At 45.6% G+C, this 57,671-nt stretch carries 49 protein-coding genes and 1 tRNA gene (2 of these 50 cut by a window edge); 11 read left to right on the forward strand and 39 right to left on the reverse strand.

Annotation, left to right across the window (positions count from 1 at the left end; all coding sequences use genetic code 11):
* From pheT to leuB, 13 genes are all read right to left on the reverse strand, one after another.
* Nucleotides 1–1,035, reverse strand: the 5' end (the start) of a protein-coding gene (pheT, locus tag AC6CIF_RS03700; RefSeq protein WP_498197938.1) for a phenylalanine--tRNA ligase subunit beta. The gene continues 1,419 nt to the left of window position 1, outside the view; only the first 1,035 of its 2,454 coding nucleotides appear in the window; it begins with the start codon at nt 1,033–1,035; its stop codon lies beyond the left edge, outside the window.
* A gap of 81 nt (nt 1,036–1,116) precedes the next feature.
* A complete protein-coding gene (pheS, locus tag AC6CIF_RS03705; RefSeq protein WP_017689641.1) occupies nt 1,117–2,151 on the reverse strand; it encodes a phenylalanine--tRNA ligase subunit alpha in 1,035 nt (344 codons plus the stop codon).
* A gap of 409 nt (nt 2,152–2,560) precedes the next feature.
* Nucleotides 2,561–4,453, reverse strand: coding sequence for a ribosomal protection-like ABC-F family protein (gene abc-f / locus AC6CIF_RS03710; protein ID WP_498197940.1), 1,893 nt, complete (start codon nt 4,451–4,453; stop codon nt 2,561–2,563).
* A gap of 519 nt (nt 4,454–4,972) precedes the next feature.
* Nucleotides 4,973–5,043, reverse strand: a tRNA-Gly gene (locus AC6CIF_RS03715).
* 160 nt (nt 5,044–5,203) lie between these two features.
* Nucleotides 5,204–7,330, reverse strand: coding sequence for a bifunctional diguanylate cyclase/phosphodiesterase (locus AC6CIF_RS03720; protein WP_498197942.1), 2,127 nt, complete (start codon nt 7,328–7,330; stop codon nt 5,204–5,206).
* A gap of 287 nt (nt 7,331–7,617) precedes the next feature.
* Nucleotides 7,618–8,574 (reverse strand): aldolase catalytic domain-containing protein, encoded by a 957-nt coding sequence (locus AC6CIF_RS03725; RefSeq protein ID WP_047842252.1) that lies wholly within the window; start codon nt 8,572–8,574, stop codon nt 7,618–7,620.
* A gap of 83 nt (nt 8,575–8,657) precedes the next feature.
* Nucleotides 8,658–9,971, reverse strand: coding sequence for a DUF4129 domain-containing protein (locus AC6CIF_RS03730; RefSeq protein WP_498197944.1), 1,314 nt, complete (start codon nt 9,969–9,971; stop codon nt 8,658–8,660).
* Nucleotides 9,968–11,083, reverse strand: a complete 1,116-nt coding sequence (locus AC6CIF_RS03735) for a DUF58 domain-containing protein (RefSeq protein ID WP_498197946.1) — start codon at nt 11,081–11,083, stop codon at nt 9,968–9,970. The genes AC6CIF_RS03730 and AC6CIF_RS03735 overlap by 4 nt, the downstream gene beginning before the upstream one ends.
* A 4-nt stretch (nt 11,084–11,087) precedes the next feature.
* The gene (locus tag AC6CIF_RS03740) at nt 11,088–12,053 is read right to left on the reverse strand and encodes an AAA family ATPase (RefSeq protein ID WP_017689647.1); all 966 of its coding nucleotides are present in this window, start codon (nt 12,051–12,053) and stop codon (nt 11,088–11,090) included.
* 121 nt (nt 12,054–12,174) lie between these two features.
* Nucleotides 12,175–13,281: an ATP-binding protein gene (locus AC6CIF_RS03745; protein WP_036610143.1), complete on the reverse strand. Its 1,107-nt coding sequence runs from the start codon at nt 13,279–13,281 to the stop codon at nt 12,175–12,177.
* Between the two features lie 448 nt (nt 13,282–13,729).
* Complete coding sequence (locus tag AC6CIF_RS03750; protein WP_017689649.1) at nt 13,730–14,146, reverse strand: hypothetical protein; 417 nt, start codon at nt 14,144–14,146, stop codon at nt 13,730–13,732.
* A 356-nt stretch (nt 14,147–14,502) separates the two neighbouring features.
* On the reverse strand, nt 14,503–15,042 hold the full coding sequence (locus AC6CIF_RS03755; protein ID WP_036610146.1) for a peroxiredoxin: 540 nt from the start codon (nt 15,040–15,042) through the stop codon (nt 14,503–14,505).
* 277 nt (nt 15,043–15,319) lie between these two features.
* Nucleotides 15,320–16,405 (reverse strand): 3-isopropylmalate dehydrogenase, encoded by a 1,086-nt coding sequence (leuB, locus tag AC6CIF_RS03760; protein ID WP_498197949.1) that lies wholly within the window; start codon nt 16,403–16,405, stop codon nt 15,320–15,322.
* A 233-nt stretch (nt 16,406–16,638) separates the two neighbouring features.
* On the opposite strand from leuB, the gene AC6CIF_RS03765 reads away from it, so the two are divergent.
* Nucleotides 16,639–17,619, forward strand: coding sequence for an aldo/keto reductase (locus AC6CIF_RS03765; protein ID WP_498197951.1), 981 nt, complete (start codon nt 16,639–16,641; stop codon nt 17,617–17,619).
* A 259-nt stretch (nt 17,620–17,878) separates the two neighbouring features.
* On the opposite strand, the gene AC6CIF_RS03770 is transcribed toward AC6CIF_RS03765, so the two are convergent.
* From AC6CIF_RS03770 to ilvB, 4 genes are all read right to left on the reverse strand, one after another.
* Nucleotides 17,879–19,420: a 2-isopropylmalate synthase gene (locus tag AC6CIF_RS03770; protein ID WP_498197953.1), complete on the reverse strand. Its 1,542-nt coding sequence runs from the start codon at nt 19,418–19,420 to the stop codon at nt 17,879–17,881.
* 139 nt (nt 19,421–19,559) lie between these two features.
* A complete protein-coding gene (ilvC, locus tag AC6CIF_RS03775; RefSeq protein WP_036669754.1) occupies nt 19,560–20,552 on the reverse strand; it encodes a ketol-acid reductoisomerase in 993 nt (330 codons plus the stop codon).
* 261 nt (nt 20,553–20,813) lie between these two features.
* Nucleotides 20,814–21,296: an acetolactate synthase small subunit gene (ilvN, locus tag AC6CIF_RS03780; protein WP_024628317.1), complete on the reverse strand. Its 483-nt coding sequence runs from the start codon at nt 21,294–21,296 to the stop codon at nt 20,814–20,816.
* Nucleotides 21,293–23,044 carry a biosynthetic-type acetolactate synthase large subunit gene (ilvB, locus tag AC6CIF_RS03785; RefSeq protein ID WP_091032851.1) on the reverse strand — a complete coding sequence of 584 codons (1,752 nt, stop codon included), beginning with the start codon at nt 23,042–23,044 and terminating at the stop codon, nt 21,293–21,295. Before ilvB ends, ilvN begins: the two co-directional genes overlap by 4 nt.
* A gap of 603 nt (nt 23,045–23,647) precedes the next feature.
* Between ilvB and AC6CIF_RS03790 the strand changes: the two genes are divergently transcribed.
* A complete protein-coding gene (locus AC6CIF_RS03790) occupies nt 23,648–24,100 on the forward strand; it encodes a GNAT family N-acetyltransferase (RefSeq protein ID WP_498198204.1) in 453 nt (150 codons plus the stop codon).
* Here the strand turns inward: AC6CIF_RS03790 and AC6CIF_RS03795 are convergent.
* From AC6CIF_RS03795 to AC6CIF_RS03835, 9 genes are all read right to left on the reverse strand, one after another.
* On the reverse strand, nt 24,097–24,486 hold the full coding sequence (locus AC6CIF_RS03795) for a hypothetical protein (RefSeq protein WP_498197955.1): 390 nt from the start codon (nt 24,484–24,486) through the stop codon (nt 24,097–24,099). The genes AC6CIF_RS03790 and AC6CIF_RS03795 overlap by 4 nt on opposite strands.
* A 214-nt stretch (nt 24,487–24,700) precedes the next feature.
* Entirely contained in the window at nt 24,701–25,663 is a 963-nt protein-coding gene (locus AC6CIF_RS03800) for an ABC transporter permease (RefSeq protein WP_498197957.1), read from the reverse strand.
* On the reverse strand, nt 25,664–26,743 hold the full coding sequence (locus AC6CIF_RS03805; protein ID WP_498197959.1) for an ABC transporter permease: 1,080 nt from the start codon (nt 26,741–26,743) through the stop codon (nt 25,664–25,666).
* Nucleotides 26,736–28,274 carry an ABC transporter ATP-binding protein gene (locus AC6CIF_RS03810; RefSeq protein ID WP_215076982.1) on the reverse strand — a complete coding sequence of 513 codons (1,539 nt, stop codon included), beginning with the start codon at nt 28,272–28,274 and terminating at the stop codon, nt 26,736–26,738. The genes AC6CIF_RS03805 and AC6CIF_RS03810 overlap by 8 nt, the downstream gene beginning before the upstream one ends.
* Before the next feature lie 300 nt (nt 28,275–28,574).
* Complete coding sequence (locus AC6CIF_RS03815; RefSeq protein ID WP_498197961.1) at nt 28,575–29,615, reverse strand: BMP family lipoprotein; 1,041 nt, start codon at nt 29,613–29,615, stop codon at nt 28,575–28,577.
* A gap of 580 nt (nt 29,616–30,195) precedes the next feature.
* Nucleotides 30,196–30,555 (reverse strand): 50S ribosomal protein L20, encoded by a 360-nt coding sequence (rplT, locus tag AC6CIF_RS03820; protein ID WP_017689664.1) that lies wholly within the window; start codon nt 30,553–30,555, stop codon nt 30,196–30,198.
* 88 nt (nt 30,556–30,643) lie between these two features.
* Nucleotides 30,644–30,847 (reverse strand): 50S ribosomal protein L35, encoded by a 204-nt coding sequence (gene rpmI, locus AC6CIF_RS03825; RefSeq protein ID WP_017689665.1) that lies wholly within the window; start codon nt 30,845–30,847, stop codon nt 30,644–30,646.
* A gap of 24 nt (nt 30,848–30,871) precedes the next feature.
* Nucleotides 30,872–31,366, reverse strand: a complete 495-nt coding sequence (gene infC, locus AC6CIF_RS03830; protein ID WP_017689666.1) for a translation initiation factor IF-3 — start codon at nt 31,364–31,366, stop codon at nt 30,872–30,874.
* A 335-nt stretch (nt 31,367–31,701) separates the two neighbouring features.
* Complete coding sequence (locus AC6CIF_RS03835; RefSeq protein ID WP_498197964.1) at nt 31,702–32,940, reverse strand: glycosyltransferase family 2 protein; 1,239 nt, start codon at nt 32,938–32,940, stop codon at nt 31,702–31,704.
* Nucleotides 32,941–33,651: 711 nt separating this feature from the next.
* Between AC6CIF_RS03835 and AC6CIF_RS03840 the strand changes: the two genes are divergently transcribed.
* Nucleotides 33,652–34,179: a phosphatase PAP2 family protein gene (locus AC6CIF_RS03840; protein ID WP_076209222.1), complete on the forward strand. Its 528-nt coding sequence runs from the start codon at nt 33,652–33,654 to the stop codon at nt 34,177–34,179.
* A gap of 50 nt (nt 34,180–34,229) precedes the next feature.
* A complete protein-coding gene (locus tag AC6CIF_RS03845) occupies nt 34,230–35,381 on the forward strand; it encodes an MGDG synthase family glycosyltransferase (RefSeq protein ID WP_405143727.1) in 1,152 nt (383 codons plus the stop codon).
* A gap of 140 nt (nt 35,382–35,521) precedes the next feature.
* On the opposite strand, the gene AC6CIF_RS03850 is transcribed toward AC6CIF_RS03845, so the two are convergent.
* From AC6CIF_RS03850 to AC6CIF_RS03860, 3 genes are all read right to left on the reverse strand, one after another.
* The gene (locus AC6CIF_RS03850) at nt 35,522–37,075 is read right to left on the reverse strand and encodes an ABC transporter substrate-binding protein (protein ID WP_498197966.1); all 1,554 of its coding nucleotides are present in this window, start codon (nt 37,073–37,075) and stop codon (nt 35,522–35,524) included.
* Nucleotides 37,076–37,175: 100 nt separating this feature from the next.
* Nucleotides 37,176–38,039 (reverse strand): carbohydrate ABC transporter permease, encoded by an 864-nt coding sequence (locus tag AC6CIF_RS03855; protein WP_498198206.1) that lies wholly within the window; start codon nt 38,037–38,039, stop codon nt 37,176–37,178.
* A gap of 96 nt (nt 38,040–38,135) precedes the next feature.
* Complete coding sequence (locus AC6CIF_RS03860) at nt 38,136–39,041, reverse strand: ABC transporter permease (RefSeq protein WP_017689672.1); 906 nt, start codon at nt 39,039–39,041, stop codon at nt 38,136–38,138.
* Nucleotides 39,042–39,449: 408 nt separating this feature from the next.
* Between AC6CIF_RS03860 and AC6CIF_RS03865 the strand changes: the two genes are divergently transcribed.
* Nucleotides 39,450–41,702, forward strand: coding sequence for an AraC family transcriptional regulator (locus tag AC6CIF_RS03865; RefSeq protein WP_498197968.1), 2,253 nt, complete (start codon nt 39,450–39,452; stop codon nt 41,700–41,702).
* A gap of 131 nt (nt 41,703–41,833) precedes the next feature.
* Here AC6CIF_RS03865 and trmB read toward each other — a convergent pair whose 3' ends face one another.
* Nucleotides 41,834–42,589 carry a tRNA (guanosine(46)-N7)-methyltransferase TrmB gene (trmB, locus tag AC6CIF_RS03870; RefSeq protein ID WP_076209226.1) on the reverse strand — a complete coding sequence of 252 codons (756 nt, stop codon included), beginning with the start codon at nt 42,587–42,589 and terminating at the stop codon, nt 41,834–41,836.
* A gap of 152 nt (nt 42,590–42,741) precedes the next feature.
* On the reverse strand, nt 42,742–42,942 hold the full coding sequence (locus tag AC6CIF_RS03875; RefSeq protein ID WP_017689675.1) for a hypothetical protein: 201 nt from the start codon (nt 42,940–42,942) through the stop codon (nt 42,742–42,744).
* 318 nt (nt 42,943–43,260) lie between these two features.
* Between AC6CIF_RS03875 and mnmL the strand changes: the two genes are divergently transcribed.
* From mnmL to AC6CIF_RS03895, 4 genes are all read left to right on the forward strand, one after another.
* On the forward strand, nt 43,261–44,214 hold the full coding sequence (mnmL, locus tag AC6CIF_RS03880; RefSeq protein WP_036669734.1) for a tRNA modification radical SAM protein MnmL/YtqA: 954 nt from the start codon (nt 43,261–43,263) through the stop codon (nt 44,212–44,214).
* The gene (gene mnmM / locus AC6CIF_RS03885; protein WP_498197971.1) at nt 44,215–44,799 is read left to right on the forward strand and encodes a tRNA 5-(aminomethyl)-2-thiouridylate-methyltransferase MnmM; all 585 of its coding nucleotides are present in this window, start codon (nt 44,215–44,217) and stop codon (nt 44,797–44,799) included.
* Nucleotides 44,800–44,988: 189 nt separating this feature from the next.
* Nucleotides 44,989–45,966, forward strand: coding sequence for a type I phosphomannose isomerase catalytic subunit (locus tag AC6CIF_RS03890; protein WP_289391826.1), 978 nt, complete (start codon nt 44,989–44,991; stop codon nt 45,964–45,966).
* A gap of 41 nt (nt 45,967–46,007) precedes the next feature.
* Nucleotides 46,008–46,988 (forward strand): alpha/beta fold hydrolase, encoded by a 981-nt coding sequence (locus tag AC6CIF_RS03895; RefSeq protein ID WP_498197973.1) that lies wholly within the window; start codon nt 46,008–46,010, stop codon nt 46,986–46,988.
* 134 nt (nt 46,989–47,122) lie between these two features.
* Here the strand turns inward: AC6CIF_RS03895 and odhB are convergent, their stop codons facing one another.
* The 6 genes from odhB to AC6CIF_RS03925 form a co-directional block, all read right to left on the reverse strand.
* Nucleotides 47,123–48,394 carry a 2-oxoglutarate dehydrogenase complex dihydrolipoyllysine-residue succinyltransferase gene (gene odhB, locus AC6CIF_RS03900; RefSeq protein WP_498197975.1) on the reverse strand — a complete coding sequence of 424 codons (1,272 nt, stop codon included), beginning with the start codon at nt 48,392–48,394 and terminating at the stop codon, nt 47,123–47,125.
* 5 nt (nt 48,395–48,399) lie between these two features.
* Nucleotides 48,400–51,273: a 2-oxoglutarate dehydrogenase E1 component gene (locus tag AC6CIF_RS03905; protein WP_498197976.1), complete on the reverse strand. Its 2,874-nt coding sequence runs from the start codon at nt 51,271–51,273 to the stop codon at nt 48,400–48,402.
* Nucleotides 51,274–51,906: 633 nt separating this feature from the next.
* Nucleotides 51,907–52,341: an NUDIX domain-containing protein gene (locus tag AC6CIF_RS03910; RefSeq protein WP_498197978.1), complete on the reverse strand. Its 435-nt coding sequence runs from the start codon at nt 52,339–52,341 to the stop codon at nt 51,907–51,909.
* On the reverse strand, nt 52,342–52,839 hold the full coding sequence (locus AC6CIF_RS03915; RefSeq protein ID WP_036610208.1) for a GNAT family N-acetyltransferase: 498 nt from the start codon (nt 52,837–52,839) through the stop codon (nt 52,342–52,344).
* Nucleotides 52,840–53,198: 359 nt separating this feature from the next.
* The gene (locus tag AC6CIF_RS03920) at nt 53,199–53,708 is read right to left on the reverse strand and encodes an 8-oxo-dGTP diphosphatase (protein WP_339309022.1); all 510 of its coding nucleotides are present in this window, start codon (nt 53,706–53,708) and stop codon (nt 53,199–53,201) included.
* Between the two features lie 236 nt (nt 53,709–53,944).
* Entirely contained in the window at nt 53,945–54,733 is a 789-nt protein-coding gene (locus tag AC6CIF_RS03925) for a DUF3891 family protein (RefSeq protein WP_091032893.1), read from the reverse strand.
* Between the two features lie 194 nt (nt 54,734–54,927).
* Here AC6CIF_RS03925 and coaA point away from each other — a divergent pair, with 194 nt between their 5' ends.
* Together coaA and AC6CIF_RS03935 are read left to right on the forward strand one after the other, a co-directional pair.
* Nucleotides 54,928–55,857: a type I pantothenate kinase gene (gene coaA, locus AC6CIF_RS03930; RefSeq protein ID WP_498197981.1), complete on the forward strand. Its 930-nt coding sequence runs from the start codon at nt 54,928–54,930 to the stop codon at nt 55,855–55,857.
* 64 nt (nt 55,858–55,921) lie between these two features.
* Nucleotides 55,922–56,284: a DUF423 domain-containing protein gene (locus AC6CIF_RS03935; protein ID WP_076252477.1), complete on the forward strand. Its 363-nt coding sequence runs from the start codon at nt 55,922–55,924 to the stop codon at nt 56,282–56,284.
* A 69-nt stretch (nt 56,285–56,353) separates the two neighbouring features.
* Here AC6CIF_RS03935 and AC6CIF_RS03940 read toward each other — a convergent pair whose 3' ends face one another.
* The gene (locus tag AC6CIF_RS03940; protein ID WP_498197983.1) at nt 56,354–56,905 is read right to left on the reverse strand and encodes a histidine phosphatase family protein; all 552 of its coding nucleotides are present in this window, start codon (nt 56,903–56,905) and stop codon (nt 56,354–56,356) included.
* 24 nt (nt 56,906–56,929) lie between these two features.
* Nucleotides 56,930–57,671 carry the 3' portion of a glutamate racemase gene (gene murI, locus AC6CIF_RS03945; protein ID WP_498197985.1) on the reverse strand. Its footprint extends 41 nt past the window's final position, so only the last 742 of its 783 coding nucleotides appear in the window; its start codon lies off the right edge, out of view; it ends in the stop codon at nt 56,930–56,932.

A 57,671-nucleotide genomic window follows, 5' to 3' on the forward strand; every position in this document is an offset into this window, starting at 1 on the left:
CTCCAGCAACAGATTCACCGTGCCTTCCGATACTTCGGAATTCTCGCCACCCATAACCCCAGCGATGGCTACTGGTTTCACGCCATCCGTGATGAGCAACATGTGCGGCTCCAGCTTGCGCTCCTGTCCATCCAGCGTAACAATCGTTTCGCCTTCGTTGGCCATCCGCACTTCAATATGGCCCTTTTCCAGCTTATCCGCATCGAATGCATGTAGCGGTTGACCGTATTCCAGCATGACATAGTTCGTAATATCAACGATGTTATTGATTGGACGAACACCTGCCGCCATGAGACGGTTTTGCATCCACAGCGGGGAAGCACCCAGCTTAATGCCAGTTACATAACGAGCTGCATAGTGACTGCATTGCTCCTGCGCCTTAATCTCTACGGAGATATGATTCGCAGCCGTATCACCAACTTCAACCAGTTGGTCTTTGGGACTTGGCAGCTTCACTTCACGACCCAGAATGGCACCCACTTCATAAGCCGCACCACGCATGCTGAGACAGTCGGAACGGTTCGGTGTCAGGTCCAGTTCAAGCACATGATCGTCAAGACCAAGAACCTGACTGATTGGCGTGCCAACCTCTGTTTGTTCCGGCAGAACGAGAATACCTTCCTGCTGATCTTTCGGCAACAATTTGTCGTTCATGCCCAGCTCTTTGGCGGAACAGATCATGCCAAGGGAGACAACACCGCGCAGTTTGGCTTTTTTGATATCCAATCCACCAGGGAGCTTCGCTCCAACCAGGGCTACGACTACTTTTTGGCCTGCATCCACATTTTTCGCACCACACACGATCTGAAGATCTTCTTCCTGACCAGCATCGATGACACATACATTCAGTTTGTCTGCATCAGGGTGTTTCTCCTTGCTCTTCACATAACCTACAACAACTTTATTCACGCCCTTGTTGCGGTTCTCCACTACATCAATTTCGACACCCGCACGGGTGATTTTCTCCGCCAATTCCTGTGGCGTCACACCTTCAAGGGAAATATAATCAGACAGCCAATCTGTCGATACTCTCATGGACGTTCACTTCCTTCATCTATAAATTGGTGTTCCCAGTTCTTCGCTTGCTCTATATGGTTAATCTTTTTTGTCTTAAAGTTACAGCCGTCCAAATTGCTTCAGGAAGGTCAGATCACTGTTGTAGAAATGACGGATATCATCAACTCCATACTTCAGCATCGCGATACGCTCTACGCCCATACCAAATGCGAAACCACTGTATTTCTCCGGATCATAACCACCCATTTCCAGCACTTTCGGGTGAACCATACCGCCGCCCAAAATTTCAAGCCAGCCTGTTTGCTTACATACGCGACAGCCGCTGCCGCCACATTGCACACAAGTCACATCCACTTCCGCACTTGGCTCCGTGAACGGGAAGAAGCTTGGACGCAGACGAATTTCTGTGTGGGAACCGAACATTTCGCGCACGAATTGCAACAGAGTTCCTTTCAGATCGCTCATACGAATGTTTTCGCTGATGACCAAACCTTCAACCTGGTTGAATTGGAAAGAGTGCGTCGCATCGTCGTCATCACGGCGGTATACTTTACCTGGGCAGATGACTTTGACAGGCACTTCGCCCTTCATGCTCTGCATGGTACGTACTTGAACCGGAGATGTATGGGTACGCATCAACAAGTCTTCGGTAACATAGAAAGAATCCTGCATATCGCGCGCCGGGTGATTCTTCGGCAGATTCAATGCTTCAAAATTGTAATAATCCATTTCAACTTCAGGACCTTCCGCAACGCGGTATCCCATACCGATGAAAATATCTTCGATCTCCTGTACCACTTTGGTCAGTGGGTGCAGTCCGCCTTGACGTCCACGACGTCCTGGCAGGGTCACATCAATTTTCTCGGATTGCAGACGCTTCGCCGTCTCTTCCTTCTGGAACTGATCCTGCTTGCTGTCGATGACTTCCTCAATGGCAGCCCGAACATCATTGGCTACTTGACCAATAACTGGACGTTCCTCCGCACTAAGTGCACCCATACCACGCAAAATTTCAGTTAATGCACCTTTTTTCCCCAAATACTTTACACGCAGATCACCGAGCGTCTGCGGATCATTCACACCAGACAACTGCTCCAGCGCTTCGATCTTCAATGCCTCTAAACGTTCTTTCATGTGTAATTGCCCCCTTTTTGTGGTGTTTTTGCAACAAAAAAAGGCCTTCTCTCCCCTGAAGGGACGAAAAGACCGTGGTACCACCCTTGTTAGACATCCATTGCTGCGTGGCCTTCTGGCCTGCAACTGGTTCTGTCTCACTTTGTACGGAATAACGACCGTTAACCGTTTGCCCCTACTGTTGCCTCTGTGTCTGCACACAAACAGGTTCAGGGAACCGCTTCGGAGTGAATTTCGGCAGCCTTGTTCTACAGAAACGCTCTCAATCTACGGCGCTTCCTCCCTGTCCAGAGGCACTGCTTACTTATCTCCATCATCACGTTTACTTAGTTTACCTATATCGATATAATCATCGATGATCGTTCATAATTATATGCAAAATAGATCGAAATAGCAAGTCGTCCATGTTCTAATTTATGCTTGCACCCTTATCTTTCAATTGTTTCAGGCGCTGCTGGATTTCCCGAATCTCAGCTGCCTCGACTGCTCGCTCATTCGAATGCTCCGGCTGTGTCAGACTGTCTTTTCCAGCAGTGCTCACAGGAGACAGCAACTCCGATAGCCGCATCTCCAATCGTAACCGCTCATCATCGGATTCTCGGGTCTCCAGCGCTACCTCCCGAAATTTGTTGGACTGCTCCCAATCCGTTACGCCTCCTTCAAACAGAGTTGCTGTGCCACCAGCCTCCAGATCGCATAACCGATTCGCGAGTGACTTCGTCAGCATCCGGTCATGGGATACAAGCACCAAAGCACCTGAAGCCTGTTTTAATACATTTTCCATGACTTCCTGGGTATCGATGTCCAGATAGTTCGTTGGTTCGTCCAGCACCAGCAGATTCGCTCCGCCAAAGTACAGTCTCAGAAACGCCACTCTGCACTTTTCCCCCATGCTCAAATCCCCAATGCGCTTGAACACATCATCTCTGGAAAATAGGAAACATCCCAGAATGGTACGTGCCGCACTTTGTGTCATGGATGGAAGAGTAAGCAAGCTGTCCAGCAGCGTCTGATTCTCAGGAAGCCCTTCCAGCTCCTGTGAAAAGTAACCGATTTTCAGCTGTGGATGCCTTGTGACCTTGCCTTGGGAAGGTTCCAGTTCACCAATCATCAACTTCAGCAGTGTTGTCTTGCCCGTTCCATTAGGGCCCCGTACAGCAAGTCGATCTCCACGTTCCACAGTAATTCGAAGATCGCTCAGCAATGGTTTGTCTCCCGTATATGAAAAACTCACCTCTTCCAGCGCAAGCAGCTGGCGTGCAGCCAGTGGATTCATCTGTAATTCCATGTTCAATTTTGCAGCTTCACGAGGTTTATCTACCCGATCCCGCTCCAAACGTTCCAGCTGTTTTTGTTTCGCATGGTAACGAGAAATATTTTTGTTGGCTTTGGCTTTGTAAAAGCTCTGGGTGATCTTCACCTCCACATCGGTTGCCGAATTATGTGCTTTATGGAACCATTCCTGATAATTTCGAATCGTTTCTTCCAGCGCCTTACGTTCCAATTCCTGCCTGCGGTAGATCGTTTCCTGTTCGCGTAATTCACGCTCTTTGTGGATCTTGTAGTCGGAGTATCCGCCCTTGTATTTGGTCAGGGTATCTGGACTGAACTCAATGACTCCTGTTGCTACCTGATCAATAAAAGTACGATCATGTGATACAAATAACAGCGTACCTTCATATGCGGATAACCACTCTTCCAGCCAACGCATGCTTCCCTCATCCAGATGATTCGTCGGTTCATCCAGGATCAGGAATTTGGGTTTGCTGACAAGCAGCCCCGCCAAACGAGCCTTTGTTTTTTGTCCACCACTCAAGGAATGATAGGGTCTATTCCAGTGCTCTGCGGATAATCCAAGGCGGGTCAGTACTTTCTCTACCTCAGTCTCCCACATATAACCGTTCAACTGTTCGTATTGCTCCATCACTTGTGTATAAGCTGCAAGCAGCTCTTCATCCGCTTCAGTGCTCATGCTCAACCGTTGTTCCAGTTCTTCCAAGTTCCGTTTCACTTCATAGATCTGACCGCTCTCACGCCGGACCGCATCCAGTACATTCATCCCGGTCTCAATCTCCGAGCGCTGGCGCATGAACCCCCATTCCTGCTGAGGGATATAACGTTCAATCCGTCCACCACCATGCTCCTCGCCTAAAATGATACGTAACAACGTTGTCTTGCCGCATCCGTTGCGACCCAAAATGGCGAGTCGCTCGCCCTCATTTATCTCCAAATTCAATCCTGTAAACAATTCAATACCGTTCCACTCTTTTGATACTTCATGTAAGCGTACCAATGTCATCATGAGGCCTCATCCTTCCTGCATCCTTTTTGCTGAACAAAAAAAACCGCTGGCATCAGCCGGCGGTTTGGCAATTCAGGGTTGGATCAAGCATTCAAAGACAGATCTAAGGTAAGCTACGGCATGAACAAAGAAACCCCAAACACAGGGTACACGTAAACCTCAATGGCTTACTTGCTCCATACCTTTTCCCATAGCTGAATTTGGACACACGAATCCCCTCATTGCTCAGCCGCTCTGGCTGACTGCGTCATAAAACCGTCTGCAGTTAACTGGGGTTCAATTCATGTGTTTTACTTCATGGGACGTATGGTTACCTCTCATTCATGTGTAGTATCAATTTCTCCGTTATTGTACCAGAACATTGTAAAAAAGCAAAGGGTACATAAATTAAACTAAAGCATACTTACTTACTCGCCACTCCAAAGACAGAACAATCTTCTGATCGCTGTTACCACCGGGTTCCCTTTAGGGCAATAGAAAAAGCCCCTGCATCGCAAGGGCTCCGGTACTGCTTCGTTAAGCGGGTGATGGGAATCGAACCCACGCTATTAGCTTGGAAGGCTAAAGTTCTACCATTGAACTACACCCGCATGATAGAAGATTTCATTGTTAAATTCCTTAGGAATTTAACAGTGTTTTTACAAATAATAATATACCATGATCCTCTATAGCATGCAAGTCACATTTCCATTTTTTTCATTACACATCCATCTTAAAAAAGCAGGAGCACCCTCGCGCCCCCGCTGTTTCCTAACCTGTAGGCTTATCCACATCTCGCAAAAACTGCTTTTCAAATTCAGCGGCTTTAATCGGTTTGCTGAAGAAATAACCCTGAGCCTCGTGACAGTGTTGATTGCGAAGAAAGACCATCTGATCTTCGTTCTCCACTCCCTCAGCTGTGACTTTCAGTTGTAAATGATGCGCCATTGAAGTGATGGTAGATACGATCGCGGCGTTATTGCTGTCCTCCATGACTTCATTCACGAATGAACGGTCAATCTTGAGCCGATCAATCGGCAGATCCTTCAGATAGTGCAACGAGCTGTATCCCGTTCCAAAATCATCAATGCTGATATGCACACCAATTTCTTTGATTTTGCGCAACTGTTCGAATGACCGGTCTTTATCAAATGTCATGCTCTCTGTAATCTCCAGTTCAAGCCATACAGGCTCTAGTCCCGTCTCTTTGAGAATGCCATTGATATTGTCCAACAAATGGGAGTGCCTGAATTGTCTCATCGACAGATTCACCGAAACACACAGTTTACGATAACCGGCTTCCTGCCACTGTTTGTTCTGTGCACACGCTTCACGAAGCACCCATTCGCCAAGTGGCACAATGAGCCCACTCTCTTCTGCCAGAGGAATAAATTCTGCCGGAGATACCGTGCCTCGCTGCGGATGCTGCCAACGCACCAAGGCTTCCATGCCAACGATTAGCCCACTTTGCAGATTAACCTGCGGCTGGTAGACCAGGTAGAACTGACCCCGATCCAACGCTTTGCGCAGATCATTCTCAAGCTGCAAACGCTCCTGTGCCTTCATCTGCATCGCATGGGCAAAACGATTCAGTTCCATTCCTTGTTCCTTTGCACTGTGCAAAGCCGTATCTGCATTCTGAATAATCTCCAGTGGTGACTCCCCATCATGTGGGAAAATGGCCATCCCGATTCCAAGTGTGAGATGATACTCATTGCCATCAACCAAGACGGGCTTCTCAAAAAGTTGCAAAATGGATCTTGTCCGACGCAACGCTGTATCGGTTGAACTGAAATCTGTCATCGTTAATGCAAACTCATCTCTTCCCAATCCAAAGACTTCTTCTCCTGGAAGTGATGAATGTTTCAATCGTTGACCTACCTGACGCAAAACCCGGTTAGCTGCTTGCTGTCCGAGCGAATCATTAATGGTTTTGAACCGATTAATATTCAGGACCAGTACACCAACAAGCTGTTCCTGCACCACGGCATCATCCATCATTTTTTTCAACCGCTGTGAAAGGCGACGACGGTTTGGAAGTCCCGTTACATCATCATGATGAGCGATATAGTTCATCTTGGCTTCCGCGACCTGCTGTTGCAGGAAAGGTGTGTCCACTACGGACGTATACAGCCCTTTTTGAATGAAAAAATATGCCATACAATTACTCAGTAATCCTAATAACAGATTGAGATCGTTCACTCCAGTTGCTGAAACAAAATAACATTCACCAAAAAAGAAACACAGAATGCCACATAGAATGGTTGGTAGATCAGCATCTTTGGTTTTTTTCCATTGCACAAACAAAATAACTGCAATAATGCCATAAAGTAATCCGACCATAAGATGAACTCGGGTGAAGATACCACCCAGCACTTCCCCGTCAAGCATACTCGGCAACATGCTCCATTCCTGAATAGCCAGTATGTACAAAATAACAAAGGTACCCAATGTCCCACTGAACAGTAAGAATTTGCGTGGTAATGCAATTTCTTTCTCATTTAAGGTATACACGAGCAGTAAACCTACTGAACATACCAAAGATCCCATGGTTGACATCATTAAGGAGAACTCCGATTCCATCATAGCTCCATTTGGGATCTCTTCTGCAAATGAAACAATATGAACCAGTTCAAACAGACCAATCAATAAAAAGAGTGTTGTCAATAATGCCCTCCGAAGAGTTAGCTTCTGTGTCCGAAACAACCAGCTTTGATTGTAAATGCCGATACAAGCCGCTACCGAAGCAAATCCACCCAAGAGTGTCAAAACCGGGTAACCCGATATGATCAGATCAGAGCTTGAAGAAGAACGAAACCATTGACTTGCGAGGAAACACAATAAGCCGCACACAGCGACCCAACTTATGTTTCTCTGATCTTGCAGATTAACCTTCATGCCGTGTTTTCCTTCCCGGGATCACCTATCCTGAATTACATTAACCAAACTTAAAACTTACTACACGATTCGACAAAATCATATTAACCAACGTTCAATTCACATGCATACACATGCTATCTGGTACATAATAACATTTAATTTTGTATACGTGAACTAAAAAATAGTTACTCCTAGGAATATTTATTCATAAATATAGAGAAAAACAAGGCATTAAGAACTAAAAAAACATGGATCTCCAGTTAGAGTCCATGTTTTCCTATTTTGCAACTGTATTTCAGACTATATTACTTATCAAAATTCACTTCTGGTGTTGTTAATTTATCATAGAAATCAACAACCTTATCCTTGTCTTCCGATGAACGAATCGCCATCGCTGAACGTGGATGCTCGTCCAACGCACCTGTAATCATGTAAGGCAGAATGTAACCCCATTCTTCTTTTTCTCTCAGTGGAACCATCAACTGTTCCAATACACCAAGTACTGGACGCAGATTGTATTTCGTTCCTTTGAGATGAGCCACAAGCAATTCGGTTGGACAGTTTCCAGCAGCACGGCCCATACCATACACAGAAGCATCAAGCAGTTCGACGCCAAGTTCTGCCGCAACCAATGTGTTAGAAAACGCAAGTTGCATATTATTATGTGTGTGAACACCAAGACGCTTGTTAGGCAAGTGAGTCTTGAACTTCTCTACCAGATATTTCACATCATTATGGTCCAAGCTACCATAGGAGTCTACAATGTAAACAACATCCACAGCGCTTTCTTTGATCAATTCAAATGCTTCCAGCAACTCATTTTCCATAACATTGGAGAGTGCCATAATATTAAGTGTAGTTTCATATCCACGATCATGGAATGTTTGAACCAGTGCAAGTGCCTTGTCTACATCTTTGCTGTAGCAGGCAACCCGGATCAGATCCAGCATACTCTCACTGCGAGGCAAGATATCATTTTCGTCCACACGACCTACGTCAACCAGTGCAGACAGTTTGGTATTGCCTTTTTGAGGAATAACTTTACGCAGGAAATCATCGTTCAGGAAACGCCATGGTCCTGCTTCCTCGGCACCTTTAAGCAACTTCGGAGAGTTCTTATATCCAATTTCCATATAATCAACGCCAGCTTCATTCAATCCAGCATATAGCTGTTGAACAAAGTCCACGCTAAAGTCCCAATTATTCACCAATCCGCCATCACGGATCGTACAATCTACAATTTTGCAATGATTTGTCTTCATTAATGTCTGCTCCTTTTCTGACCAACTTGTGTATTCCTCTCATGATACTTGAACGTGACAAGAAAAGTAAAGGGATTCCGGACTTATTTACTTCGATAAGATCTCCAGATACGGTCAATCTCAACCATATCGGAACGATTGGGAGCTTTCTCTCCATAACGAACGGCATTATACGTATCTGGCAGTCTCGCAGACAGCTCATCTTCTTCTACCTTCACACCATTCTGAATAATGGTCTGTGCAGCCTCCAGCGGAGTGTGCGTCCCCTGTATTACTACGCCTCGATGAGCAGCTCTTTCAATCCAAGTCCGATAGTAATACCGAACACGTTCAGCATCCTGTGCAGGGGGCGCTTCTTTCTTCCGAAACCAATTCTTTCGGACTTTTGCTGGCGCATCAAGCGTCTCACTGACATCGATATACTCCGTCCGTGGTTCTGCCTTCTTTTCACCTGGTTGTAACATCCCCTTGAATCGATCCATAAGTCTGTTTATCGTTTTTTGTCCCAACCTCAGAAGCAGCCACAGAATTGCTCCTGCTACAGCACACATCACTACCCATCCGAGGATGTTCCAGAAGACTGAGGGCTCGGAGGGCGGCTCTCTCCAGTCATTCGGTATATTTAGCGGCTGATTGGGATTGTCCATTGGTAATCGTGGCTCCTCACCAGAAATCGGACCAAACCATCCCCTGATCCATGCGAGCAAGCGGTCACGTAGCGGCCCCAGCCAGGCAGCCAGACTTGGGAAAGCACCGATCGCAACGATAACAATAAACATCCACATGAACCGCTGATGATTCGCACGTGCAAAATCTCTTAATACCAATCTTCTCTTGCCATCATTGAGTATTGCCTGATCCAGTTGCAGCATATATCGTCCAACCAGCCAAAAGGCAAAGCTGATCACTCCCGCAATATAGATCCATAGGGTATAGGTTCGTATCGGCTGCATGAATTCCAACGAGTTCGAAGCAATCATAAGCACGATCGCACTGATTACACCCATAATCTGCAAGCGCCATAACAACACAGAATGAAAGGCTGGCTGGAAGGTCAGCCCTGCATAAGCCGAGATGACTCCACACAGTACCAATGTGATGATATCCGGCAACGGGAGAATGAGGCTCATCCCAACAACGAGTGCGAAGAGAAATCCTATGACGAGTGCCGTTACTCCACGAATGAATGTATTCTTCTCGCTAAAACCTGGAATTTTATGCTGAATGAACTGTCCCAACCAACCTACAAGAACAACCATGATGAATAATGTGAACGGCAAATGTTCCATTGCGTAGAATGAAGCAAGCGTAAATATCGGAAAAAGGTATATGCCCGCCATCAGGACGGCAAGCATCGCTATGAGTCCTTTGATCGTCGCTACCGGTCTGTTCATCATGCACTCACCGCCTTCGTGTTACCCTTCACGTCCTCAACCGGGAGAATCGTCACACGATGTCCTTGTTCGTGCAGACGTGCAATCTCGTGCTCCATAGCAGCAGATACATAGGATGTAATTAGCAGATAGCTGCGGATTTGCTGTGCTTCTTCATTCAGACGTACTTCATCGTTCAGGAATTGCTCCATGGGCGCCATACATTTCAACTCTGTCTCGGCCATAGCTTCCAGTAACCGTTCCAGATGCGGGGTGCCATAATCCGGCTCAATCCGAAGTGTATCGCGGCCTCCACCCACATGATAACCATTATGGGCGAAACCTGCCGGCAACCCTCTACCGATGGCATCCACTGCAGCCGTGGCAGCGTAACGAAGTGCCCGTTCAATCTTTTCCGGTCGAGTAACAACACTCCACATATCTGCAGATTCCTGAATGTTGACTACAATCCAGGATTGCGGATCAGCCGTCCATCCCTGCTTGTAGACTTGTAATTCACCTGTACGTGCACTCGCTTTCCAGTGAATACGATTCATGGGGTCGCCTGCACCATAAGGCCGAACACCCAGGATCAAGAAAGGATCTTCAACGATCCATCGTGATACTTCCACTTCTCCCTGCCATACCTGATAAATTGCAGGAAGATCCTCTGCATTCATTAATGAAGGATACACGATCATAGACATTTGCAAGGGAATTGGTTTGGTGGAACGCCACACGCCAAAGAGATCCCCACCTGTCATCGTTGCTGTATTTAATGGATAAATTCCACGCTGAGTACATGTAAAAGGATGCTTGCGCGTAATACGAGTAAACGGTTTTAACGTAAAAATACTCTTATGGTTCTGATAGATCTCGCCTTGACTAATATCCATACCTGAGCCGGAACGAAATACAAACGACACTGGCATCATCGATTCAAGTCTGAGCCACGGTACGGAGACTCGTTTCTCATTTGATATCGTCTCTACCATCTCAAGTTCATCTCCAGCGTAACAACGCAGCTTGCTGAATTGTCTGCTGTACTTGAGCTTTCGCAGTGCAGGTCTTCCAAACCACACACCATGTATAACAACGACAATGCCTCCAACAAGGACAAGCCATAATAATGCCATAAGATTAACGCCCGCTTGTAGCGAGATTCTCCGTAGGCACTTCTGTCTGATTCAGAAGTTCCTGGATGATACGCTCAGCCAAGCCCTCTTGTTGTCTGATCCGGTTACGGAATACCAGTCGGTGGGCCAGCACAGGTTCCGCCAGTACTTTAATATCATCAGGCAAAACAAAATCTCTGCCATGCAGCGCAGCCCATGCCTGACTTGCCTTGAGTAATGCCTGAGCCCCTCGTGGACTTACGCCAAGCGAGAGCTCGGGATGTTGCCTTGTCGCTTCGGTTAACTGAATGATATATCGTAGCAAATCTTCGTTAATTTGCACTGTTTTATACGTATCCTGCGCCTTCAAAAGTTCTTCACGACTGATCACCGCCGAGAGATCATCAACAGAACGACTGGCTACCGTACGTCTCAAAATTTCTACACTCTCTTCACTGCTTGGATAACCCATGCGAATTTTCATCATAAAACGATCCATCTGCGCTTCAGGTAGCGGAAAAGTTCCCTGGTTATCTACAGGGTTCTGGGTGGCGATAACGATAAATGGCCGTTCCAGCTGTCTCGTTGAACCGTCGATACTGATCTGGCGCTCTTCCATACACTCCAGCAAACTTGATTGTGTACGCGGTGTAGCCCGGTTAATCTCATCGGCTAGTACAAGATTGGCAAACAAGGGGCCGGGTCGGAATTCAAAATCCCCTTCTTTTTGATTAAAAAAATGAATCCCTGTTAAGTCCGAGGGCAGCAAGTCCGGTGTAAACTGTATGCGTTGGAATGTGCAGTCCAATGAAGAGGCTACCGATTTGGCAAGCATCGTTTTTCCGGTACCTGGTACATCCTCCAGCAGGACATGCCCTGACGCTATGATGGCTGTCATCACCAGCTCTATCGTATGCTCTTTTCCCACAATCACTTTTCCCACGTGATCCATCAATTGTTGATTCATTCGTTCCATTCCTTGGATTTCCATCTGCATCTCATCCTTCCGTTATGGAGCTTATGTATTCGCATTCATTACTAACTATAACCCTTATTGGCAACATAAAACAAAGGAGTTGGCAAATGGCCAACTCCTTAACTCCCCGCTTTTCTCAATATACCAAGGGTAACATAATTATAAACCGCGTGCCTTCGCCCTTTTTGCTATCCACAGAGATGGTGCCTCCATGGTTCTTGATGATCCGGTAACTCACCGAAAGTCCAAGCCCTGTTCCGCTCTCCTTGGTCGTGAAGAATGGATCAAACAGACGTACAAGCGTGTTATGGTCCATCCCATGACCGTTATCCGCGATGGAGATCTGCACGAACTTGTTTTCCGTGGCGGTAGATATTCGAATTAGACCCGTATGTTCTTCGCCAACTTCCTCAATGGCATCCATTGCGTTTTTCACCATATTCAAAATAACCTGCTTAATCTGTTTGACATCAATGGACACATTCAGCGGGGCATCCCCTTCATCCAGTACGATCTCGCATCCCTTCATCAAACCTTCGCTTTCGGTCAGCAAGACCACCTCTTTGAGCAAAGAGTCGACGGATATCACGGTCTTCTGTGGAGCTGACGGTTTGGAAGAATTCAAAAATTCATAGATGATGTCATTCGCCCGATCAATCTCCGTCAGTATGATTCGAGCGTACTCGTCTTTGCCGAGCTGCAACAAATGGGGCCTGAGCAGTTGGATGAACCCACGGATTGCAGTCAACGGATTACGAATTTCATGAGCAATAGATGCTGAAATTCGCCCCAGCATCGCAAGTTTGTCATTTTGATAAGCGGTCTGTTCAATTTGTTTATAATCAGATACATCTTTGACGCTGAACAAGAAGTCGCCATCCATCTGATCACCGTACGTCACAGTAACCAGCCAATGCCTTCCGTATTCATCAATCAATTCATGATAGCGCTTACGATGAAAAATAGTTTCCCGATAGATACGTAAAATTTTCTTTTTCTTGAATCGGCTCATCTGTGGATGATGCAGCATTTGCATCAGGGTGCAGCCACTCAACAGACTTCTTGGAAGTTCCAACAACTTTGCCATCTGAACGTTAATAAACGTCAATACACCGTGACTGTCAAACAACATAATACCGCTATCCAGATGTTCCAGTACATTTTCGTACTTGTTGTTATCCAGATGCACAGGCGGGAATCCATCCGTTGGTTGAGGCACTGTATCCTGAAATTCACTAATCATGTCAGGTTCCTCCTTTTCACGTAAATGATAAACTTGCCATTCGGACATCGTATCATCACAGAAACAGGAAGGGCCGATTTTATTTTTCATTACCGGTGCCCTTTCGTTGGGGGGCTGAGCCGAAAATATGGATGGCATGGCCGGAACTCATGCTGGTCTATTCCCGGTAACCAACAGTTGATCCGGAAAATCATATACGTTTGTCCCATTCTGACCTTCTCCTATTCCCAAACACGAACATTTTTTGCTCCGCCTCTTTTGCAAGTCTGTTTTTATCATAGACAAGTTTATAGAAGAGAGTCAATCGGAGAAAGTGTCGAATGGAAATTATTTTAAAAAAAACCTCGAATTAGTTCCAGAATACAGCACAAAAACGAAGCCGTTTCACCCCAATAGGCAAATCAGCTTCGTTTTTAATATCTTTAATTTGTGATATATCCGAGTTCATCTATAGTCCGGTCTTATTATGCTGAATTTTCAGTCTGCGCTGACTCATCACAGCTAATCGACGTTTAAGTTCGCTTTCCCACTTCTCGTCTTTGGTTTCCTTCGCGAGCCTGAGCAAATCCAGAGCCATATCAATCTGGCGCTGCACAATGACCATGGCATCCTCGCTCTCACGGTTTACACAGTTTTCAAAAATCGCATCCTCATCTTCTGTAACATAATCTTGAAAGTCGATCTCGGATGCACCGTCTCCATGCGCATATTCAGCCAGAATTTCATATTCGTTTTCCACTTTATAATGCACCTCAACCCGGTGACACACCGGGCAAAACAGCAGGGGAACATTATGAACCTGGGTGCGGTAATGCTTCAGCGTGCCCTTCGTTCCAACCATACTTGCCCCACAACAGTAACTCATTTTTGTTCACCCTCCTTATTACGTGCCGGGACTTTTTGGTTATAATGCCATCCCGTACACTTCCAGCACTTCCGAAAAGGAATAGTTCCATCAGTGTATCACATTCATGTACAGATTATAAATGCAGAGCACCGGAATATTTACCGGGTTTCCATACCCTATTCGCCTTAAAGGCCATCAATTCCTCTTTCAACAGATAAAAAGAAGACTTTCTTCTAATATATTATTAACACGCTTAGTTGCTTGTTCAAACACTTTTGATTAACTTCGTGATAACTTCCGTCAAAAGGGTGCAAAAAGCCCTCAATCCCTAACGGGATGAGGGCTTGAACAAAAACCGTTCAAGTTAATCTGGCTTACAGGTTAGTGTCGCCTGGTTTCCAGTTCATTGCACACAATCCGCCGGATTGCAGTGCTTGCAGTACGCGAAGTGTTTCTTCAACACTACGACCTACATCGTTGTGGTTAACCACTTGATATTTCAATTCGCCTTCTGGATCAATGATGAACAGACCGCGCAATGCTACGCCTTCTTCTTCGATCAGAACGCCGTAATCTTTAGCCACTTGCTTCGTGATGTCAGAAGCCAGTGGGAAGTTCAATTGACCCAGACCATTGCTGTCTACAGGTGTGTTGATCCATGCTTTGTGGCTGTGTACGGAGTCTACGCTCACGCCAAGGATTTCTGTATCCAAAGCTTTGAATTGCTCGGAAGCAACGCTCAAAGCTGTAATTTCAGTTGGGCACACAAATGTGAAGTCCAAAGGATAAAAGAAGAATACAAGCCATTTGCCACGATAATCGGACAGTTTAACGGAACCGAAATCTTGTCCGTCTCCTGATACTGTTTCCATTGCGAAATCCGGTGCTGGTCTACCTACCAAACGTTCTGCCATAACTAAAAATTCCTCCTTTGGGATTATGTAAGCATCCTTGCGGATTGCTCATCATCAAGAAAAACGCGTACGCTTTTCCTGTAATTAAAATGATTTGATACTTGATAACAAGTACAAGTAAAATGTTATCATCCGGACTTCTCAAAGTCAAGATTATAAACATTATTTTTTTATAATCATTATAAATAAGGATTTTTCGTGGCAAAAATGATAAAGGGACAGCCCTCTGTATATTCCATAACTGGAAACAAAGGGCTGCCTGTAGTTGGTAATATAATTACGCCTGTTTCTGGATAGCCGCCACGATCAAATCGCCCATTTCGGTCGTGCTGATCGCTGTGCTCTTGTCTACAGCAATATCACTCGTGCGGTGTCCTGCGTTCAATACATCCGACACAGCTGCTTCAATGGCATCTGCACCTTCTGTATAACCAAAGGTTGTGCGGAACATCAACGCCAAAGAGAGAATCGTTGCAATCGGATTAGCGAGTCCTTGACCGGCGATATCCGGTGCAGAACCGTGTACCGGCTCATAGAGTCCGAAGCTGCCCTCTCCCAGTGATGCAGATGCGAGCATACCGATGGAACCTGTCAACATCGCTGCTTCATCACTCAAGATATCTCCAAACATGTTTTCCGTTACGATGACATCAAAGCTGGACGGACGACGCAGCAATTGCATCGCGCAGTTGTCTACCAGTACATGCTCCAGTTCAACATCTGGATAATCCGGTGCTACCCGGTTCACGACTTCACGCCAGAGACGGGAAGTTTCCAATACGTTGGCTTTGTCTACAGAAGCCAGCTTTTTGCGACGTCCTTGCGCAATTTCGAATGCCTGACGAACGATCCGCTCCACTTCTGTTACATTATATGCACATGTATCCACAGCCTCTTCGCCCTGTGCACTTTCACGTCTGAACTTCTCACCGAAGTAGATCCCACCTGTCAACTCACGTACCACCATCAGATCTGTACCTTCCAGTACTTCAGGCTTCAAAGTTGAAGCATCTTTCAGGCAATCAAATACGACAGCCGGACGCAGGTTGGAGAACAATCCAAGTGCTTTGCGAATACCCAGCAGGCCTGTTTCCGGGCGAAGCTCCTTGCTGTTGTTATCCCATTTTGGACCACCAACCGCTCCAAGCAGGACTGCATCTGCACTTTTACATACGCTCAGTGTTTCTTCAGGAAGAGGAGTACCCTTCTCATCAATCGCGATTCCGCCAAACAGCGCATGCTTTGTCTCAAAACGATAACCGAATACTTCCTCCGTACGTTTAAGAACCTTCTCAGCCTCAGCTACGACTTCAGGGCCAATTCCGTCACCTGCAATAACTGCAATTTTTTTTACGTCTGCCATTGGGTTGTCCACTCCTTATATTTCATTCATTATTTATTCATAAAGTAACGTCTCATATTAACTCTCTCTTTTGTATCATATTCCAAGGTCATTTGACCAAGATATACAATCTATGACTTTAATAGATTTTACCTATAAGCCAATAAACATTGGCCTTTCCAAGTTGTTCTGACCTCCCGGCTAGGTTAAAATATAGCTGAACTCAAATCAGATACGCAGGAGGGATAAGCAACATGCAATATTCGTATTTGGGTAAATCAGGCCTCAAGGTCAGCCGAATCTGTCTCGGTACCATGAATTTCGGGCCTGCTACAGATGAAAAAGAAGCTTTCCGCATTATGGACGCAGCACTCGATGCAGGCGTGAACTTTTTTGATACCGCTAACATCTACGGCTGGGGTGAGAATTCCGGTCTTACCGAAGAAATTATCGGACGCTGGTTCAACCAGGGTGGTGGCAGACGTGAGAAAGTCGTTCTGGCCACCAAAGTCTATGGCTCCATGCATGATGATACAGATGGCCCCAACAACGAAGCTGGCCTCTCCGCCTACAAAATCAGACGGCATCTGGAGGGTTCCCTCCGCCGCTTACAGACTGATCATATCGAGCTATACCAGATGCATCATGTAGACCCAGCCGTATCATGGAATGAACTGTGGGGTGCATTTGAGAATGCCGTTCATCAGGGTAAAATCGGTTATGTAGGATCGAGTAACTTTGCTGCATGGCAGATTGCAATCGCTCAAAGTGAAGCCAAGAATCGTCATTTCCTCGGCCTGATTTCCGAGCAACATAAATATAGTCTCAACTGTCGTTTGCCTGAGTTGGAAGTACTGCCCGCTGCCAAAGAGCTGGGCCTCGGCGTCATTCCATGGAGTCCACTGGATGGTGGATTACTGGGACGTAACGCTCTGCAGAAGCTGGAAGGAACACGCAGCGGGGGCATCTCTGGACGGATCGAGCAGCAGCAGACTCAGCTTGAAGACTTTGCCGCACTGTGTCGTGATCTCGGTGAACCACAGGATACGGTGGCTTTGGCATGGGTTGCAGCCAATCCGGCAGTTACCGCCCCGATTATCGGACCGCGTACGCTGGAGCAGTTTGAGACCGCACTCAAATGTCTGGACGTGACTTTGGATGAAGCTGTGCTCAAACGTCTGGATGAGATTTTCCCGGGTCCAGGTGGACATGCACCTAATGCATACGCGTGGTAATAGCTTGATAGTGTAAGCCAATTCGAGAGTTAGGCGTGCAACTTGCACTGTGTTACTGTCATAATCATATAAATAAAAGGCAAAAGAGTCTGACCCTCCACAGGAGAGTCAGACTCTTTACGTACCTCACTAAACGTAACAAAGTAAGCCAAACGATCTACTAAATCAACTAAATTAAAGATTAATCATTCTAGCAGCATACATCTGTCTCGGCTTATAGTTCAGTTCAATGAAAGCTGCGTGCTTCTTACATCGGAGCCTACAGGTTAACGTTTACACGGTTCGTATATGTCTTGCGCTTCTCAATCAATTGATTCAGGCCGTCTACATAGGCACGTGCACTTGCACCCAATATATCTGTGCTTACGCCACGTCCTTGTACCGAAACCTGATTCTGAGTCAGCACAACATGTACTTCACCCAATGCATCCTTACCATGCGTTACCGATTTGATGGAATAGTCAGACAACGTTACGTCTTCCCCGCTTACTTGGTCAATCGCATTGTAGATTGCGTCTACCGATCCGTTACCCTCTGCTTGCTTCTCAACCGTATCCCCGCCAAGCGTCGCAATGCGGACTTTGGCTGTTGGTACCGATTCATCTCCGTACGTTACGAAGATCGATTCCAGTTTATACACCTCAGGTGCATCCTGCAATTTCTCTTCAATTAGAGCGAGCAGATCTTCATCAGTTACTTCTTTTTTCTTATCAGCCAGATCTTTAAACTGGGCGAAAGCGCGATTCAATGCTTCTTCCTCCAGCTCATATCCCAGATCAATCAACCGTTCACGGAAGGCATGACGACCAGAATGTTTACCCAGTACAAGTTTGCTTTCCTTCAGACCGATGGACTCTGGAGTCATAATCTCGTACGTTGTTTTTTCCTTCAACATGCCATCCTGGTGAATACCAGATTCATGTGCGAAGGCATTTGCCCCAACAATGGCTTTGTTTCCAGGCACAACCATACCTGTCAAACGGCTAACCAAACGACTGGTCCGTGCAATTTCAGACAACTGCAGCGATGTTTTCGCCTGGAAAAATTCCTGACGTGTCTCCAGTGCCATAGCAATTTCCTCGATCGCCGTGTTCCCGGCACGTTCACCAATGCCATTGATCGTACCTTCGATCTGATCGGCTCCGTTGAGAATGGCTGCAAGTGTATTGGCCGTCGCCATACCCAAGTCATTATGGCAGTGGGCACTCAGCTGTACCTTTTCAATACCGTGTACGTTCTCCTTGAGATGTTTGAAAATGTTTCCGTATTCATATGGGCTCAGGTAACCAACCGTATCCGGAATATTCACGACCGCTGCACCTTCTTCAACAGCCATATTTACCATTTCCACGAGGAAATCATACTCGGTACGACCTGCATCTTCAAGTGAAAATTCAATCTTCGAGAATGTTTTCTTTGCATAACGAATCGCGGAACGAGCTGTATCCAGTACCTGCGCTTTGTCCATGCGCAATTTATGTTGGCGGTGAATAGGTGAAGTTGCCAGGAAAACGTGAATGCACGGGTCCTGTGCACCTTTAAGTGCTTCTTTAACCGCATCAATGTCTTGCTCTCTGGAACGGGACAAGCCAATTACAGTCACATTTTTGACCGCATTTGCTACTGCATTGACAGCTGCCAGGTCACCTGGAGATGCCGCCGGGAAACCCGCTTCCATCCGGTCAATGCCAAGCCGCTCGAGCTGATGGGCAATTTCCACCTTTTCACGAGTGTTCAGATTGACTCCCGGGGATTGCTCTCCATCACGCAGCGTTGTGTCAAATACATAGATTTTACGCACGCTTCGCACCTCCTGTACTTGTTATTATATGTTTCTCTGAACCAGCAATAGCGGCTCACGCATAAGCACGGCCGCTATTCCCAGTTAAAGCTCTAAGTTTACTTGATTACCTTAAAGTGCATGCTCTAGAAGTTAATGCTTACTTCTTGATCCAGTGCATCATCTCACGCAATTGTCCGCCAACCACTTCGATTGGGTGTTCAGCTTCGTTACGACGAGTTGCTGTCAAGAATGCACGTCCGGATTGGTTTTCCAGAATGAAGTCACGTGCGAATTTACCTTGTTGGATATCTGTCAGGACTTCTTTCATTGCTTTCTTCGTATCTTCAGTTACAACGCGAGGTCCAGTTACATAGTCACCGTACTCAGCTGTGTTACTGATGGAATCACGCATGCTTGAAAGTCCGCCTTCATACATCATGTCAACGATCAGCTTCAGTTCGTGCAGACATTCGAAGTATGCCATTTCAGGAGCGTAACCCGCTTCTGTCAATGTTTCGAATCCAGCTTTTACCAATGCACTCACGCCACCACACAGAACAGCTTGCTCACCGAACAGATCTGTTTCTGTTTCTTCACGGAAGGAAGTTTCGATAACCCCTGCGCGTGTACAACCGATACCTTTAGCATAAGCCAAACCGATTTCTTTAGCTTTACCCGTTGCATCTTGCTCGATCGCGATCAGGCCCGGTACACCAAAACCTTCCACATAAGTACGACGTACCATGTGACCAGGGGACTTAGGAGCTACCAGCAATACATCGCTGTTTTTTGGAGCAACGATTTGACCGAAATGAACGTTGAAACCGTGTGAGAAGAGCAATGCAGCGCCTTCTTTCAGGTTTGGTTCGATTTCGTTTTTGTATACAGAAGCTTGAGTTTCGTCTGGCAGCAAGATTTGAACTACATCTGCGCGGCTTGTTGCTTCAGCCGGGGACAGAACTTCAAATCCGTCATTTTTTGCAGTGTCGAAGGATTTACCTTCACGAAGTCCGATGACTACGTTCAATCCGCTATCACGAAGGTTTTGAGCTTGGGCGTGGCCCTGGCTACCATAACCGATTACCGCGATCGTTTTTCCTTTCAATACGTTAAGCTCTGCATCCTGTTCATAATAAGTAGTTACTGGCATGTTTATAAGTCCTCCTTTGTATTGTAAAGAACCCTTCATTAATGAGCGGGTGTCTCAAGGGACCGACTCGCTTGGCGTGTCAAAAGCATCTCTGGTCTGATCCGATCCGTTCAGACACCCGCCCATTAATGCGGGAATGTAGCTATATTTTCAAGCGTTACATCACTAAAATGTTAAATTACAACTGTTAAGGGACTGACACTCACATAAGATCAACTGTATATGTTAGCTAACCGTCGTCCCTCTTCATTCATTATAGCTTTATACGTTGCCGCGTACCAATGCAGTTATGCCTGTACGGGACAATTCGCGAATGCCATATGGCTTGAGCAATTCAATCATAGCATCAATTTTGTCCGTATCTCCGACTACCTGCACAATCAAGCTGCCTGGACCAACATCTACAACGGATGCGCGGAATGTTTCTACCACACCCAGAATTTCAGGACGCTCGGAAGGCTCTGCTTTCACTTTTATCAGGGCGAGTTCACGGGCTACCATTGGTTTCAGGCTGAAATCCACCACTTTAATAACATCGATGATTTTGTATAATTGTTTCTCAATCTGCTCAAGTGTTTTATCGTCACCAATGGTAACAATAACCATCCGGGAGAGTCCAGGTTCTTCCGATTGACCCACTGTAATACTCTCAATGTTAAATCCGCGTCGACCGAACAACCCTGATACACGCTGAAGGACGCCTGGCTGATCGTTTACCAATATTGAAATCGTATGTCTAATCATTCGTCAGCATCCCCCATCAGCATTTGATCAATTGTCGCTCCTTGCGGAACCATTGGATATACATTTTCTTCCTTGCGTACTACGAATTCAACAACGACCGGTCCTGGTGTATCCAATGCTTCCTGCCAAGCACGCTGGGCTTCTTCCTTGTTGGTTGCACGCAAACCTTTTACGCCATAAGCTTCAGCCAGTTTTACAAAATCAGGGCTTCCTGCCAGATCAATATGGCTGTAACGGTTCTCATAGATAATCTCCTGCCATTGGCGAACCATTCCAAGTACCTGATTGTTAATGATCACAATTTTTACCGGTATATTGTTAATGGCACAAATCGCGAGTTCTTGGGAACACATCTGCATTCCGCCGTCACCGTTAATGGAGATAACGAGTCTGTCCGGATTGGCCATCTGAGCACCTATGGCAGAAGGGAATCCAAAGCCCATCGTTCCGAGACCACCCGAAGTTACCCATGAACGCGGTTGATTAAATTTATAATATTGTGCTGCCCACATCTGATGTTGTCCCACATCCGTAGTTACAATTGCTTCACCTTTGGTTGTATCATTCAGCATTTCAACAACCCACTGGGGTTTCAGCACTTCGTCTGAATCCGTATAGCTGTAAGGTTTCTCTTGTTTCCACTGTTTGATCTGGTCTCTCCATGCATCTGCACGCTCTGCACGTCCAACTTCTTTGTTGGCTATTTCCAGTACAGTCTTCACATCACCAACGATTGGAATATCCGTTGCAATGTTTTTACCAATCTCAGCCGGATCAATATCGATATGAACGATCTTGGCATGTGGAGCGAATCCATCCAGCTTGCCTGTTACCCGATCATCGAATCGTGCGCCGATATTAATCAGCAGGTCCGCTTTTTGAATCGCCTGATTGGAAGTGTACGTTCCGTGCATACCTGGCATACCCGTCCATAATTCATGACCGCTTGGGAATGCGCCTAGACCAAGGAGAGTAGTCGTAATTGGAATGCCTGTCTTCTCAACAAACTCGAACAGTTCTTCATGTCCTCCCGAGTATACCACACCGCCACCAGCGAGAATCATTGGACGCTCTGCTTCCTGAATGGCTTGGGCCAAACGGTCAACCTGCAGTTTGTTTGGTACTGTCCGTGGATTGTACCCTCTCAATATAACAGGTTCAGTTGTTGGTTCAAACAATGTTTTGTTCGCTGATACATCTTTCGGGATGTCGATCAGTACAGGACCTTTACGACCGGTATTGGCAATATGGAATGCCTCATGAATCACACTGGACAGATCTTTTACATCTTTCACCAGGTAACTGTGTTTAGTGATTGGCATTGTAATCCCGGTAATATCCGCTTCCTGGAAAGCATCTGAACCGATCAGGCTTGAAATAACGTTCCCCGTAATGACTACGAGTGGTACTGAATCCATATATGCTGTTGCAATACCCGTAACCAGATTCGTTGCTCCTGGTCCGGAAGTAGCGATGCAGACACCAACTTTGCCACTTGCACGTGCATATCCGTCAGCTGCATGTATTGCACCTTGTTCGTGACGAGTGAGAACGTGTTTGAAATCCTCGAAACCATACATCGCATCGTAAATGTACAACACTGCGCCGCCCGGGTAACCAAATACGCACTCGACACCTTCAAGTAACAAACTTCTCAGCAGAATTTCGGATCCGCTAATGACCTCCGGCTTCATCCATTTTTCACGTAATTCATCTGTTGACCGTACTTCTGGAATTTGAGCTCCCATCAGTCATCCTCCTCTCGAAATTTACACCATTCTGACATTTAAAGTTACAAAAAAAACCTTCCATCCCTGCAAACAAGTTCATGCTTGCGAGGGACGAAAGGTTATCGCTTCCGTGGTACCACCCAACTTTGCCCGAAATTTCGCAATAACGGACCTTACCAGGTACAACAAAATGAATAGCTCAAACGAACATAGTCGTTTCCCATACCTGTTGTCTGTAACGCAGACATACGATTTTCCCTAATACGCGAAAGGAGTGACATCCAGTGCTTTTCAGGAAAACAGCTCCGAGGTGAGCTCGTATATAAGGGATAATGGTGGTGGTTTCAGCAATTCCAGCCACTCTCTGAGCAAAAGAGCCCTTAAAACTTCGTCCTCTTCATAGCCGATGAAATATTCTCGTTAAATGTTAGGAACATTATATGATTCCTCCAACCGATAAGTCAATACCTGTTTTGCATAAAAATTCAGAGAACCTTCCTTCCTCCCTCTTCAGCCTATAAGGTTGCCCTAATCCCAGCGCTTCATTCAGTCACCTTTTATCTTGCTTCGGGCATAGGATATACGAGCAGCACGACTGGTCCTGAAAGGAGGCTCCGCATGGTGATTCGGCAACGCACATCCAAGCTGGATGATGGCGCCATCATGAAGCTGATTGACACTCAACTTGTTCCTTTATCCCATATGAGCGAAAAGGAAATTAATAAAATCCGCAAAGAAATACCCCTGCGAATGAACAGGGGCATGACCTTTGTTGTCTCGCCGGAGCCAGACAAAGCTGCTGTGGCATTCATCCATTTTCTCATGCATGGGGAATTGCTCTATGTCGATATGATGGCCGTTAGTCCAAAAGAACAACGCAAACGTTACGGGCAAACTTTGTTGCTCAAAGCAGAGAGCTTTGCAGCATCCCGAGGTTGTCGAAGATCTAAAGTGATGGTGGATGAGGGCAATACCAAAGGGCTTCAGTTTTATCAAAAAAATGGATACAGCGCGATTCGATACATCATGATCAGCCGCTGCTACGAATTGGAAAAAACATTTAGAATGTCCTAGAAAAATCCTGGTGGACGTGGACCCGGACCATAAGGACCAAATCCAGGCCCCGGGCCAAAACCGCCACCAGGTCCTCCAGGTCCATACCCCGGTCCGTAGCCTGGACCGTATCCAGGGCCTGGTTTTGGTCCAGGTCCATATCCGGGACCAAAGCCGGGACCAGCTCCATAAGCATAAGGCAGTGTGGCAATAGCGAGCAGGTCAAACAATACCAGTGGCAGAATCGCTTTTGTACGTACTTTTTTGCCATTCAAACGCTTGAGTACCAGTTTGTTGCCCGATACTTTCAACAGCTTTCCCGTAACCCGAGTGCCGTCATTTTTGATTGCAACAATATTTTTGCCTATTAATTTCATCGCCTCATCACGCGTAACTTGTTGTTTCATACTTTCCCCTCCTCCTCGGATCGTTCAAAACAGTGTATTCGTCCATCACTGAATTCGCCTGTTTCTTTGTCCCTACCTGAAAATATGGGTATCTGCACGAGAACCAAAGTTAACGTGAAAAAGTGGCTTAGCAACGTTCAAGAAAACAAAAAAAGCCCGCACAAGGCGGACCCTTTTATCAAGTTTTTGGATAGTAAATTGAAATGTTACAAGTTTACCTTTTACCCGGATCATATGCTTCACCGAGTGCAGACGGAGCCGAAGAACGTCCAACCGCTGCAACGAGAACGATGATGGTAAGCAGGTAAGGCAACATAAAAATAATTTCCTGGGGAATACTTTGTGACCATTCAAACAACTGTACATAGTTTCGGATCGCTTGTGAGAATCCAAAGAAGACAGCCGCACCAAAGGCACCAATCGGATTCCACTTACCAAAGATCATAGCTGCAATAGCAATATAACCTTGGCCGGAAACCGTATTGTGTGAGAATGTACCCGTAGTTGTCAACGTGATTGCTGCTCCACCAATGGCCGCAAGCGCACCACTGATCATAACGCCAACATAGCGATAACGAAGCACTTTAACACCAACCGTATCAGCCGCACTTGGATGTTCCCCTACAGAACGAAGGCGCAGACCAAATGGCGTTTTGAACATGATGTAATACGTCAGGAATACAAACAGAATGGCTAGATATGTCGTTGGATATACGTTCTTGAAAAAGGCTTCTCCAAGCAAAGGAATGTCTTTCAAGAATGGCACATCAAACTTGCTGAAGCCTTGAACCAACGGTGAATCACCAGAACCTTCAAACAACAGTTTAACCAAGTACAACGTACTTCCTGCTGCCAAAAAGTTAATGACGATACCACTGATAATCTGGTCTGCCTTAAATGTGATAGACGCAACGGCATGAATCAGCGATACCAGTACGCCCAATACAATCGCAAGCAAAACCCCCATCCAGGCCGAAGTCGTTCCACCCATGCCCGCTTCTTGAGCATAATGCGCCCCGATTCCAGCTGCAAAGGCACCAAAGACCATAAAACCTTCAAGTCCAAGGTTGGTTACACCTGATTTTTCCGAAAAGATTCCGCCGAGTGATGCAAAAATCAATGCCGTAGCAAAGACAAGCGTCGTATTGATAATTTGCCCAATTGTCAACAAGTCCATCTACAACACCTTCTCTTTCTTACGCTTCGAATAGAACGGTTTGAGTATCCAGCGCACGATGCCTTGTGCCGCAATAAAGAAGATAATCGAACCGATCACAATCCGAATAATCTCAGGCGGAACATCCGCAGCAAAACTCATACCTGCAGATCCGTACGTGAGGGTACCAAACAACACTGCACCCAACAACACCCCAAACGGATGATTCAAACCAATTAGCGCAACAGCTATTCCGTCAAAGCCTGTACCTGGTGAACCCGACATTACGGTCTGGTAATGGAACACACCAAGAACCTGGAATGCACCACCAAGACCGGCAAGCATACCACTGATAAACATCGCTTTTACGATATTCCGGTTAACATGCATACCTGCATATTCAGCCGCATTAGGGTTGTAGCCTACCGCGCGGATTTCAAAACCTTGTTTTGTTTTCCACATATAGATATAAAAGAGCACAGCCATCACAAGGGCAATCAACGTCCCCATGTGTACACGGGAGTTGCCCATCAGTTCAGATAACCATGTGAGACTAATCGAAGCCGATTCGCTGATATCCACGGAGCGATTCTCGCCCTTCAACAGCAAGAATTGGCGTACGATAAGGTTGGCCAGATACAGACCAATCCAGTTCAACATGATACTACTGATAACTTCATTGACCCCACGTGCCGCTTTCAGATAACCAGCAATAGCTGCCCAGAGACCACCAAACAGTGCACCAGCAATCAAAGCCATTGGCGCATGAAGGTAGATCGGCAACCCTGCAAATTTAACACCAACAAATGTCGCAGCTGTCATTCCGACGAGAAATTGACCTTCTCCCCCGATGTTAAACAGCCCTGCACGTGATGCAAATGCAAATGCAAGTCCAGTCATAATTAATGGTGTCATTTCCCGTACTGCTTCACCAAAGTTGTACATGTCTCCAAATACCTTGGTGAACAATGCTCCATAGGCTTCGATTGGATTGTAGCCACCAATCAGCATGACAACTCCACCGAGAATAAGACCCATAATAATAGCTACTACAGGCAAAATAAATGAATCTCGCGTAAACCATTTCAATACGTTATTCATGCGCAGTACCTCTCTTTTGAGTGCTGCCCGCCATCATCAAGCCGAGCTCCCTATCATTGGTTTCTTCCGGCAGCACCTCGCCAACGATCTGGCCTTCATAGATGACAGCAATTCGGTCAGATACATTGATAATCTCATCAAGCTCAAATGAAATCAGCAGAACAGCCTTCCCTTGATCACGCTGTGCAATCAGTTGCTTTTGCACGAACTCAATAGCCCCTACGTCCAAACCACGCGTTGGCTGTGCAGCGATAAGCAGTTCAGGGTTTTTATCTACCTCACGGGCGATAATGGCCTTTTGCTGGTTTCCTCCGGACAAGGAACGAGCTTTGGTCTCGATGCTTGGTGTACGCACGTCAAATGCCTCAACAAGCCGCTTAGCCTGCTTTTTGATCGCATCGAAGTTAAGGAACCCTTTACGTGTGTATGGTGCTTTATAATACGATTCCAGAACGATATTTTCACTCACTGAAAAATCAAGTACAAGTCCGTGTTTATGTCGATCTTCCGGAATGTGGGCTACACCCGACTCCGAGATATGGCGCGGAGAATGATTGGACAGCTCCTTGCCCTCCAAAAGAATCGAACCGCTCTCTACTTTACGAAGTCCGGTAAGAGCTTCAATCAGTTCACTTTGACCGTTACCATCCACGCCTGCGATTCCAACAATCTCTCCTGCACGTACGTTCAGGTTAAGTTGGTTCAGAACCGAAATACCTTCTTTATTCTTGGCCGTTAATTTACTGACTTCGAGCACATTGGCTCCAGGTGTAGCCGGTTTTTTGTCCACTTTGAATGTGACATTCCGCCCCACCATTTTCTCTGCCAGCTCATTCGGATTGGTTTCCGATGTTTTAACCGAATCAATTACTTTACCCCGACGGATAATCGTTACCGTATCGGAGATTTCCATGATTTCTTTCAGTTTGTGCGTGATCAAAATAATGGACTTTCCTTCAGCTACAAGCTTCTTCATGATAATCATCAGTTCTTTGATCTCTTGAGGAGTCAATACGGCTGTAGGCTCGTCAAATATCAGAATGTCTGCACCGCGATACAACGTTTTAACAATCTCTACACGTTGCTGCATTCCGACAGAAATATCATGAATTTTGGCATGAGGATTCACCTTCAGTCCATACTGTTCGGAAAGACGCTGAACTTCAGCGGCTGCTTTTTTATAGTTAATATTGAGACCCTTCGTTGGTTCAGATCCCAAAATAATGTTCTCTGTTACCGTGAACGGCTGTACAAGTTTAAAATGCTGATGCACCATGCCTATGCCAAGATCGATCGCTCGGTTAGGGCTGTCGATGATGACAGGCTTGCCATTCACTTCAATGGAACCTTCATCTGGCTGATAGAGACCAAATACAATATTCATCAACGTTGACTTACCAGCGCCGTTTTCGCCCAGTAGCGCATGGATCTCGCCCTTACGAAGCTGAAGGCTGATGGCGTCGTTGGCAACAATGCCTGGGAAACGCTTCGTAATTTGTTTTAACTCAACGACGGGGGTTGCTGCACCCATGTAATCACCCTTATAACTGATATAGTGTGGTTCCGCAAACGTAAAAAAAAACGTCTATCGACGTACTTTCAAAGAAGACAGACCGCGCTTAGCTGAAGTTTTTCTTGCGATAATCGAATGGTTCAGCTCATTAAGAACATATCAATTCCATTATCTTAAGAAAAGCTCCTACAGGAGCGTTGGTGCACAGTGACCTTGTACAATTGTTATGATGAATTGATCAAATGTTCCTGTTCTTGCAATCATAAGGCCGGTCAAGACCGGCCCCAATGATTATTTTATTTGAGACTAAGATCAAAATTACTCTGTAGGAATTTTGATTTCGCCGCTGATGATTTTTTCTTTGTACTCTTCCACTTTTGCAAGTGTATCAGCAGATACATTGGCAGTAGAGGTATCAGCAATACCTACGCCGTTTTCTTTCAAAGTCAGGTTCTCGGAACCGCCAGCGAATGTACCATCAACTACTTCTTTGTTAACGCGCTTAACTGCTTCGTCAACTTTTTTGATCATGGAAGTCAAAGTGATCTCATCACCAAACTCAAGAGATTGGTCTTTGTCAACACCGATAACCCATACATCTTGACCTTGTTTCTTACGAGCACTTGCTTCGTTAAACACACCGTTACCTGTTGCGCCAGAAGCGTGGAAGATAATATCTACGCCTTCATTGTAAAGAGTTGCTGCTGCTGCTTTACCCAAGTCAGGTTTATCAAATGCACCTGTGTAGTTAGAAATGAATTGAGCATCAGGGTTAACTGCTTTAACACCTTCTCTGAATCCTACTTCAAACTTTTTGATCAGTGGGCTTTCCATACCGCCTACAAAACCAATTTTGTTGGACTTTGTTGTCAGACCAGCCACAACACCAACCAAGTAAGATCCTTCTTCTTCAGCAAATGTTACGGATTTAACGTTAGGAGCATCAACAACACTGTCGATGATCGCGAGTTTAGCATCAGGGTTTTGCTCAGCTACAGTTTTGATTGCATCAGCCAATTGGAAACCGATACCCCAAGTCAGATCATATCCGCCTTTAACGAATTCGTTCAGGTTAGGAATGTACTCTTCATCGGATTTACTTTGCAGGTATTTAACAGCAGTACCTGTTTCTGTTTCAGTCGCTTGCAGAGCTTCCCAAGCGGATTGGTTAAAGGATTTGTCATTAACTCCACCTACGTCAGTAACCATACCAATTTTGAGATCGGATTTTGCTTCAGTGGAAGTGCCACCTGTATCTCCTCCGGCATTTGTTTCTTCTTTCGGTTTGCTACCGCAACCTGCGAGCATAACCGATACCGCCAGCAACATTACCAAAGACAAGCTGAGCATCTTTTTCATTTTCTCTTTTTCCCCCTTAATGATATATCCCTCATTCCAATCCAGCCTACAATTGAACGGTTAACAGATCGCAGGAATGACTTTTATGCAGAATGTATGGTTTCTTCGACATTAAAAGCGCATTCTCACCCTTGAAGCATCCTATCATCTGTCGAAAAACCGAACATTATGACATGGAGAGAAAAATCTAGGACTAGCCTACTAGAGGTGATTATACAATCAACCAGTGTTAAAATCCAGATGTTTCATCACCAAATATCACATATTTTTGTTCTTTTTTTATTGAAAACGCTTAATAATTTAGCGTTTTAACACACTAACGTTACAACGATGTGATGTTATATAACAAAAACATATCGCGAACTTTAGTGATAAGTGGGATTTACCTGTTTTCATTTGTATTATTTCACCGTTCGTATTTTATGTATTCTCATGGATCGTTATTCACTAGTTATCTGGTTTCATTGTTCCCTTCCAGACTACAGCCTATTCGCTCTACTCATTCAGAGATTCATCTCCGAATTTCTTCCAAGCCGTAAAAAAAGCCGCCATATAGGTACGGCGGCTTGTATCATACAATTTAAGCGTTGATTTTGCCTTTAGCAACAGTAGCCAAAGAGTTGAACGCATTGATGTCGTTAACGGCCAGATCAGCCAACATTTTGCGGTTCATGTCTACTCCAGCAAGTTTCAAACCATGGATCAGTTTGTTGTAAGACAAACCATTCATACGTGCTGCAGCATTGATACGAACGATCCACAGTCTGCGGAAGTTACGTTTCGTGTTGCGACGGTCACGGTATGCGTATACCAGGGATTTCATTACTTGCTCGTTAGCTGTTTTAAAAATACGGTGTTTGGAACCGAAATAACCTCTTGCCAGTTTCAAAACCTTTTTATGACGACGACGTACTACAAAACCGCCTTTTACTCTTGCCATATTAAAGAACCTCCCAAATAAATATAAATGTATCCGTGGTATGTGTACGGCCGTAGCCGATCCCCCATACGGAATGTACTAATTAGAATTAGCCTTTCAAGTTAGCCAAGCCTTGTTTCAAACGTCTAACATCCCCGGCAGCCATAACTGGGTTACCGTTCAGAACGCGCTTAGCACGTTTGGATTTGTGGGAAAGCAAGTGGTTTTTGTGAGCTTTGTAACGAAGGACCTTACCGGAACCGGTAATTTTGAAGCGTCCTTTCAAACTGCTGTGTGTTTTCATTTTAGGCATTTTGTGTTTCCTCCTCCAATGTTATCAGGCTTTAGGAGCCAAGATCATGATCATACTGCGGCCTTCCAATTTTGGTTGACGTTCAACAGTACAAAGTTCTGCAACTTCTACCTTAACGCGCTCCAAAATCCGTTGACCAATCGCGGCATGTGCAATTTCACGTCCGCGATAACGAACAGAACATTTCACTTTGTCGCCTTCGTTCAAAAACTTAACTACATTACGAAGCTTCGTTTGATAATCGTGCTCCTCAATATTGGAACGGAACCATACTTCTTTAATATCAACAATTTTCTGGTTCTTACGGGCTTCTTTATCTTTCTTTTGTTGCTCATAGCGGAATTTGCCATAGTCCATAATACGACACACCGGCGGTTTAGCCTGTGGTGCCACATTGACCAGATCCAAATTCAGGTCAATCGCCATTTGCAGTGCTTCGCGAATGGGCGTAATCCCAATTTGTTCTCCTTCAGCTCCGACAAGGCGTACTTCCTTCGCCCGAATCTCATCATTAATCATGTGATCTTTACTAATAATCGTCCACCTCCAGGTCATTTTGAATATCCAGTTAAACAAAAATAAAAGGGATGCCGGTTAAGCTACCGACATCCCTGTAATCAACACAATTCTTCATGAATATACACTTCATAAATTATTGGGATCGTTGACCAGCCAACATGTTTGTTGATCAGGTGAGAAGTCGGACTTCTGCTTGTGATTCCATTGCTATTCGTTTTAAGGCACTTGAATACTATATCACCCATAAAACACATTGTCAACATTCTTCACAACTTTTTTTTGTGAATTATACATTTGTTATATCAGATGTCAACAAAGTATCGCATGCATGTTCCTTACCCTTGTTTGCTCTGTACCTCATCCAACCGTACAACACGTGTATGTTGAGTGTGGCTCCACTGTTTGTTGTTCTGCGTAAAGAAAGCGTAGAACGTAATCGGGTACCAAGACAGCAGGTAGATCGGGAACAAAATCAGATATAGATAAACTTTGGCAAAGGTAACTTTCTCCAGTGCCATGGACAACAGGAACGTCAGAATGTTCAAACCAATAGCCACGAACCCAACCCATAGCGGGAAGTACCCATAAATATTAGCAATGTGCGGACCACTGAATAAAGCCATGTCTACCCACATCACAGCCGTCATCAGGAACGTAAGCAACACCACATAGACATTGGCTCCATAGATAGCAAGGTCAAATTTCACCAAGCTTCTTTCCTTAATGGACTGCCAGAGCAGCGGGAAGAAGTATCTACGCGCAACTGTAAAGTGACCTTGCATCCAGCGCAGACGTTGTCTCGCTGAAGCTTTGAATGTTAATGGCTTCTCATCAAATACTTTGGCGTCATAGTTGAAAACAGGATACACATTACGTTGCACACTGCGCATCGTAAACTCCAGATCCTCAACCAGACTTGTTGCACCCCAGCCAATTTCCTTCAACAGGTTGGTCTCGAAGCACATTCCGGTTCCTCCGAGGAAATTCGCCATATTCAAGTTATGACGAGACAACTGCCACAAACGGTTGATGTACCAGTAAGATACACCGTAAGCTGCAGTAATCCAGGAATCCTCCGGATTTTTTGTATCAATGTATCCTTGGATAACACGTGAACCATTGTTCAAGTCATCATTCATCTCAAGCAAGAAGTTACGGTCAACCAGGTTATCCGCGTCAAACATAACAACTGCGTCATACTGACGTGGCAATTTCCACAGGTACTTAAGCATCCATTCGATGGCGTAGCCTTTACCTCTTAAATCGGCGTTGGTACGTACACATGCGTTTAATCCATGCTCTCTGACAATTTGAGCCGTTCCATCCGTACAGTTGTCACAGATGACAAACACATCGTACAGATCTTCCGGATAGTCTAGTTGTTTCAAGTTCTCCATCAAGGCACCAATGACTTGTTCCTCATTGTGTGCTGCGACGAGTACAGCGAATGATTTTGTCGCCGGATAATGTTTCTTTTTCTTTTTCTTAATCAGACCGAACAGCGAAAACGTGAATTGGTACACGGCTAGCAGTGCCAGAATGACCTGCATCGTGACGAATATAGCGTCCAACATCGTTCTCTGTTACCCCCTTTTTTTCAAAACCCAGTTTACTCAAGCATTTCTCTTCCTGATTCTGCAATTTATTTTTTTTTGATCTGCAGAATATGACCCTGTTCTTTTGGTTACTACGTGAATATATCAGGCAATGTTTCAAAGCTTGGTTGCTATCAGTTGGCTGCTTTATCGATTCTGTATCCTTTTCAGTCATTTGTCAAAACCCCAATTCCACTTTCTAAAGCAGAAATGTGATCTTTAAACGCTGAATAGACACTTCGTGATACCACAACCTCGCATTCATGCCTGTTATATCTTATTTTCAGCCGTTTACTTGATTTTTATTTCTAAAGTCCCTGCTTTTTTCATCAGCATGTTATTCTTCGTCAGAGGCTCTATAACAAATAACGCAAACAGACCTCAAAAAGTTTGAAACAAAACTCACATTTTTTTTACCTCATTTCAGCCATGTTGAATCATTGTATCTTTTTTAGCTGACCCAAGTCAAAAAGTTAAGATGGGTATATATCCACTCTTTAACATGAATTTCACTTTCTTTACATGGGTTCTTCTTGAAAAGGACAACATTTAAAAATATGATAAACATATACCTGAAATAACCTCAAGTTCATGAAAAACGGTTATATACTAATCAGGACGAAACCGGATGCAGAAAATCACCGGAAATAATGCCGCCATTACGGGCGGCCTGACTGGCAGGAGGCCAATATGAGCCGTTTATTCTTAAAGTTTCAAGATTATGATCGAAATGTTTTTATGTGGATCAACGGCCGACTTCATAATCGTTTTATGAATTTTTGGCTGTATTATTTCACCCATCTGGGTGGAGCAACTTCTTCTATTGCAATATCGTTGTTAATCTGGCTGCTTGCTCCAGCTCCATGGAGCACAACAGGACTACAGGCATGTATCGCCCTTGCGGTCAGCCATATCCCTGTAGCTATCGCGAAAAAATTGTATCCCCGCATTCGACCTTATCTGGCCTTGCCGGATACAATTACGTTCCGTAATCCCCTGACGGATCACTCGTTTCCTTCAGGGCACACAACTGCCATTTTTTCGGTCACAGTTCCCTTTATGACCACTGATCCGATCTTATTGCTAATATTGTTGCCTGTGGCCCTTGTTGTCGGATTCTCTCGAATTTATCTGGGGTTACACTATCCTTCCGATGTTCTGGCGGGTGCCACAATAGGTACTTTAGTCGCACTTGCAACAGTTGCATTCTGGTCTTAAAGCCGATATGTTAGACTCAGAAAAACCTAGCAGGAACAGGTGAAGCAAGCGTGGAGAAAAAAAGAGTATTACTATTATCTGAAGGCTTTGGTACGGGTCATACTCAAGCCGCCTATGCACTGTCCAGCAATTTGCGAAAGCTCTCGCCAGACGTGCAGACAAAAGTGCTTGAACTGGGAAGTTTCTTAAATCCAAAGGTTGCACCTCTGATTATAACAGCATACAAAAAAACGGTTACCAACCAACCCAAACTTTTCGGATACGTATACAGGCACCAATATAAAAAATCATTGAACAGGCTGACCACACTGGCGTTGCATAAACTGTTCTATACACATACACGCAGTGTTGTGCGCCAGTTACGTCCCGATGCGATCGTCTGTACACATCCGATTCCAAGTGCTGTCATATCCAGACTGAAACGTCTGGGTGTACAGGTTCCCCTATGCACAGTCATTACCGACTATGATGCACATGGGACGTGGATTAACCGTGAAGTAGACCTTTATCTGGTTTCTTCAGATGAGGTTAAGTCCAAACTAATGCTACGAGGCGTACCTACAGAAAACATTCGAGTCACGGGCATTCCGGTGCATCCAAATTTCTGGGAGCATCCCGGGCGAGAAGAGATCCGAAGCAGATTTAACCTCAAGAACATGCCTACTGTACTGGTGATGGGTGGCGGTTGGGGAATGCTCAGCGACAAGCTGGTCCATCCGCTGCTGACACGCTGGCATGAAGATATTCAGATCATTTTTTGTCTCGGTCGCAATGATAAAACACGGATCAGCATGGAACAGAACCCCATGTATCGCAAAGAAAACATTCACATTATGGGATACACCAACGAAGTGGACAAATTAATGGAAGTATCCGACCTTCTGATTACCAAACCTGGGGGAATGACATGCAGTGAAGGCTTGGCCAAAGGAATTCCCATGTTGTTCCACAACCCTATACCTGGTCAGGAAGAAGAAAACGTCCATTATTTTACGGCAAGAGGGTTGGGAGAACCCATAACTTCGCCCGACGTAGTGGTTAAATGGATGAACAAGCTGTTGCATCACTACCCGGATGTTGTACGTAAACGCAAACGTCATTTGGCGGAAATCGCCAAGGTTCATCCAATGCAGAGCGCTCAAAGTATTATCGATCTGCTGGAGGACGTTCGTCCTTCATCCGCAGAAGAGGCCCGTTTATGAATTTATCCCAATAGGATGTCGCTTCCCGCATTCTTCGTCCAATCATGCCTCTAACCAACGGCTTCAAACAAGCCTGCAACCACATTGAAAAGGTGCCTTCGAATCCGAAGGCACCTTTTCTTTATGAAGGAAAGTACAAACTATTGAATGCCTGTTGACTTCAAGTACTCCTGCCACTGCTTGGTGTATTCTGCCTGAATTTTTTCCAATCCTGCTTGTTTAGCCTTCTCCATAAATGTGTTCAATCCAGCTTCTACGTCTGCCACCAAACCTACATTAAGCGGATACAAATATTGTTTTTCCACTTGCTCCAATGCAGCCTTCTCGGCTTGGTACGGAGTCCAGTCTTCAGCAAATCCGGTATAAATATCCGGCTTTTTGATTTTGTCGAGATCTTCAAACATGGTCAGGACATCATCAAAGGTTTTATCATAGAGCATGAATTCCGGATTACGCCAAGCCCAGCCATTCATGCCCTCACGCGCGAAGCCATTTGTTTGTGCATCTCCGACCATTTTGTAGTATCCATTATCTACCTCGAAGTTTTTGCCCTCAACGCCGTACTCAGTCAACCAGTTGTAGCGTTTGTCTGTCACCAGTTTCTCATAAAATGCCAATGCTTTTTCCGGGTTTTTACTGCTACGCGGAATCGCAAAACCATTGTGGATTGGGTGAACCGGTTGTGCAAACCCTTTTGCATTCGGGTATGGGAAATAAGCCAGTTTCCAATCTGGATGCGTAGACTGCACCTTGATTACATCTGCATTAAATTTGTTCGGGTTTTCCCCGGACAGAACAACAGCCGCTTTTCCATTTTGCAGCAACGAGTTGGAAGTATCCTTCACATTCAGTACGTTTTTCGGGAAAAATCCTTTGTCCATCCAACGTTTGTATGTTTTCAGGTCTTCCAGGTGTTGCGCCGATCCCCAATAGGACGTCACGGTTGAAGGTGTGTCATACATAATATCCAGTCCATATGGAAGTTGACCTGCTGTATTAACCAGCTTGGATGTCAATTGACGAATACCATGGGTGTGGTTGGCATTGCTATCCGCAATCGGAATCATATTGGGTTCGTTGGCTTTGATGCCCTCCAGATACGCTTCAAGCGTCTCCAAGGATTCCGGTTTCGGAAGATTGTACTTCTCGCGTAAGTCCTCACGGTACGCAATTCCCTCGGTTACATACTCAATCCAAGTTGATGGAACAGTATAGATTTTGTCATTGATTTTGACAGCATTCCACATGTCATCAGGTACATGAGCTTTCAGTGCTGGCGCTGCTGTAGGCAACATTTCATCCAGTGGCAGGAACGCGCCCTTCTTGGCATAGGACTGGTAGAATGTCCAATCCGCTGTGAAGATCAGATCGATCGGCTGTCCGGAAGACAGCAGCAGTTTATATTTTTGATCCCAGTCGGTCCATGAGGTGTAGTTGAATTTCACATTGACGTTCAGATCAGCCTCCGCCAGCTTATTGATCTCGGATTCAATAACAGGCAGATCTTTGGGAGCATCCCCAAGCATGTAAAATTGAAGTGTGACTTTCTCGCCTTTGTTCCCGGATGTTCCTCCTTGTTCACTTCCTTGCGTCGATCCCCCCGAACCGTTGTTACATGCGGCAAGTACCCCGGCGAACAACATCAGGGCAAGTACCAGAGACAGGTGCCGAATTGTTTTGTTACGCATACGCATCCTCCCTTTTTGTGGTGAACCTTTATATGTTAGCGCAGACTCGTCATGTTTCAGACCGAAAATAATGTTAATGGTCTGACATCCACAGCGTGTTCACGTTCTAACCTTTCACTGCACCAATGGTGAGTCCTTTGACAAAATAACGTTGTACAAACGGATACAGGAACAAAATCGGTCCCGTTACAACGATAGCCATTGCCATCTTGGTTGATTCGGTAGGCACATCCTGACTGAGTGTGATCCCTGTGCCAATCGCCATCTGGTCAATGAATGTAATCGTGTTCATCGTGTTGTAGAGATAAAATTGCAGTTGGTACATATCCGGGTTGTTAATGAAGAGGGATGAGGTAAACCAGTCATTCCAGTAACCCAGTGCCAGGAACAGACCTACGGTGGCGATACCAGGCATCGCCAGTTTCAACACAATGCTGAAATAGATGCGGAAGTCATTTGCTCCATCAATTTTGGCGGACTCAATCAATTCATCCGGCACTGCCGAGCGAATGAAGTTTTTCATCAGGATAATGAGGAATGGCGTCATCAACCCCGGGAAAATCAGTACGGTGTACGTATCTGTGAGATCGAAGTAGTTCGCCAGCATAATGTACCAAGGCACAAGTCCCCCACCAAACAGGGTTGTGAAGTAGATAAAAAACGAGAACGTGTTCCGATATTTAAAATCCTTACGCTGGAGCACAAATCCGGCCATCGTGATGAGGAACAGCCCTAGCGTAGTCCCCACCACCGTTGTAAAGACCGTTACCCCATAAGCCTTGAGTACCTGAGTCGGGAATTTGAACACCATTTTGTAACCTTCCAGGGAAAAGTCCGTTGGAAAGAGGTGATAACCATCCCTCACAATGGACTCGTTGCTGCTGAATGAACCGGATAGAATCAGCAGAAACGGTAGCAAGCACATGATTGATAAAATGATGATGAAGCTGTAGGAAATCAGTTGAAACATGAAAGTGAATTCCGAATCTCTGAGACGCGTATTCGCACGAGTGTGAGTATTCATTGGCGTGTTCATGATCGTTCTCCCTCCTGCCCTGCGGGCGTTCTAGAACAAGGCGTAGTCCTCATTTACTTTGCGGATAATATAGTTGACGGTCATGATCAAAATGAATCCGAATAGCGACTGATACAGACCAGCAGCAGTTGCCATCCCGATATCAAACGTTACTTTCAGTGAACGATACACATACGTATCAATAATATCTGTAGCGTTGTACAGTACCCCGTTATTACCGATCAGTTGATAGAACAGGTCAAACTGCCCCTTCATAATGCTGCCAAGCGAGAACAACAACAGGATGACAAAGGTTGGCTTCAGCATCGGTACCGTAATGTACCAGATCCGCTGAAAAATATTGGCCCCGTCGATTCGGGCAGCTTCATAATACTCGTCACTGATACCCGTTATGGCGGCCAGATAGATGACCATGCTGTATCCAAGATTTTTCCATAGGTAAAAGATGATGATCAGGAACACCCAGATCCAGGGTGTGTTATAGATGTCGACCGGGCCGGCCTCAAAACGTTTGAGCACCGTGTTCACAAAACCCGACTCGTAGTTAAACATGTTGTAAGCGATTACACTTAATAGTACAAATGAGATGAAATACGGCAAAAACATGACGGATTGCGTAATTTTTTTGAATAACCTGCCCCGGATCTCGCTAAGCATAATCGCACAGAAGATCGCCAGACCGTTCCCTAATATAATGAAGGCGAGATTGTAACCCACAGTGTTGGTTGTGAGCTTCAGCAACATTCCGGATTGCCATAGGAACTTAAAGTTCTCCAGACCGACAAATGGACTGCCAAATAATCCGCCTTCAAAATCATACCGGGTGAACGCATAATAGATGCCGACCATCGGAAAATACGAGTTAATCAGAAAAAAGATCAGCGTGGGCAACAGCATCAGAAACATGATTTTGTTTTTGTTCAATTCTTTGAGCATGGCTCGATCCCTCCCGAATTTCTTGCGGTGCTGCGTGGTGGAGCTCTCTTTTTATTGTAGATGCTCTATTCACTCACGGATACTGAAGCTTCCCTTCAGAAAATGAACGATTCTGCGAAATAAACTGTGAACAAAATGAACGAACCATGAAATGAACTGACATCCACACACATCCGTTCACAAATGTTGATATCGTGCATAGGCTACACCTAGTGAACAATTCAGCGAAAGTTGAACTTTATGTAGACAGAACAGGCAAAATGGCTTGTGCACCATTGATGTAAACGCATACATAATATATAATTCAAGTTACTCTTGCTCTTCTGCTCATCCAACTATGAAGCCTCACTTATGTATATGAAATTCTATGTGGTTCACCCAAAACAGGAGGTCCGAGGGGGAAGAAGAATGCGTAAACGTTCAGAGGACAGTCAGAAAGTCTTCACACGGATTCTGATCGGCATTATTATCAGTACCGTCGCTACCTTACTTGTGGCTTCTTCTATTTTGTACGTCAACTATAATCGAATTGCTCTTCGCCAGGTGTATCGTACAGATATGAACAGTCTTACTCAAACCAGCCGTGAAGTGGCCAAAATGACCGAGACTGCGAAATCATTGTCATATCAGATTTATCAGGACTACACCATCTCTTCATTACTGCTCTATTCCAAACCAAATATCTATGAGATTACATCGGCGATGGAGCAGCTAGACAACTACCGTATGTCCCTTCCCTTTATCGAATCCATCTATGTATATAACTCCAAAAGTAAAGAATTCTTTATCAGTTCCAACATGCGCAATGGGCAGCAGTCCATCTCGGAGATCGATGATCAGGGGATTACAAGCATCCTCCAACGCTTCCATGACTATAAACCTTTTGTGCCTATCCCGCGTACATATCAGGTCGGCTCTACCGAAGCAACAGAGGTTAACAGCTACACCTATCTCTGTTATGACACGATTAATGATAACGCGAAGCTAAACTATGCTGTCATCGTTAATATCAAGGATGATTGGCTCAGTCCAAATATGAATGCTGTGGATCAACCAGGCAAGACCTTTATCGTGAATGAGAAGGGAGACCTTTTATCTGACTTTGGCGACCGTGCATTGATGAAAAATCTCTCCAGCGAAGCTTTTATGAAGCCAATTATGCAGGATACGGGGCAATCAGCTTACTTTACCGAGAAAGTCGACGGAGAAAAATCTCTCATCACCTATACCGCTCCCGATGACCTAGGTTGGCGTTATGTAAGAATAACACCTTATGATCTGATTACCTCAGATATACGGAGTATGCGCACACATACCATTCTGTTTTGTGTTGGACTTCTCTTCGCAGGCTTGCTGCTCTCTTACCTTGTGTCCCGAAAACTATATCACCCTATTGATAAGGTGCTTGTTCGTTTACGTGTGATGGAAGCAGAGCGACGTGGTAGTCTTCATTTGTTACGGCAGGATTTTCTACGAGGGGCCCTGCAGGGCCGCGAAACAGTAACTGGAGGGATGCTGGAAGAACGGATGAAGTTCTATGGTTCCTCCATTGATGTTCGGCGTGTATCCAGATTGGTATTGCTGCGTATTGACCATTTTACCGAATTCTGTGAAACGTACCGTGATGAGACCCAGCTTGTAAAATACGCCATGATGAACATCTGCACCGAGACAGCCGATCTCCACTACAATGCAGAAGCTGTGGACATGGGCGGTGATCTGATCACACTCATCTTCAATGAAAAAGCCGAAAGCCATGAACTTGGGCAACCTGCTCATAACCGGATCGAAGAGCTGCTACGTATGATGCAGGCAGCTGTAATGACCCATTTGAAATGCTCCATCTCCTGTACGATCGGCACGGAAGAAGATTCATTGGAAGACAGTATTGCATCCTATACCAGATCAGCCGAAGCCTCACTGCATCGTTTGTTCATGGGACCGGGCTGTCTGATCTATACCTCTGACATCATGGCGTATCACGCCAAGGAGTACGCATTCCCAGCTGGTAAGGAAAGACAACTTGTCGATCATCTAATGACAGGTAAGACGCGAGAAGCAAAACAAGTCTATACAGACATCGTCGGCGAGACAGCCGCATTTCCATTTACCGTCTTCCAGCTAGCCTTATCCCATCTGACGATGACACTGAACCATGTACGAAATACCCTCAAGAAGAATAATCAACTCACGCTTGATTCAGTCTCGGATGGTCTAATGCTGCCTGTCAAAGACGCAGAAGACATCAGTGAAGTACATGAACACTTCTATCGGATGTTTGATGAGCTTGGTTCCAAAGTCGAGGAGAAACGTACACTGAAGCACGAAGAGTTGATTCGTAAAATCAATGGCATTATTGAGCGGGACTATGCGGACCCCAATCTCTGTCTAACCTCCATTGCAGATGAACTGGGCATGTCGCCCATCTATGTGAGCAGGCTCTACAAACAGCTCACCCTGAAAGGGCTCACGGACGTGATTAACGAAACCCGCATAGCCAAGGCCCAGCATCTGCTAGTAGAGACAGAGAACTCCGTTGCCGATATTGCCGAGAGAACGGGATTCACCAACAGTTCATACTTCTATCGCATGTTCAAAAAGTTTAATGGTGTTACACCAAACGATTATCGCCGCAAAGAGTTTCATTCAGAGAACTTTTGAAATCATCCCAGACTTGAGTTTATGGAGTATAGCACATCGATTGTTAATGCAAAAAAAGAGCGACCTATGAGAATGAAACCATTCACCTCATGTGTCGCTCTTCTTTAATAAGTTTAAGTTAGATTTTGATTTTATTCCTGTTCCTGATCTTCGCCGGACTCATCAGAAGCTTCACGAACTTTATACTTGTCCAGACGTGTCTGCTGATACTCACGCAAGGCCTCTTCACCCACAATCACTTCAACCCGGTGAATGTTCATACCTTTACCCATGAATTTTTGCTCGTACTCCGTCATCACATGTTCTTCATTCAATCCATCACGATGCAGATTCAAAGAAATATTGGTCATTTGCAGCCCGAAGTCGGCAATGGCGTTGAGTGAGAAATCAAACAGTGTCTCCGAATCGGTTTTGAAATGAATCTGACCTTTTGGATTAAGCAGTTCCGTGTATTTCTTCAGGAAGCGCGGATGCGTCAAACGACGACGTGCATGCTTTGCTTTTGGCCAAGGGTCACTGAAGTTCAAATAAATGCGCTCCAGTTCTTCCGGTTCAAAAACTTCTTCGATCTGTTCAATATTTGCCAGCGCAAGTTTCAGGTTCGGAGGTGTCTCCACATCAGCCTGACTCCACGCATTACGAGCTTTCTCACTGGCACGACGCACCAGTTCATCATACATATCAATACCGATGAAATTATATTCCGGATATTTATAACTCATTTGGCTGATAAATTGGCCTTTACCCATACCAAATTCCACGAAGATCGGGTGATCATTACCAAACAGTTCAGACCATTTTCCTTTATGTTGCTTCGGGTCCAGTACAACAAGATCAACTTGTTGCTCCAGATTTTCTCTTATCCCTTTTCTGCCACGTAAACGCATTTTATTCCTCCGTTTGTCCCATACTTGTCTCAGACTTATTTTGCCGAAGAACTGGCAAATTGTAAAGAGCAATGAAAAGGGAATCTTCGGATCTGCCACTTTGGGCAAATCTCAAAGATTCCCTCTTCGATTTATTTGGAATTGGGGTCCAACTACTTTAGTAGTTCATAGTCTACCTTATCTTGGTGTGAAAAATCAAATGTCTTTTCGAAAGCATCGCGAACTTTTTGTCTTGCAGCCGCTTTCACTTTCGGATTTCCATTAAAACGAACACCTGTTAAAGCCAGTGCTTCTTCTGCCGTCAATTCAACAGACACATGATTCAATTCTTTGTTTTTAACTTGGGAATTCATTCATATCACCTCACGGTATAGTATGGTCCATGACGTCAATCTTGATTCAAATGCTATGATGAATAATACCCATTAGATGGTGTCTGACGCTGATTTAAATATAACATAAGGTGTAAACTATAGCAAGGAGAAAACCTTGATTTTACGGCCTATTTTTGCGTTTCGATTCCCTTTTTTTTTAGTTTTTTGATACAATGATAAAAGTTCATGAAGACACCTATACTCGCTATCAATCGTCTATGACGGAAATCGCATAGCGCTTCTTCTTTTGTTCACGTATGATTACGGTAATTCGACAGCCAAAGGAGTACCCTGAAGATGAATGCACCTGCATTACAGTCCCCTCTCCTGTGGGGAGATAAACGATTCCATACCTGGAATTATGAGATGCGAGATCAATTTAACAATAAGGTTTTCAAAGTGATGCTGGATGCTGGATTCACCTGTCCCAACCGCGACGGTTCCATTGCCAAAGGTGGTTGCACCTTCTGCAGTGCGCGTGGATCAGGCGATTTTGCTGGCAGCAGACGTGAAGATCTGGTCACCCAATTCAATACAATTCGAGATAAACAGCACCTCAAGTGGCCTAAAGCCCATTATATTGGCTACTTCCAAGCCTATACGAATACGTATGCTCCGGTTGAGGAGCTGCGCGAATATTTTGAAGAAATTCTTGAGCAACCCGGTGTTGTTGGTTTGTCCATCGCCACTCGCCCGGACTGTTTGCCAGATGACGTTGTTGATTATTTGGCTGAACTGAACGAACGCACCTATCTGTGGGTTGAGATGGGCCTTCAAACGATCCATGATTCCACATCAACATTGATTAATCGCGCGCACGACACGAAGTGTTACGAAGAAGCGGTTGAGAAACTGCGCAAACGGAATATACGTGTGTGCACACATATCATATATGGTCTGCCTCAAGAGACACATGAGATGATGCTGGACACTGGACGTGCAGTTGCCAATATGGATGTACAGGGAATCAAGATTCACCTGTTACATCTCATGCGCAAAACACCAATGGTGAAGCAATACGAAGCCGGTCTTTTACGTTTTTTGGATCAGGACGAGTATATCAAGCTGATCGTAGATACACTGGAGATGCTTCCTCCGGAAATGATCGTACACCGCCTTACAGGCGACGCACCGCGTGATCTGCTGATTGGGCCGATGTGGTCCATGAACAAATGGGAAGTGTTGAACTCCATTGATCGTGAGCTGCGAGAGCGGGATTCCTGGCAAGGTAAGTATTGGAGGCGAGCATAGATGGGCTTTCTTTCAGTTCTCAGCTGTGCACATCAGTGGATTGCTTCCCGCCTACAGCCAGGTGATCTGGCCATAGATGCAACGGTGGGTACAGGAGCAGACACACTATTTTTGGCACAACAAGTTGGCAGGCGTGGTCAAGTCATTGGATTCGATATTCAAAGTGAAGCCCTCACGCTGGCACAGGCCCGGATTCGAAAACAAAACGACGAAGCCAAGCTTGGCTCCATTTCCATGCTTCAACTAAGCCATGATCGAATGACAGAAGCGGTGCCTGAGTCATGGCCTGGTGCGGTTGGTGCAGTCATGTTCAATCTGGGGTACCTGCCTTCAGAAAGTGCAGATTCCTCCATCATCACCGAGACTGACAGTACGATCGCTGCACTCGAGGCTGCACTCGCTTTATTACGTCCTCGCGGAATCATTACGGTTGTGCTCTACCCCGGTCATGAAGGAGGCGCACAGGAAGCATCAGCCGTATTGGAATGGTCTTCTGCCCTTCCGGTGGAACAGGCACAGGTTGTGATGTATCGCCAATTGCAGCGAGAAACTTCTCCTTTTCTGATCGGAATCGAGAAAAAATAATTTCCTTTGTTCACCAAATACAATAAACTAGACACAATCGCAAGGCGAGCTTTTAACGGCTTCTTCTTACTGCGATCTGTGTTCTACATCTACATATGCAAACGTATTCACTTGTTTGCTCATGGCGACTACATGCCCATGACTGATTAAAGCGATCCACCATTTCATATACTAGAGGAGAGATTACTGATGTCTACGCCATACCCATTACAATTCCAACCTGAATTCAAAGAACGTGTGTGGGGCGGTCGTGCGCTGGAGCAATTCGGCCTTACGCCCCCTGAAGGACATATCGGAGAAGGATGGATGATTGCGGATCATCCAAACGGTACAACCAAGGTATTAAATGGAGCACTGGCTGGCAAGGGTCTGGATGAAGTTCGTGAACAACTGGGCACCGAATGGCTCGGAACAAAAGGCGTCTCTGAAAAAGGCGGACGTTTCCCCCTTCTGATTAAGCTGCTTGACTGCAACGATGACCTGTCCGTTCAGGTTCATCCAACAGACGAGTATGAGGCACTGCCTCCTGGCGAGCTTGGCAAAACAGAAATGTGGTATGTACTCGACGCAAAACCGGGCGCACACATCATCTATGGCTTGAATGAAGGCGTTGATCGGGCAACATTAAAAGAAGCATTGGAAAACGGCACGGTGATGGATACCCTTCGTCAGGTACCTGTTGAAGCTGGTGATACGTTCTTTATCCCTGCCGGAACAGTACATGCGCTCTGTGCAGGTGTCGTTGTTGCTGAGATTCAGCAAAACTCGGATACGACGTACCGGATATACGATTACAATCGTCCAGGGCTGGATGGCAAACCACGTGAGTTGCATGTTGAAGACTCATTAAATGTCACCGCCTATGAGGGCGCAGGTGCCTCAACGATGAAAACAAATAACGCTACACCTGGTGAATGGCTCAAGCTTGCGGAATGCCCTTATTTTGTGGTGGAAAAAGGGATTGTGACTGAACGGTGGGAACTCTCCACCAATCCTGACAGCTTCACGATTCTCGTTGTCTGTGAAGGAGAAGGAACTTTGGAGTGGGCACATGCTGAATCAGACAGTATTGAATTGAAAGCTGGACAATGTTATCTCTTGCCAGCCAATCTGGGTTCTTATACATTAGATGGAAATACCACTGTTCTTCGCTCTTATCTGCCATAAATCAAGCTTATATGTAACCTGTGAAGGAGGAATTACACGAGATGCAGGAATCTACCTTTGCCTTGGTCGCTAGTGAAGGTACCCGTATTCATGTGTACCGCTGGCTTCCCGATCCGGAATGCAAAGTTAAAGGTGTAGTGCAAATTGCACATGGCATGGGCGAGACGGCAGCCCGATACGCCGAATTTGCCGGCATTCTTACCCAAAATGGCTATGCGGTTTATGCCAATGACCATCGGGGTCATGGCAAAACTGTGGAGAATGCCAAGTTGCTTGGTAATGCTGGTATCGATGCCTTCCGCTGGATGGCGAGTGATATGATTAATCTGGGCGAAGTTGCCGCCAAGGAGAATCCTGGGGTGCCCCTGTTTCTAATGGGGCATAGCATGGGCTCATTCTTGGTGCAACATCTCATGTACGCTGGTCATGAGCAGTACCATGCCTTTATTTTATCCGGTACAAACGGCAGACGTGGTCTGCTCCGATTTGGAGAGAAGCTCGCCTTTTTGCAATGCGGCATTCAGGGGGCTACTCATCCCAGCATGCTGCTCAACGCGATTGTATTTGGTGGATTTAATCGCTCTTTCCGCCCTGCAACGACACCGTTTGATTGGTTGTCCCGGGACTCACAAGAGGTTCAGCGATTCATTGATGATCCCCTGTGCGGAGCAGTCTGTACAGCAGGCTTTTTCCGCGACTTCTTCAAATTGCTGCTTGAAGTACACCTTCCACACAATATGGAGCGCATACCCAAACACAAACCCGTATACCTGTTCTCAGGTGAGAAGGACCCTGTCGGACTTCATGGCAAAGGCGTTCTTAATCTGGTCTCCCAGTATAAGAAGCTTCAGCTGGAGAATATTGAGTATCGCCTGTATCCGGATGGACGCCATGAAATGCTGCATGAGATCAACAGAACAGAAGTGGCTCAGCACGTTGTAGACTGGCTAGAGCGGAATACCCCTGGCTCGAATACAAACGAAAGTCCGTTGAACCCTACTGAGACGGCTGACTCTATATAATAGAGTCGGAGGCAACATACCAAGAGCAACAGCAAAAGAAACCCCTGAATCGGATGTGCAGCTCACGCTGCGCTCCAGTTCAGGGGTTTTCTTGTTAAGCGATATGAATAATAGCTATAAACAAGCTTTATGGATTAACCTTCAATTAACAGGGATTCCGGGTCTTCAAGCAGTTCTTTCACGGTCACAAGGAAACGTACAGCTTCACTACCGTCGATAATCCGGTGATCGTAGGACAACGCGATGTACATCATTGGACGGTTCCCCATCCGCTCTGCATCAATCGCCACTGGACGAAGCTGGATCTTATGCATCCCCAGAATACCCACTTGAGGTGTATTCAGAATTGGCGTAGACAACAAGGAACCAAATGTTCCACCATTAGTGATGGTGAACGTTCCACCTTGCAGATCAGATAACGCCAGCGTGTTGGAACGAGCTTTGGATGCCAGGTCCGCAATGCTCTTCTCGATCTCGGCAAAGCCCAGACGATCGGCATCACGCACAACCGGTACAACCAGTCCTTCCTTCGCAGATACGGCAATGCCGATATCATAATACTTTTTGAGCACAACATCTTCGCCATCAATCTCTGCGTTAATTGTAGGGAATTTTTTCAAAGCTCCCACAACCGCTTTGGTGAAGAAGGACATGAAGCCCAGGTTGATCTCATGTTTCTCTTTGAACTTGTCCTTACGGCGTTTACGCACATCCATGATCGCAGTCATATCAACTTCATTAAACGTAGTCAACATGGCTGCTGTCTGCTGAGCCTCTACCAGACGTTTGGCAATGGTCGCACGGCGGCGAGACATCCGCTGACGCTCCACTGGTTTGGTATAGGTAGAACTTCCAGCTGCCGGAGCACTTGGTGCTGCTGGAGCTTTACTCGCAGGTGGAGCAGCAGGAGCAGGCGCCTGATTGTTATGGCTCTTCACATCATCCTGGTATACCCGTCCAATCGGATCTTTGCTCTGAACCTGATCCAACTCGATACCACGTTCACGTGCAAGCTTACGAGCAGACGGTGAAGCCGTCTTGGCACTATCGGATGACTCCGGTGCTGCCGCAACAGGTGCTGGTGGTGGTGTTGGAGCTTCAGGTGCAGGAGTAACGGCCTTTTTCTCTTCAGCTGCTGGTTCGGAAGCGGGTGCACCGCTTCCTCCTCCAGAACCAGCTGAGAGTGTACCGATCGTTTCACCGATCTCTACCGTCTCTCCTTCCTGACGAATGATCTTCTCCAGCACGCCACTTTCTTCTGCGCTGATCTCAATATTTACTTTATCCGTTTCCAGTTCAAGAAGCACATCACCCTGATTAACGGTATCCCCTTCTTTAACCATCCATCTGGATACAGTTCCCTCAGTTATTGACTCACCCATTGCAGGTACTTTAATTTCACTCACAGCTGTTACCTCCCCAGTGGAATATTATTCTTCGTCGTTTGTTTCAACGCAGATGTAATAATCTGTTGCTGTTCCATACTATGCACAAGCTGATAACCGCTGGAAGGACTTGCGTGTTCCGGGCGACCTTCGTATCTAACGGTTGTGCCTTCCGGGGCAACTTCACGAAGACGAGGCTCCATGTATGTCCAGGCACCCATGTTTTTGTTTTCTTCCTGTACCCATACCAGTTCTTTTACATTGCTGAAACGTGCAAATATACGTTTGATCTCTTCTGCCGGGAACGGATATAGCTGTTCCACTCGAATGATGTGAAGCCATGACCAATCTGCTTTATCTTTTTCAAAAGCATCTTCCAGGTCAATGGCAATCTTGCCACTGCACAAAATAATGCGCTCTACGCGATCCGGCTGTGTACCCAGTCCGGCTTGCTCCAGCACAAGCTCAAACTTGCCTTCACTGAATTCAACTGCCGGTGAAGCAACACGCGGATTTCGAATGAGACTTTTTGGTGACATCATCACTAGTGGACGAGCATCTTCCGTTTCAGTCAACGAAGCTTGACGACGCAACAAGTGGAAGTACTGAGATGCACTCGACAAGTTGGCAACCGTCATGTTGTCTTCTGCACAAAGCTGCAGGAAGCGTTCAAGACGAGCACTTGTATGCTCAGGTCCCTGACCCTCATTCGCATGTGGAAGCAACATGACCAGACTGGATTTTTGAGACCATTTGGCACGCCCCGATGATACAAACTGGTCAAAAATAACTTGTGCACAGTTGGCAAAGTCACCGAATTGAGCTTCCCAGATGACCAATGTATCGGGTGAATATACGTTATATCCGTATTCGAATCCAACAACGGATTCTTCAGACAACGGACTGTTATAGATTGCAAAGGATGCTCTTGCCTGTGGCAAGTGATGTAATGGGCAGAACTTTGCTCCATTCTCCGAATCATGCAACACCAGATTCCGATGAGCGAATGTTGCACGTTCTGCATCCTGTCCACTAATCCGAATTGGCTTGCCATCTGCCAGAATGGTTGCAAATGCGAGTGTCTCCGCAAGGCTCCAATCCACTTTTTCCCCTTCGTTCAGGGAAGTGCTCCGGCGTTGCAAAATCCGCTGTAACTTCGGATACACGTTGAAGTTCTCAGGCCATTTCAGCAGATCGGCATTAATGCTGCGCAGATTCTCCAGTGGTACCGCAGTCGGAGTAATCGTAACAGCCTCCGGGTCACTGATTTTCCGTTGGTAATATTCATGTACTTCGTTTTTCTTCATCTGGTCATAAGCTTCTTTTAATTTGTTCGTTACTCCATCGCGAATGCTCGTAATGGACGCATCATCGATAACCGATTCCTGTTTCAACTGATCCTGATACAAGTGACTTACCGTTGGATGGTTTTTCACCTTGTCATACACGATAGGTTGAGTTGTTTCGGGATCATCGGTTTCATTATGGCCATAACGACGGTAACCAATCAAGTCGATCAGGAAATCCTTTTTGAAACGATTCCGATACTCTGCTGCCATACGGATGGCTGCAATACAAGCCTCCGGATTGTCCGCATTCACGTGTACAATCGGAATCTCGTACCCTTTAGCAAGGTCACTTGCATAGTACGTTGAACGGGAATCACCGCTATCTGTAGTGAAACCCAGACGATTGTTGACGATAATATGGATGGTTCCGCCATTCTGATATCCTGGCAGAGCTTTGAAGTTAAGTGTCTCTGCAACGATCCCTTCTCCAGGGAATGCTGCATCACCATGCATTAAAATGGTAGCTGCCTTCGTTACGTCCTGCTTCGGATATCCAGGGTCACGACGGTCATCCTGAGCCGCACGTGCAAACCCTTGTACAACCGGATTAACGTATTCCAGATGGCTCGGGTTATTCGCCAGAGTAAGGCGTGCCTGTACAGTTTCCCCGTCTTTTACAAAACGATTGGCACCCATATGATATTTGACATCCCCCGTCCAACCGTAGTTGATTCCAGTCGAACCTTCCGATGGAACCAAATCTTTGTTCGGAGCATGATGAAATTCAGAGAAAATTTTGCTGTACGGTTTGCCCAAAACATGAGCCAGTACATTTAACCGTCCACGGTGGGCCATCCCCATCAGAATGTGGCTTGATCCGGCTTCTGCCATGATGCGAACAGCTTCATCCAGCATCGGCACAAGCACATCGTTACCTTCGATGGAGAAACGTTTCTGCCCAACAAATGTTTTGTGAAGATAATCTTCAAATTGCTCAACTTCAACCAAACGTTCCAGCAAAGCCTTACGTTCTTTCGGCGTAAGCGGAGCCGGTGATGTCCGGGATTCCGCACGACGATTCAGCCACTCACGCTCCTGAACTTCGTGCACATGACTGAATTCGTAGGCCATGGGTCCAGTGTATATCTGACGCAAGCGTTGGATTGCATCCCATCCGGTTGCTGTCTGCCCATCTGCACCTTCCCAGATCAGGGAAGCAGGCAAAGCTTTCAGATCTTCTTCGTTTAATTCAAAATGCTGAGGTTCCAGCAAAGATGTGTCTGTATCTTCACTGATTCCAAGCGGATCTATATCTGCAGCAAGATGACCATAGGTACGGATGTTCCATACCAGTTTACCCGCTGTAACCGCTTTCTGTAATAGTTGAATGTCTACGCTTCCGGAAGCCGATTGGGCGTTGCCGGAATTCAAGGTTGTGCGTGCATCCCTGCCAGACATCGGCGGTGCACCCCATTGTTCAAATAGTTCACGATAGGCCGGTGTAACCGAACCAGGGTCTTGAGTGAATAATTCATATTGTTCCTGTACGTATCCCATATTGGGGCCATAGTAACTTTCCCAGGGCTTCTTGTTGCCTTCCACGATCGTCATCGACGTTCCCTCCGTCTTGATTTAGTCATAAGTTTTTGACGGAAATCATTGACTAAGCCGTAATTTGCGTTCGTTCAACATTTTAAGCGAAATTTTTCATGAAGTCCAATAATCGTGCTGTTGGTGGTAGTAACGTTAGTCCGACGCTCCCGTCAAGGTTTGTCTGCGTTTTCAAAATCAAAGTAAAACAATGATTGTATATACCGTCGCACAGATGTCGAATACTGTCCTGATCCGTTCGAAGGTTACACTTTCTCCTCTTCTTCAAGTGAAGTCCATGTTCTAATATCTATTCTATAAACTTTTACGCTCAGGAGCATTTCCTATTTTTAGTTCAATTGATGCATAAATTAGATGAATCGAATAAATCGATCAATTTGAGCAGAACAACGAACGCTTAATTACAACAAAATAGGCATACGATCTCCCATTTTACCTCCTTAATTGAATTGTGGTCCATTATGTTCAAAAACAAACCGTCAAGTTAAACATTAACCATTTGACGTCACATTCAACAAATAATTGGGGTTTTCTTCAGGAGACCAACTGAAAAAGCTGACCCAGACATAAATTATCCGAGCAGCTTGATTGAATTCAGCAAATTTAAGTTAACAATAAAGTTGAGGATGCGCATCAAGATGTGCTTTGACTAATCATATACTCTGCAAACGGCGTTAGGGAAAGATCTCTAACCTGCTCCAGAGTAAACCAGTCCGCGCCCAGCGAATCTTCACCATCGGGTTCTTTTTTGATATGATCCGGCTGACTGGCTGCGGTCAAAACAACATCATACAACATCCCGATATGGTGCAACTCTTCCGGCTTACCTTGATGCACCCATTCCAGTACCGTAGACTCCGCAGAACGAATCATCACTTGTAGATGGGTCAGGCCCGTCTCTTCTTCAAACTCACGATGAAGAGCAGTCTCTGGCTGCTCGCCAAATTCCAGCCTTCCGCCTGGTAAATCCCATTGCCCCTGATATGCTCCGCGAGCCTTATGAATCAACAGGAATTGGTCCTCCCAAACGACCAAGCCATATACCCCAATATGTGTATGCCGATTCACTTAAGGGCTCTTCCTTTCGTTTTCATCCTCTGTAACAGCATCCAGATCTATGGCCATACGGATCATATCCACACAGCGGATACCATCCTCTATAATCTCTTCCTCATAATGCCTCACAAAGAAGTCACGATCAACCCCGATAATGCGGAAACCGCAACGTTGGTATAACTTCAATTGATGAAAGCTGGAGTTGCCTGTCCCAATCTCTAGAATTCGACATCCCAGTCTACGTGCAGCTTCCATCGCTTCCTTAATCATGTGTTTGCCTACACCTTGTCCCTGCAGTTCTTCCTGTACGGCAATATTAACAATCTCCGCAGTCTCCGGACGAGTCTTCAACAATACGAACTCCCCAACCATCTCTCCTTCATACTCGGCAATAAAACAAACACCCCGACTCAGGTACTCATCTACAATTGCTTTTGAAGGATCAGCCATCAATAAAAGTTCGTAGGGTCTCTCTTCTTCCCAGTCCAAAATCCGGAACGACAATTTCATGCCAATCTCCACCTTTTCATCGTACAATATTCATTTACGTTCTGTTTGCAGAAGCCTATGTATGGCAAATCCACAAATATATCATTCTTCATTTCAACAAACTAGTTTACTCCATCTATTAATCACACACTATTAACCACAGACTAGTCATCTCCTATAAAAATAGTAAACTTCATTATATCATAATATTTGGATATAAATATATAGATATGGATGATACATTTTGAGGCATTCTTTTTATCCTAACCCAAGCTTAAATGCTCATGGATTAATTTCCATTCCCCATCAAGCGTCGCCGCAATGTATTCTTCCAGGGCATGCTGGTATCCCATGATTTTTCCTCCTTCTGACGTTTTAACTTATCGGGTCCCACTCTGTTCAAGTACCGAATCGCTATACACCATAAATGTCTCTTGCAACGTACGTCCGGATGACTTCTCCCAGATCACACTCCGCTCAAAAGTGCCTTTTTGGAAAAAACGCGGGAAACGTTCAGCAAACCAATCCTGCATAGGCAGCTCAAAAACCCGCTTCATAGGCACCCATAACAGTTCGCCTTCGGGCGGATCTTGCAATAACTGACCCTCGAATGAAGTCGCCAAATAGTTAAATACCATGTACCGCAATCCTTGTTCGGGATCACAGAACTCATCAAGCCCTTTATACGTAATCTCATTGACCGCTAGCCCCGTCTCCTCCAGAACCTCCCGCACGGCACCATCCACGATACTCTCCGGAAAGTCTACCTTCCCCCCAGGAGCGATGTATCCCGGAAATCCTTTGCGATCCGGCCGATTCATTAGCAACACCTGATCATTCATTTTGTCCCATACCATACACATCGTTAATATTTCTATTCTAGTATCCATATTGGTCCTCCTGCTAACATTCGCTTCTCTGCTGTACACTAACATTTCTGGGAATAACCTGTGTTTTCCTTCTTTATTCCCACTCTGATTCATTGCAATTTTCACCGGTCTCACAGTATAGTCTATGATGATATATATGCATACGAAAGGCGGACGCCCTGTACACCTGTACATAGAAGCCCGCCTGTTTGTGATATTCTATGCTGCTCTGTACTCAAGCTTGGAGTTTCCAGTTCTCAGTTCAATTCCGTAATCAATACCCGGCGTTCCTTCCATTCAGCCCGGCGATAAGCCTGTTGCATACCAAATTTGCGGATACTTGCCTTTGGCACCGATTTATAAGGCAAAACGACCGTAAAGTCCTCATCAAACGGGAAAAACGACAGGCCTACTTTTTCATTGGATAACCACTCTGCCTGAATTGGTTGTCTGGAACAGGCATCAAACGTACAACTGAGCCCTTCTGCAAAAAAATCATAACGCGCAGCAGGTGTTCCAGGTTCCTCCATACAGAGAAACAAACTGAGCTGATCACAGAAAAGCATGATCTCCACATCACTTTGCAACCTCTGTTTCAGTGCTTCAGCATCACCACCAAGCTGTTTCTCCCAATCCAGCTGACGTTCGTGTTCTTGTTGCAGATAATCTCGGATGTCATCATCATCCTGAGCATTGGCCCCCAGATTTTTCTGAAACAGTTCCGTATACATCAAGCTACACAATAATCCGGCGTAGAGGTTTTTCTGACGAACTTCTTCAATCCCTTTATGGTAGAATACAAAACGCGGACGCAATGGAAAATCACGAAACGAATACGGCGATTGACTGTAATCATTCCAGAATGGAGATGAATCCAGTTCAATCCAGCCACGGTCATGTTCCTTGGCCGCTAGAATCAATTCATCCCGATGCCCAGCATCGGCTAGTAATTCATTTTTCCAGTGGGAAGCCATCTCACCGGCTACTAATCCATGCTCATGCTGTGCGGTCAAAACAAAATCATGCTCTCTCTCATATACGATCATGTGCTGTCACCCTTCCGCATGGTATACGTTGACTTTAACATAAATTGGGTTAAACTTTCCTATAAGTTGGTTTTCGCTCCATTTTGACGAAAGGCATTATGAAATGCACAATGTAAAGGTGTTGTCAGTTTCCTGAAATTTGATACACTAAAGGTTGTGTCCACAATTATATTACATACAGAAAGCGGGATCTCATGAATTTATACTCTCCTTACATCGAGTTTAACCGCAAGGAATGGGCTGAACTTAAAGAACATCAGACCACTCTGCCACTGACGGAAGCCGAATTAGAACAGTTAAAGGGATTGAATGAAGAGGTATCGATTCAAGAAGTCGAAGATATATATTTGCCTCTTACCCACTTTATTGACCTATATGCAAGAGTTTCACGAGAGCTGAATCGACTGACGGCCTCCTTTATGAAAAAAGAAGCCCTCCCCACCCCCTACATCATTGGAATTGGGGGAAGTGTTGCCGTGGGCAAAAGTACAGCGGCCCGCTTGCTACAGGCACTGCTCGCCAGAGGTAAGAATAGCCCGAAGGTTGACCTTGTCACAACCGACGGTTTCTTATATCCCAATGCCGTGCTGCAAGAGAAGGGCATCATGAACCGCAAGGGATTCCCGGAAAGTTATGATATCAAATCCCTGATTCAGTTCATGGGTGATGTGAAATCTGGCAAACCCGAAGTGAAAGCACCCGTATACTCTCACCTCGCCTACGATGTCATTCAAGGGGAAGAGAAACAGATCTGTCAACCGGATATTCTCATTATTGAAGGCATCAATGTACTTCAGATCAAAAAGGAAACGCCTTTGCTGGTTAGTGATTTCTTCGATTTTTCCATCTACATTGATGCGGAAGAAGAGCATATACGACACTGGTACGTTGAGCGTTTCAAGCTGCTCCGCAATACAGCGTTCCAGAACTCGGATTCCTTTTTCCATCAACGATTCGCCAATATCGATGAAGAAGAAACCGTTCGTACGGCCAACCAGATCTGGCAGGATATCAATGCCAAAAACCTGCATGAAAACATTTTGCCAACCAAAGGGCGTGCCAGACTGATTCTGAAAAAGGAAGCCGATCACTCCATTGGACAGATTCAATTGCGCAAACTGTAGATAACACTCGTGCAGTACACTTTGATGTTATATCTAATTACCCTTAAAAGGAGAGAAAAACACATTGCAAACCCTGATTATACTCGGCAGTATTATGATGTTCCTGGCTGTTGCTTTGGGTGCTTTTGGTGCACACGCGCTCAAGCGCAAACTATCCGCTGACATGATCAAAATCTATGAAACCGGTGTTCAATATCACCTCATCCATGGACTTGGCATCATCCTGATCGGACTGCTGGCAGACCGTCTTGAATCCTCTTCACTCGTCATGCTTGCCGGATGGCTGATGTTCGCCGGGATCATCCTGTTCTCTGGCAGCCTGTACGTTTTAAGTGTAACGGGTGTTCGCAAATTGGGAGCCATTACCCCACTTGGCGGAGTCGCATTTTTGGCTGGATGGGTTATGATCATGATTGCCGCATTATAAATATGCCCCGTGGATAAACGAAAAGAGTGTTCTGGCTGATATAATATCGCTGGAGCACTCTTTTACTGTTTAATCTGTCCAAATTCTTCGAATGGTGGACAGCCCTTCATCTGGTCGTTGTCTCTCCAGCACATACACATCCGGGTTAGACAGTTTGGTCCACTCTTCATAACCAAAGGATGGTTCATACTCACGAATAAGCAGTGATAACAAGTTCCCATGTGTAACCGCGGCCCCGTGCTGTTCCGGTCTGCTCCACAACTCTTCCAATAGTGCCAGCCCCCTTGCAGCCGCGTTTCTAGAAGATTCCCCGCCTTCTTCCACCCAATCCACATCATCATATGTACGTTTCAGTACATCCATCCAGTTAGGCAGATCAAGAGAGCTAAGTATCCTCTCCTGGAGACGTTCATCCGTATGTATATGTTGCAGCGTTGCTATGCCCAGTGGCATAGCCGTCTGAACGGCCCTTTTCCATGGACTGGAGACAATATACGATATGGAATGATGAGCCAAGATATCTGCAAGTTTTTCAGCCTGCCTGATCCCTTCATCTGTAAGCTCTGCATGGGGTTCCTGCCCTGTGGCCTTGGCGTGACGGATAAGGTAAATGGACTGCATAGCTATCACCTCCTATGGTGTAACCTACTTGGAGTTCATCTCAAGATATTGAAGTGCACTGTACATCTTCTCCTGCTCTTCCGGTCGGCCTGATGAACTGAGGAAAGTGACCTGTTCCCCTGTTCTGTCTCCATGTTGAGCCACCAGTCCAAGCCGCTGCTTCAGATGGTTCACCGTACCTGTACTGCCATCAATAATCTGTATATGATCGGGCAGAACCGTGCGCAGAATGGACGTATAGAATGGATAATGCGTGCAACCAAGCACCACTGTGCCATACCCATGAAGATCGAGATCTGCCAGCTTGAACCGGAAATAATCAGCGATTTTGCCCGGATCAAAATCCAGCTGTTCACACCACTCCACAAGTTCCGGCAGCGCAATGGAATCCACACTGTGGTGATCATCAACACGTGATACCAGTTCGTTATACTTGGTTTGGCTCAAGGTGAGGGCCGTAGCAAATACAAGCACTCTCTTTCCACTATCACGATTCATCTCCACGGCTGGTTTCACCGCAGGCTCCATGCCAATGATCGGGATATCGTACTTGGCGCGCAGATCCTTCACAGCCAGACTTGTTGCTGTATTACAAGCAATCACGATTGTCTGGACATCCTCCTTAACGATGGCTTCCACACAATCAAAAATATGTCCTCTAACCTCATCCGCAGACTTGGTTCCATACGGGACATGCAGGGTATCTGCGTAATACAGGAATTTTTCTTCCGGAAACTGTTGTAATGCCTGATGCAAAACGGTTAAA

The organism is Paenibacillus sp. GQ49 (genome assembly GCF_059759055.1).

Coding starts and splice junctions, on each gene's coding strand:
- AC6CIF_RS03765 (WP_498197951.1), top strand. CDS start 16,639: ATGCAATATTCGTATTTGGGTAAATCAGGCCTCAAGGTCAGCCGAATC.
- AC6CIF_RS03840 (WP_076209222.1), top strand. CDS start 33,652: ATGAGCCGTTTATTCTTAAAGTTTCAAGATTATGATCGAAATGTTTTT.
- AC6CIF_RS03735 (WP_498197946.1), bottom strand. CDS start 11,083: ATGGCATTATTATGGCTTGTCCTTGTTGGAGGCATTGTCGTTGTTATA.
- AC6CIF_RS03940 (WP_498197983.1), bottom strand. CDS start 56,905: ATGCAGTCCATTTACCTTATCCGTCACGCCAAGGCCACAGGGCAGGAA.
- AC6CIF_RS03755 (WP_036610146.1), bottom strand. CDS start 15,042: ATGGCAGAACGTTTGGTAGGTAGACCAGCACCGGATTTCGCAATGGAA.
- AC6CIF_RS03860 (WP_017689672.1), bottom strand. CDS start 39,041: ATGCTCAAAGAATTGAACAAAAACAAAATCATGTTTCTGATGCTGTTG.
- AC6CIF_RS03810 (WP_215076982.1), bottom strand. CDS start 28,274: ATGGGTGCAGCAACCCCCGTCGTTGAGTTAAAACAAATTACGAAGCGT.
- AC6CIF_RS03855 (WP_498198206.1), bottom strand. CDS start 38,039: ATGTTTCAACTGATTTCCTACAGCTTCATCATCATTTTATCAATCATG.
- ilvC (WP_036669754.1), bottom strand. CDS start 20,552: ATGCCAGTAACTACTTATTATGAACAGGATGCAGAGCTTAACGTATTG.
- AC6CIF_RS03925 (WP_091032893.1), bottom strand. CDS start 54,733: ATGATCGTATATGAGAGAGAGCATGATTTTGTTTTGACCGCACAGCAT.
- AC6CIF_RS03725 (WP_047842252.1), bottom strand. CDS start 8,574: ATGAAGACAAATCATTGCAAAATTGTAGATTGTACGATCCGTGATGGC.
- AC6CIF_RS03920 (WP_339309022.1), bottom strand. CDS start 53,708: ATGGATACTAGAATAGAAATATTAACGATGTGTATGGTATGGGACAAA.
- rpmI (WP_017689665.1), bottom strand. CDS start 30,847: ATGCCTAAAATGAAAACACACAGCAGTTTGAAAGGACGCTTCAAAATT.
- AC6CIF_RS03850 (WP_498197966.1), bottom strand. CDS start 37,075: ATGCGTATGCGTAACAAAACAATTCGGCACCTGTCTCTGGTACTTGCC.
- trmB (WP_076209226.1), bottom strand. CDS start 42,589: ATGCGTTTACGTGGCAGAAAAGGGATAAGAGAAAATCTGGAGCAACAA.
- AC6CIF_RS03815 (WP_498197961.1), bottom strand. CDS start 29,615: ATGAAAAAGATGCTCAGCTTGTCTTTGGTAATGTTGCTGGCGGTATCG.
- abc-f (WP_498197940.1), bottom strand. CDS start 4,453: ATGATGACATTGGTACGCTTACATGAAGTATCAAAAGAGTGGAACGGT.
- AC6CIF_RS03745 (WP_036610143.1), bottom strand. CDS start 13,281: ATGATTAGTGAATTTCAGGATACAGTGCCTCAACCAACGGATGGATTC.
- leuB (WP_498197949.1), bottom strand. CDS start 16,405: ATGGCAGACGTAAAAAAAATTGCAGTTATTGCAGGTGACGGAATTGGC.
- AC6CIF_RS03740 (WP_017689647.1), bottom strand. CDS start 12,053: ATGGAAATCCAAGGAATGGAACGAATGAATCAACAATTGATGGATCAC.
- mnmM (WP_498197971.1), top strand. CDS start 44,215: ATGGGCTTTCTTTCAGTTCTCAGCTGTGCACATCAGTGGATTGCTTCC.
- AC6CIF_RS03875 (WP_017689675.1), bottom strand. CDS start 42,942: ATGAATTCCCAAGTTAAAAACAAAGAATTGAATCATGTGTCTGTTGAA.
- ilvB (WP_091032851.1), bottom strand. CDS start 23,044: ATGGGAGCTCAAATTCCAGAAGTACGGTCAACAGATGAATTACGTGAA.
- pheS (WP_017689641.1), bottom strand. CDS start 2,151: ATGAAAGAACGTTTAGAGGCATTGAAGATCGAAGCGCTGGAGCAGTTG.
- AC6CIF_RS03895 (WP_498197973.1), top strand. CDS start 46,008: ATGCAGGAATCTACCTTTGCCTTGGTCGCTAGTGAAGGTACCCGTATT.
- ilvN (WP_024628317.1), bottom strand. CDS start 21,296: ATGATTAGACATACGATTTCAATATTGGTAAACGATCAGCCAGGCGTC.
- coaA (WP_498197981.1), top strand. CDS start 54,928: ATGAATTTATACTCTCCTTACATCGAGTTTAACCGCAAGGAATGGGCT.
- mnmL (WP_036669734.1), top strand. CDS start 43,261: ATGAATGCACCTGCATTACAGTCCCCTCTCCTGTGGGGAGATAAACGA.
- AC6CIF_RS03720 (WP_498197942.1), bottom strand. CDS start 7,330: ATGAAGGTTAATCTGCAAGATCAGAGAAACATAAGTTGGGTCGCTGTG.
- rplT (WP_017689664.1), bottom strand. CDS start 30,555: ATGGCAAGAGTAAAAGGCGGTTTTGTAGTACGTCGTCGTCATAAAAAG.
- AC6CIF_RS03865 (WP_498197968.1), top strand. CDS start 39,450: ATGCGTAAACGTTCAGAGGACAGTCAGAAAGTCTTCACACGGATTCTG.
- AC6CIF_RS03905 (WP_498197976.1), bottom strand. CDS start 51,273: ATGACGATCGTGGAAGGCAACAAGAAGCCCTGGGAAAGTTACTATGGC.
- AC6CIF_RS03795 (WP_498197955.1), bottom strand. CDS start 24,486: ATGAAACAACAAGTTACGCGTGATGAGGCGATGAAATTAATAGGCAAA.
- AC6CIF_RS03750 (WP_017689649.1), bottom strand. CDS start 14,146: ATGAGTTACTGTTGTGGGGCAAGTATGGTTGGAACGAAGGGCACGCTG.
- AC6CIF_RS03730 (WP_498197944.1), bottom strand. CDS start 9,971: ATGATGAACAGACCGGTAGCGACGATCAAAGGACTCATAGCGATGCTT.
- AC6CIF_RS03890 (WP_289391826.1), top strand. CDS start 44,989: ATGTCTACGCCATACCCATTACAATTCCAACCTGAATTCAAAGAACGT.
- AC6CIF_RS03915 (WP_036610208.1), bottom strand. CDS start 52,839: ATGAAATTGTCGTTCCGGATTTTGGACTGGGAAGAAGAGAGACCCTAC.
- AC6CIF_RS03800 (WP_498197957.1), bottom strand. CDS start 25,663: ATGGACTTGTTGACAATTGGGCAAATTATCAATACGACGCTTGTCTTT.
- infC (WP_017689666.1), bottom strand. CDS start 31,366: ATGATTAATGATGAGATTCGGGCGAAGGAAGTACGCCTTGTCGGAGCT.
- AC6CIF_RS03835 (WP_498197964.1), bottom strand. CDS start 32,940: ATGTTGGACGCTATATTCGTCACGATGCAGGTCATTCTGGCACTGCTA.
- AC6CIF_RS03805 (WP_498197959.1), bottom strand. CDS start 26,743: ATGAATAACGTATTGAAATGGTTTACGCGAGATTCATTTATTTTGCCT.